The following is a 57,185-nucleotide window of genomic DNA, read 5'->3' as shown; positions in this document are numbered from 1 at the left end:
GTGAGTCGGTAATTCGATGCGTCGTAGGAGAATTGAGCGCGAGCGAGCGGCGACACATCGATGTCGAGGCCGGGCCGCGACCGGCTCAATGATGCGACCAGTTCCCGAACCGCGGGAGTGGGCGTCATCGGGCGGGGTGCGGAGCGGCCAGTGCCATGAGTTCGCGGTACTGATCGGAATGCACAATGGTGCGCGCCCGGCCGAAGTACGTGTCCGCCCAGGCGTCGTAGTCCCAGTCGTTGGGCAGGACGGGAGCGGCCGCAACAGACCACAGGCCTTCCCGGATTGCTGAGGTGACGGTCATGAGGTGCGCCCTGGCCAGCTCCGCCTCGATATCTGCCGCATCACCAAAATAGGTGCGGCAGAACAGCTCTGACTCTTCCCGCGTGCAGTTGCTGTTGACCAGGACGGCGCCCAGGTCGAAGTACCGGTTGCCCATCCCGCCCCACTCCCAATCCACCAACCACAGTCGCTGGCCGTCGAACAGGAAGTTCTGGATCTGCAGGTCGTTGTGGCACATGCCGTAGGCACCCGGGACGCTGCCGGTGAGGCGGTCGATGTCTGCTGCCGCGGTCTGGAGTTCGTCGATGTCGTCGGGCAGGGCGAGGCCTTCCCGGTCGGCGATCTGTCGGTAGTGCTCGATGTCGGCGACTGCCGACCAGGTGCAGCTGATCGCCGGCAGTTCGTGCAGCCTGCGCACCAGGCGGGCCATGCTCTCCACCAGGTTCCGCGCGCGCATCTCCTCGAGGTTGAGTGCGATGGCGTCGTCGATGAACTCGGCGAGCAGATGCCCCTCGGGCAGTGAGTACGCGTACAGCGGAACGCCGACGCCCCCGGCGGCGACCGCGGCCTGGATCTCAGCGCCGTGGGCGCGGCTGCCGCAGGCCACCCGTCGCTCGATGTCGCCCCCGCACACCCTCATCGCCAGCCGCAGCTCGCCAGCCTGCACGCAGAAGTTGAGGTTGGTGGCGCCACCCGCCAGGGGCGTGACGACCCAGGGCTCGCCGATCCGGCTCGGGTCGGTCAGTGAATCGATCGCTTCGAGCAGCCGGTCGTGGAACTGGGCATCGACGGCACTGATGTCGATGCTCTCCGGCTTCGGGACGCGGGGCATCGTGGGATCCACCGTCTGCTGGCGGATCGCTGCAGGCTCGACGTTCACGTCATGGGCCTGGTTAGCGCGCATGGTGGGGTCCCTTTCGGATCTGCATGAAGCTACGGAATTCTTATCACTGTCCGGACTTCATGTCGCATGGGCGATGCAGACTGGGCGCACTTTCTCGAGTGTGGCGCCTCAGAATGGCTTGGACGCCATTCTATAGACACCTCGTCCATGTGATGATAATTTCTGCTGAATCGACCTCAGAGACAAGGGATCCAATGAGCATCCGGGTACCACTCGACGCCCACCCGTATGGGGCGCATCCGGCCGTGATGCCGCCGCAGCCGGCGGACCACGACGCGGCTCCGATCGATCTGCCGACCCGCCTGGCGATCTACCGGCAGATGCAGGAGATGCGCCAGTTCGAGAAGCGGGCCTACGACCTGTTCATGCGGCAGTTGGTGAAGGGTACGACCCATCTGTCTCTGGGCATGGAGGCGGTGGCCGCAGGTTTCGGTGCTGCGCTGCGGCCCGATGACTACACCTTCGCCACCTACCGCGGCCATGCGCACACCCTGGCTCGCGGCGTGTCGATGACGTCAGTGATGGCGGAACTCCTCGGCCGGGCCAACGGACTGATGGGCGGCAAGGGCGGATCCATGCACCTCACCAGCGTGGATCACGGGATGATGGGCTCCTACGCCATCATCGGTGCGCATCTGACCATCGCGAACGGGGCGGCCTTCTCGGCGCAGTACCGCGGCACCGACCAGGTGGCGGTGTGCTTCTTCGGAGACGGCACGACCAACATCGGCGCTTTCCACGAAGCCATCAACTTCGCTGCGGTGTACAAGCTGCCCGTGGTGTTCGTGTGTGAGAACAACCTCTACATGGAGTACACCTCCACCGCGAGCATCACCGCAGTCGGCAGGCCCGCCGCCGACCGTGCGTCGGCGTATGGGCTGGAGTCCACATGCATCGACGGCAACGACGCCGACGAGGTGCACCTGACGGCGGTCCGTGCCCTGAGCCGGGCCCGCGGCGGCGAAGGACCGTCCCTGATCGAGGCGGTGACGTATCGCCACGGTGGCCACTCACGTGCCGATCCGGGCAAGTACCGGCCGCAGGAGGAGGTCGAGGCGTGGAAGGCCTACGACCCGATCAAGATCTACCGCGAGCGACTCCTGCGTCTGGGTGTCGACGCGGCCAAGCTCGACGCCATAGAGACGGAGACGTCGGCGGCGGTGGAGCAGGCCACCGAGCAGGCCATCGCGGGCGCCCTGCCCGCTCCTGAGACCGCACTCACCGAACTTTGGGCCGACGGAGGATCATCATGGCGGAACTGACTTACCGCGGCGCAGTCGCGCGTGCGATCGCGCAGGAGATGGCCCGCGACGAGCGCGTCGTGCTGCTGGGCGAGGATGTCGCCGGCGCCGGGGGAGTGTTCAAGACCACCGAGGGTCTGCTCGAGCAGTTCGGGCCCAAGCGTGTCATCGACTGCCCCATCGCCGAACAGGCCATCCTCGGCGCCGCGATGGGGGCCGCGATGACGGGGCTGCGGCCCATCGCCGAAATCATGTTCTCCGATTTCTATGGCGTGTGTTGGGACATCGTCGCCAACCAGATCGCCAAGACCCGCTACATGACAGACGGACAGGTGAGTATGCCGTTGGTGATGAAGAGCGGCAACGGCGGTGGACTCCGCTTCGGTGCGCAGCACTCCCAGGCCATCGACAACTGGGCCATGGCCGTACCCGGGCTCAAAGTCGTCGCGCCGTCCAACCCCACCGACCTCATCGGCTTGATGGCCGCGGCTGTCCGCTCCGACGACCCAGTGATCTTTCTGGAGGCCAAGGGGCTCTACCCCACCAAGGGTGAGGTGCCCGACGGTGAGATCGTCGACACGCTCGGCACCGCCAAGATCGTCCGAGCGGGCAGCGACGTCACCGTGGTCGCCCTCGGTCTGATGGTTCCGCGTGCTGCCGAGGCGGCCGAGGAGCTCGCGCAGAAGGGCATCAGCGTCGAAGTGATCGACCTCCGCTCACTCGTGCCGCTCGACATCGCGACTGTCCTCACCTCGCTGGCCAAGACGGGACGACTCTTCACCGTGGAGGAGAACCCGCGGGTACTGGGGTGGGGCGCAGAGGTCGTGTCGATCGTGGCGGAGGAGGGGTTCTGGAACCTCGATGCTCCGATCGAGCGGATCACCACGCCCTACATCCCGCTGCCCTCGGCAGATTCGTTGGAGGACTTTGTGCTTCCGTCCGTCGAACGGATCGTCGCGACTGTGGAGAAGTCAGTTCAGAAGTGACGTCGTCCCTGATCACGATGCCGCAGTTCGGTGAGACCGTCACCGAAGCAACCGTCCTGCAGTGGTTGTGCAAGGTGGGCGACACAGTGACCGCGCTGGCGCCCGTTCTGGAGATCGCCACCGACAAGGTGGACACCGAGGTTCCGGCGCCGGTCTCCGGGCGCATCGCGGAACTGCTTGTCGCAGAGGGCGACACCGTCCCGGTGGGTACCCCGCTGGCGCGGATCGACACAGTGCTGGCCACCGAGACGGACCGCCTGCCCGCTGACCCCCCAGATCCGGCGAAGGCCGTCGTATGGCGCCACACCCAGAGTCCCCGGAAACGCAGATCGACTGCCCCGGCGGAGGTGTCACCGCGCCGTCACGAGCTGAGCCCACGGAAACGACGCTTGGCGGCGCTGGCATCCGCGGACAGTCCGCCGATGGTCGAGCAGACGATGGGGGCCGCGGCTGTCGCGGCGACCACATCGATGTCCACCCTGCAACGGGCGCAGCACAGACCACGCGTGGTCGAGCACATCGCCATGCAACCGCTGTCTCCGCCGACTCTGCCCAGGTGTGCGGTCGCCGAACTGGACGTGACACCGCTGAGTGGGACACCCACCGACACCACTGTGATCACCGCCGCGGTCGCGGCAAGCCTCTTCACGAGTGTGCACCGCCGTCGCCTGATCGATGACGACGCGGTCGAACTCGCGGTGGATGGAAAACACATCGCACGGGCGCGGGACCTGACACCAGCGGCGATCCGTGCGCGGATCGCTGACGGCGGGGGAGCGTCACTCACAACAGATGTGGCCTGGATCGGCGTGGAGGATGTGGGCAGGCTGGGACTGTCCAGCGTGACCGGTCCCCTCGACGATGGGTGCCGCCTGCAGGTCTGCGTCGGTGCCGCTGTCGAGCGCGCGATCGTCGCCGCTTCGACATCTGGACGTCCCATGATCGAGTTCGTCAGCACCGCAACAGTTTCAGTCGTCGCCGACCCCTCGATCACCACTGCCGAGATCGGCCAGCTCATCGACGACATCCGAACGCGGATCTCCGACCCCCGTTGGGTGGCCGAACTTCTCGATTCATAGACCCCAATCACCGTTTCGCGCCTGACTGCACTTGGAGACCGAATGGCAATCGCAACCGTCAACCCCACCACCGGGGTGACCGAACGCAGCTTCGAACCGTTGACGCCCGAAGAACTCGACGCACGCCTGGAGTGCGCGTCGGCTGGAGTGGCGAACCTGCGCCGCATCAGCCTCGAAGGGCGGACGGCCCTTCTCAACCGGCTGGCCGACATCCTCGACGACGAGGTCGATCGGATGGCCGCGATCATGACCACCGAGATGGGGAAAACCCTCACCGCGGCCAAGGCTGAGGTGCGCAAGTGTGCGCTGGGGTGTCGGTACTACGCAGACAACGCCGCAGCCATGCTGGCGGCCGAGCCGGCCGACGCTGCCGCGGTGGGAGCGTCCCGCGCCGAAGTTCGGTATCAGCCATTGGGTGTCGTCCTTGCCGTGATGCCCTGGAACTTCCCGGCATGGCAGGCCATTCGATTCATCGCCCCAGCACTCGCGGCGGGCAACGCCGTCCTGCTCAAGCATGCATCGAACGTTCCGCAGAGCGCACTGCTCATCGAGGAACTCGTCGCTGAGGCCGGCTTTCCGGAAGGCGCGATGCAGACCCTCCTCATCACGAGCGAGCAGGTCGCATCGGTGCTCCGCGACGACCGGGTGGCGGCCGCCACGCTGACGGGAAGCGAGAACGCCGGACGAGCGGTGGCCTCCGTGGCGGGCGAGCAGTTGAAGAAGATGGTGTTGGAACTCGGGGGATCAGACCCGTTCATCGTCCTGCCGTCGGCAGACATCGAGCGCGCCGCCGACGTGGCAGTCACCGCACGAACGCAGAACAACGGTCAGTCCTGCATCGCGGCCAAGCGTTTCATCGTGCACCACGACGTGTACGAGGCGTTCACGGACGCGTTCGTGGCGCGCATGGCGGCGCTGCGTGTCGGCGACCCCACCGATCCCGAGACGCAGGTGGGCCCGCTGGCGAGCCGCTCCGGTGTCGCTGAGATGACCGAACTGGTGGACGACGCGAAGTCCAAGGGGGCGCGAGTCCTCTGCGGTGGTGCTCCGCTCGAGGGTGACGGATGGTTCTACCCGCCCACGGTTGTCGCCGACATCAACACCGATATGCGGTTGTTCCATGAAGAGGCGTTCGGCCCCCTGGCGTCCCTGTACCGCGTGGCGAGCCTCGACGAGGCGATCGATCTGGCCAACGCCACCCGGTTTGGACTTGGATCCAGCGTGTGGACCGAGGATGACGACGAGGCGGCCCGCTGCGTCGAGTCGATCGAGTCCGGCGCGGTCTTCGTGAACGGGATGACCGCGTCGTTTCCTGAACTTCCCTTCGGCGGTGTCAAGTTGAGCGGCTACGGACGCGAACTGTCGCTGTACGGACTCCGCGAGTTCTGCAACGCCAAGACCGTCTGGGTGCGCTGAGAACTGCTGCACTTCACCACGATTGAAAGAACAGGATATGACAGCGAGTACCCAAGCGCCCTCCGTGCCGGACGGCCCTGGTGTGCCGACACACGTGCTCCTCACCAATGACGACGGATACGACAAGCAGGGGTTGCAGGCGCTCCGCACGGCGTTGATCGCCGCGGGATTCCGTGTGACCGTCATGGCACCGGCGGCCAACAGGAGTTGTATCGGTCGCGGCGTCACCTGCCACGATCCGGTGGAGGTGCGTCTGCATGACGATGACGGCCGGGGCAACCGGATCTACTCATGCTCGGGGACACCGGTCGACTGCGTTCGAGTGGCGCTCCTGTCGGACGTGATCGACCGTGTCGACGTTGTGGCCTCAGGTATCAACCACGGCGTGAACATGGGTGACGATGCGACCTTCTCGGGCACGGTCGGGGCGGCTCTCGAGGGCGCGCTGCTCGGGATTCCGTCTGTCGCGTTCTCGCAGCAGGACGACGCGGGTGACGTCTCGATGGTCTCGCACGGAAGCCACCACTTCCTCGCGACTGAGCTGGCGGTGCGTGCCACCGGGCTGCTCGTCGAGAACCCGCCGCCGCCAGGGATCATCGCCAGCATCAACTTCCCACACGGAGTCAAGGACCCCGTCGTGGCGAAGGCGCGCCTCAGTTCGTTCACCTATCAGAGGCATTGGACGCCCGCGGAGCGCATCAGCGATGACTCCTGGAATGTGTGGGCCTACGCGAAACCAGGCCAGCCGGATCCCGACGTGAACACCAGCGCTGGAACGGATTACGCCACAGTCATCGGCCGCGCAGCGAGTGTCTCCGCAGTGCGGGCGGACTGGGACGGGCTGTCTGACGCGCCCGTTGGCGTAAACGCTTGGCTCGACGGCTTCGTGGCCGGGCTGGGCGCCGGTGATTGACAGGTGCCCGCCCATGAAGCGACAGCTGACGTGACGCCGTCGATGACTGACGTCGTCGAAGTCTCACGACCGTCCCCCAATGACGTGGGCCGGTTGCACCCGCTCGTACGTTCTCGCCGCCCTAGGAGATGACAAGGCCGTATGGACGGTGAACTCGCTCAGTTGTCGCCAGCAGCTGAGACAGGAGGAGGTCCGAGCCACAGCAGCGGCCGGGGTTGACACCTCGATCGCCGAGCGGAGAGCCCGGCCGCTGCTGACCAATTCTTCACTTCCACCGCTGGTGGATGGGACTCACAGAGAATGAAAGGAACGAACACAATGTTCGACTTGTCTGGAAAGACCGCGGTCATCACCGGAGCGGCAATGGGGATTGGAAAGTCGTGTGCTGAAAGGCTCTCCAGCGCAGGCGCCTACGTGTACGTGCTCGACCTCGACGCCGAGGCGGGCCAGGCGGTGGCCGAGGCGTGCGGTGGCAGCTTCATCCAGACTGACGTCGCCGACGAGAGCAGCGTCGCGAATGCGATGCAGCAGGCGGGCGAGCGCTCCGGCACCCTGGACATCATCGTCAACAACGCCGGCATCTCGTTGACCCGACAGAACATCGATGAGATCACGACGGATCGGTTCATGAGGCACATCGAGGTCAACAGCCTCGGTGTGCTCTACGGCATGCGGTACGCGCGCCCGTTCATGAAGGAGGGCGGCACGATCATCAACACGTCGTCGATCCTCGGTCAGTACGTGGCCCCCGGATACGGTTCCTACAACGCCTCCAAGTTCGCCGTGGTGGGCCTGACCAAGACCGCCGCAGTCGAGTACGGACGCGACGGCATCAGGGTCAACTGCATCTGTCCGACGGCGGTGAACACGCCGATGCTGGCCGAGTTCGCCGACGGACAGCAGGAGGTCAATGCCTTCTCCAAGACCTCGGCGATCAGCAGCATCATCGAACCCGAGCACGTCGCTGCCCTCGTGCACTTCCTGTCCGCGGACGACTGCCCGGTCGTCACGGGGCAGGCTCTCCACATCGACTGCGGCATGACCGCGGGTGTCAGCTGGGAAGAGTGGACTGAGGCCGCACCGTCCTAGTCCTTCGCGGCCGTCAGGCCCCAATGGTCCTGCGCGGCAGTCGATGACGATCGCGATCTTCGGGTGATGAGGTCCACCGCAGCAATGGGCGCCAGTCGTGCTCTGCCCAGGCGGGCGGGTGCGAAGCATCCCATCGTGCGCGGGCCTCATCCCCGACACCCGTACCGGCCCCAACTGAAGGAGAACACATGCCCAAGCCCAGCGACCCGATGCTCGAGGAGTTCCGCATCTTCGCCGAGACCGACATCCGGACCGATGCGGATCTCGACGATGTCGCGGACAAGATCTGCGCACTCTTCACCGAAGACTGCGTCCTGGAGGATCTGTCGAGCACCGAAGTCGTCCGCGGTCGCGCCGAACTGCATCCCTACTGCAAGGAACTGTTCGGCCCCTACTCGAACGTCCGGATCGAACCCACCGAGATCATCGACACGGGTACCACTTCGATCATGCGATTGATCATCTCCGGTGACCACACCGGTGACCTGTACGGTTTCGCACCCACCGGAATTCGGGTGAGCTTCCCGGCAATCGCGATCTATAAGTGCAACGACGAGATGACCATGGTGGCCCACGAAACTCTCGCCTACGACACGGGTGTCATCATCGATCAGGTCAAAGCGGCACAGGGTGACGCACCGTAATCGGCCGATGCCCACCGCTGAGCTCTGCCTGATCGCCGGTGTCGGCAGGTGGCGCGCCCCTGCCGTGGAGAGGGGCGTTCGCGCCGCTGACGGTACCGCTCGGCGTGATCAGTTCATCGGCTGATACGACTGACGATGACTGCTGCTGAGCAGAGGGGAGACGAGCCTCGCGCGGGTCGGAGGTCAGCCGCCGACGACCAGCGCGAGGACGTCTGCTGTTGTCCGCTCTGCGGCGGCGCCAGCATCTTCGGTTTGGCCACAGGATTTTTCGGAGTACGGTCGCCCGGGGTGAAGCCGCTGTGGCAATCGCGCTGGAGTGCCTGGGTGCGGCGCTGGGGTGGCGGCCACCCCTCGTAGCCGGCTGGTCGACGCCGATCGCCGCACTGCGTCTCGCCACACGCTCGTACCCGTCTGGCTGGGATCGTTGTCGACGCACTCCGTGGCCCTCAGGTCTGCTCCTCGCCGCGTTCCACGAGGTGCCACACGCCACGGTGGTTGCGCCAGAAGCAGTTCAATGGCACTCCCAAGGGGTCCTCGGCTGCCTCGGTTGTGCCGCTGGTCGGGTTCTGCGACTGCCCAGCCGTTGACGCGGCCGTTTCCGCGGGGGGTTCTCTCCAGCAGACGGCACGCCTGACCTGGTTGATCAGCGATCGGTCGGCCGAACTTCTCACCGGGGTGCCCCTGCTGTCCTTGAGGATCGACTCGACTCGCTCACGCACCTGTGCGACGGTCAGTCCGAAGCGCGGGAACACGTCCTCTTCATGGGGACCGCCGTACGGAGCCCACTCGAGGACGAACAAGAGGATCTCCCGCTCGAAGTTGTCCATCCCCGCGACACCTTGGTGGGGCGACGTGCGCGGAGTTGGTTCCGGCATCAAGGCTTGTCCCGCGAAGTCATTGGTGCGCCGTGCATTACGAACCTGTCAAGATCATCAGCGGTTGCGTGACCGCCGTGACGATGCGCGTGTCGCAGCACCCGCTGCGAACGTGGTCATGATCTTCCCTTCAGGGTGGTGCGACGAAAGCCGATCGGCGTCGATATGCGGGGTGAGGTCGGGCGCCCACGGCTCAAGCCGACCAGGCCGAGGTCCGTGAGGACACGTCAACTAGCCTAACGAGCGTTAGCCGCGCGGTCAATCTCTTTCTGCGTGAACGACGCTGCGGTCGGCTGCGCTGGACGTGCCCACATGAGATCCGCAGCGGTAGCCGCCCGAGTCACGCGTCGTAGTCGACCGACACGCTCGGGCTCGTCGGATGCGCCTGGCAGGTGAGCACATACCCCGCGGCCAGTTCGGCGGGTCCGAGGGCGAAGTTCTGATCCATCTCCACCGTGCCGTCCAGGAGTCGGGCTCTGCAGGTGCCGCATGCGCCCCCCATGCAGGAGTAGGGCGCGTCGGGGCGGCGCTGCAGGGCGCCCTCGAGAATGGAGTCGCCCGCCTCGAGGTCGAACGTGACCTGCTGCCCGGCAAGGGTGAAGGTGACTGCCGCCCTGGGATAGTCGCGGTCACCGACCGCTTGGCCGGGGTGGCCGGTGAACAGTTCCAGATGGATCCTCTCGGCCTCGACACCATGGGCGGTGAGCGCATCGCGAGCGGTGGTGCTCAAGCCCAGCGGGCCGCAGATGAACCATTCGTCGACGGTGTCGGGACGCAGGTCTGTGGTCAGCCACCGGCGCAGCTTGTCCGCATCAATGCGGCCACGCAACTCCTGTGGGTGCAGCGGATCGCCGGACAGCACGTGCCGGATCTCCAGCCGGTCGGCATACTGGGACTGCAAGCGCGCCAACGCGTACCGGAACATCGTCGACTCCTTGGTACGGTTGCCGTAGATCAGCGTGAACCGGCTCTCGGTCTCGACGGCCAGCACGGCCTCGAGGATCGAAAGCACCGGAGTGATGCCGCTGCCGGCGACCAGGCCCACATAGTGCCGTCGTGCCAGCGGATCCAAGGGCGTGCCGAATCGTCCGGTGGGCGTCATCACCTCCAGCACGTCGCCGGGCCGCAGATGTGTGGCGACGAACTCTGAGAACAGTCCCCCGGGTATGTGTTTGACGGCGATTCGGAGTTGGGCGCGGGTGGCCGGACCGCAGATCGAATAGCTGCGACGGATCTCTTCGCCGCGGAGATGGGTGCGAATGGTGACGTGCTGGCCGGGTTCGAACCGGAACTCGTCCCGCAGTGCCTCCGGCACCGCGAAGGTCACCAGGGTGCTGTCATCGGTGATCGGATCCACGGCTGCCACCGGGATACGGTGCAGCACAGCGTGAGTGGCGCTGGATCGGTCAGGCATGCGTACCGGGACGACGCGGCCGAGCCTACCGTTGAGCTGTTTCCACTCCCGGTACTCCGCGGGGTTCAACTGCTGGCCGAACACGGTGGAGATCGCGGCGTCGCGCTGCAGGTAGGCATCCTCGTTGCGGCGCCAGGTCTTTCGGTACCGGTAGAAGGGCACCGACGGGTGCAGATGATGCACCAGATGGTAGTTCTGCGACAACATCAGCGGGGTGTAGAACCACTCCATGCCGACCCGGAGGCGGGTCGCACCGTAGCGATTGCTGCGCTGGGTGTCGGCCAGACCGTGGTGCGGGAGCCAATCGAACCACCAGACCAGGACGACCAGGCCGATCCGTTGGGGGATCAGGAACACCACCGCCAGTGTCCACAGGTTGCCTGTGACGACGGCGATGATCAGTCCGGTCATGCTCACCGTGAGAAGCCCCAGCGTCTCAGCCACTTCGCTCTTCGGCCGACTTCGCAGGGTGCGCAGGATGAATCGGCCGTACAGCACCTCCGGGAAGGGCCAGCGCAGCGGCATCTGCCACCACCGGGAGTGCGAGGCCCAGGCGTCGGGATCACGGTCGTCGTCGTTGGAGTGCCGATGGTGCTCGATGTGCACGAAGGCGTACGTCGGGAACGAAATGATCGGCACCACCAACAGCCACGCCAACCGTCCCACCAGGCCGTTGACCCAACGCGCGGTGCTGACCGCGTAATGAATCGCCTCGTGCCCCACGGTGAACATCAGGAACGTCACCACCGCGTTGACCGCGATCGTCACGCCGGCTGGCACCCAGCCCTGGATGTAGCCGGTCGTCGAGGTCACGAATGCGACCCACCCCACCAGGAGGATCGCCACGGTCGGCAGGGCAAGCGCCGGAACTGAGGCGCCGGGATCCGGCAGAGCGTGACGGTCGACTGATGTCGTGGGGTGGTCGCCCGTCGCCTTCATGAGCGTCATGCCTGCTCCTCAGCGTCAGATCCTCGGATGGAACCGTTGATCACAAACGCTAGGAACGCGCCAGCCCGGCAGCCATATCTTCTCGCCACCAACCTTGGGGTCGCCTTTGTCTCCTGAAGACAAATTCTGTGCGTTAAGGTCCGTGGCATGGAGACTCCGCCCGCTGACGCCGGGTCCGCCGCCTCCGTCGTCGGAGGGCTGGTGGGAAGACTCGACGAGGTCACCGCCCGCACGCAGCGCGTGCTGATGGAGGAGGTGGCCGACCTGGGCGGCGACGCGCAGTTCGTGCAGCTGCTGCGGGACAACGTGGCCGCCAACATCGACACGGTCTTCGCCGCGATTCGCCATGGCATCCCGGTGGGTGATGTGGAGGCACCGACGGCGGCGCTGGAGTATGCGCGGCGCCTCGCCCAACGGGACGTGCCGGCCAATTCGCTGGTGCGCGCCTACCGGATCGGCCACCAAGAGGTGCTCAAGATCCTGCTCGAGGAGATCAGGGTCTCCGATCTCGATCCGCAGCGTCGCCTCGATGTGTTCGACGAGATCCTCGCGGTGACGTTCCGTTACATCGACTGGATCACCCAGCAGGTGCTCAGTGTCTACCAGGACGAGCACGACCGGTGGCAGCAGAGCCGAACCCGTCTGCAGGCCGCGGAGATTCGTGGTGTGCTCGAGTCCGACGACGACGTGGACATCGACGCGGCCTCGAGCACGCTGCGGTACCCGCTGAGGGCTACCCACCTGGGCCTGGTGCTGTGGTGTGAGGCTGACGGCGATCAGGACGAACTGAGCGTCATGGAGCGGTATGTGCACGACTGCGTCTCGGCGATGGGTGGCCGCGACCGCGCGTTGTTCGTCTCAGCTGACCGGCTCACCGCATGGGCGTGGACATCCGTCAGGTCCGAGAACGTCACGTTGCCGCCGATCCCCGAGGATTCGGCGATGCAGGTCGCGGTCGGTCGCCCCGCCGCGGGGGTGGCGGGGTTTCGCCGTTCGCACCGAGAGGCGCTGCTGGTTCGGCGCGTGATGCTCGCAGCGGGAGTCCACCGGGACCGGCCGGTCACAGCTGCTGAGCCCGGGCTGGTCTTGGCGGGCCTGGCGGGAACCGACCTCGACCAGACGCGCACGTGGGTGGCGGCTGTGCTCGGACCCTTGGCCTCGGCGAGCCCAGGTGACGAACGCCTGCGCGACACGCTGCGGGTCTTTCTCCGCGCCGGTTCCAGCTACAAGGCCGCAGCCGGTGAACTTCACCTGCACTTCAACTCGGTCAAATACCGCGTGCAGCGTGCGATCGAACGCCGGGGGCGACCCATCACCGATGACCGCCTGGATGTCGAAGTCGCACTGCTCATGTGCCATTGGTTCGGCGACGCGGTCCTCGTGGAGTGACGTGCGGATCGCGTGCGGTGTAGCGCACACCAGTCGTTGTGGCCGGCAGCGCTCAGTGGTCCCAGACCGTCGGCACGAACCGGAACGCGTCGCCGGCGACCGCCACCCTGCACACGGACGGAAAGGGTAGATGCGTAGCCACCAGTGACTCACCGGTGGTGGCCAGTTCCCGCAGCAGCCGAACGCGCACGCGAGCCGCCTCCTGCGGGTCGTGTTCGAATCCGTTGTGCCAGTCGGGCTGATCAGCTCCGACCTGGAACACCGCGTCACCCGCGAATGTCAGGCGATCACCACCGGACTCCAGTCGGACGATGCTGTGGCCGGGCGTGTGGCCACCGGTGCGGGAGACCAGCACACCGGGTGCCACTTCGTAGTCCGTTTCGAACGGCCGCAACTGCCCGCGGTACACGTCCAGGAACCGAGAGGCGACCGAGCGGAGCACGTCGGGCACCGGCGCGGGCATGGCCGTGCGGGAGAAGTCCGGTGCCGCCCAGAATTCGGCCTCGGCTGTCGCCAGGTGCACGCGCAGGTCCGGGCGCATCCGACCGCGCAGCCCGTCGGCGAGCAGTCCGCCGACGTGATCCATGTGCAGGTGGGTGAGCACCACGTCGGTGACGGCTGCCGGCTCGATGCCGGCGCCCTCCAGACGCAGGGCCAGCCGTCCGGCACGCGGAAAGTCCGGAAACTCCAGGCCCAGACCGGAATCGATGAGGATGGTCCTGTCACCGCTGCGCACCACCGCGACGTTCAGCGGCCAGTCCAGCAGATCCGGCGGCAGGAAGTTCTCCTCGAGCCAGGCCGTCAGTTCCCCCGCGTCGGCGTTGGTGGCCAGGGTTGTCGCCGGGATGGGGAGCACCCCGTCGCTGATCACCAGCACGTCGAGGTCACCGACCTGCAGTGCGTAACGGGACGGGACCAACTCGTCGTGTGCGGACCTCTCGGGCCGGGCGATGTCGACGGTGCTCATGATCTTCTCCTTCTGTGGCTTTACGGGGATGAGGTGGATTCACCTGCCCGCGCGCCAGAACGCCTCCACGGCAGCGGATTCATCCGCTGCGCCGTCGCTCAGATCGCCGACCCGCCACCGTCGACGGGCAGCACCGCGCCGGTGATGAAGCTGGCGTGGGGTGAGGCCAGGAAGAGCGCGGCCCGGGCGATCTCGTCGGGACGGGCAGTGCGTCCCAGAGGGAGTGCGCGGCCGAGCTCTTCGTTGGTGTCACCCCATTCGGCGTACACGCCCTCGGTGTTCGTCGGACCAGGTGCGACGGCGTTGACGCGGACGCCTCGGCTCGCGAACTCCGCCGCCCAGGTTCGGGTCAAGGATTCGACTGCGGCTTTCGAAGCGCTGTAGACGGATGCGCCGGGCACCCCCTTGGCCGCCACCATCGACGTGACATTGACGATGCTGCCCCGGCCTCGCTGAAGCATGCCGGGTACCAGCGCCGCGGTGAGGAAGTACGTGCCGCGAACATTGGTGTCGAATGTCCGCGAGAATGACGCGACATCCTGGTCGACTGTCATCGCACCGGGAAAGCTCGCGGCGTTGTTCACCACGATGTCGATGTCGCCGACCCGTGCGGCGAGCGCGTCCACGGATGCGAGGTCGGCCATATCGGCGCTGACGTAACGCATTCGGTCGTGGGCGGCCGCGGCGGCCTCGCCGCGATCGGGATCACGGCCCGTGATGATCACCTCGGCCCCTGCTTCGGCGAGCAACCCGGCGCAGGCCAGGCCGATGCCTGCGCTGCCGCCGGTGACGAGTGCACGGTATCCCTGCAGATTCATGGCAGTCCCTTCTCTGGTTCGCCCGTGGAAACCGCGTCGAGGCTGCCCAGCTGTCCCGACGTGAGGACTCCCACAACGGATGAATCGGCGACTCCGCGGTGGTTCTGGCGGTCGGAGGCGGTGCTGACGCCTCCGCCACACTCAGAGAACAGAGAGGGCCATCATGAGAATCGTCGTCATCGGCGGCACCGGCCGAATCGGATCCAAGGTGGTCCATCAACTGAACGAACACGGCCACGACGCGGTGGCTGCCGCACCCTCCACCGGCGTCGACACCGTCACCGGTGAAGGACTGGACGCGGTGCTGGTCGGCGCGCAGACCGTGGTGGACGTCACCAACTCCCCGTCGTTCGAGGAGGCTGCGGCACAGGAGTTCTTCAATGCCTCCACCGCGAATCTCCTGGCTGCCGAAGCTTCGGCGGGTGTCCTGCACCACGTGGCCCTGTCGGTCGTCGGAACCGAGCAGCTGGCCCGCGAAAGCGGTTATTTCAAGGCGAAGTTGGCGCAGGAGACGCTCATCGCGCACGGTTCGGTGCCGTACACGATCGTGCGTGCGACTCAGTTCTTCGAATTCCTCGGCACCATCGCGGATTCTGCGACCGTCGCCGGACAGGTCCGCCTGCCCGGCGTGCTGATACAACCCATGGCCACGACCGATGTCGCCGAGGCCGTCGCCATCGCCGCGGTGAATGAACCGGTGAACGGGATCACCGAAGTGGCCGGGCCCGAACAGTTCCGGCTGCCGGATCTGATCCGCACCGCACTGACCGCTCGAGGCGACAGCCGTGAGGTTGTGACGGATCCGCAGGCTCGTTACTGGGGAGTCGCCATCGACGAACGCACGCTGGTTCCGGGAGACGGTGCATCGCTGTTCGACATCCGTTTCGAGGACTGGATTCTCGAGGCGGCTGCCACGAGCTGACGAGGGTCTCGCTCGGAGGCGGGCACCAGCGCTGGACCGCGGCCGCGGCATCTCGTTACCATCCACTCGGGTCGGCCGCTCAACACGGTCGTCTCCAGAGGGGTGCCGACATGCCGAGCCAGGGCCGAGCGCAGCACCTGCATGGCCGCGCGACCGAGACCGCAGCGCTGCGTGATGTCATCGCGTCAGCGCGTGCCGGCAGGTCACACGTTCTGGTGCTGCGCGGTGAGGCCGGAGTGGGCAAGACCGCCCTGCTGAACGCCCTCCTCGACGAGGCTGAGGGGCTGCGCTGTGTTCAGGTGTCGGGCGTCGAGTCCGATATGGAACTGGCGTACGCCGGTCTGCATCAACTGTGTGTCCCGCTGATGGACCATGCCGACGATCTGGCGCCGCCACAGCGTGACGCCCTGTCGGTCGCGTTCGGGCGGGGCGTCGGTGCGCCGCCCGAGCGGTTCCTGGTCGGACTGGCGGTGTTGAGCCTGCTCGCCGCTGCGGTGCGGGACCAACCGCTGCTCTGTGTCGTCGACGACGCCCAATGGCTGGATCAGGTGTCGCTGCAGACCCTGGGCTTCGTCGCGCGCCGCCTCATGGCCGAACCGGTGGCGCTGGTGTTCGCCGTGCGCACCCAGGGTGCCGAGACACTGGCCGGGCTGCCCGAACTGCCGATTCGGGGCCTGTCCGATGCCGACGCGCGAAACCTCTTGGACCGTGCCATGATCGGCGTGATCGATCCCAGTGTTCGCGACCGCATCGTGGCCGAGACCCGCGGCAACCCGCTGGCGCTTCTGGAGGCTCCGCACACCTACTCCGCGGCCGAACTCGCCAGTGGGTTCGGGCCGCTGGGCTCGCCGGCATCACCGAACCGGATCGAGGAGAGCTACGTCCGTCGCATCGAGGCGTTGCCGGCCGCGACGCGCCGCCTGCTTCTGCTGGCCGCGGCCGAACCCGTCGGAGACTCCGCGCTGTTCCTGCGAGCGGCTGCGCTGCTGGACATCGCGGTGGACGCATTGTCGCCGGCCGAGTCCGCGGGAGTCATCGAGTTCGGCCCCAGGATGCGCTTCCACCACCCGCTGATGCGCTCGGCCGCCTATCGGGCCGCCGACGTCGCCGACCGCCGCGCGATCCATGCTGCGCTCGCGGCGGCCACCGACGCCTCCGCCGATCCCGATCGAAGGGCCTGGCATGCGGCCAATTCAGTAGCCGGATCCGATGATTCGGTGGCCGCTGAGCTTGAGGCCTCAGCGGCCCGAGCCCAGCGCCGAGGCGGAATCGCCGCCGCTGCCACCTTCCTCGAGCGTGCCGCGGTGCTCACCGCCGATCAGGATCTGCGCGGAAGCCGCGCGTTGGCCGCCGCGGAGGCCAAGCGGGATGCGGCGGCGTTGGCGTCGGCGTACGAGATGCTGGCCATCGCCGAGTCGTGTCCGCTCTCAGCGCTTCAACGCGGCCGTGTGGCGCGGCTGCGGGCCCAGATGGAGTTCGTGGGCAGCAGATCGGGTGTCGGTGGGGCACCCTCGGTGGGGGACACCGCGGGCATGCTGCTCGAGTCCGCGAAGCAGTTGGAGGACGTCGACCCCCTCGCCGCCCGAGAGAGTTACCTCGAGGCGTTCGCGGCGCTGATGTATGCCGGACGGCTGGGCGAGCCTGCTGGCCTGCGCAACGCCGCTGAGGCGGCGCGTTCGGCGTTGGCCCATACTTCGGAGTTGCCGCGCGCTGTGGACGTGTTGTTCCGGGGCATGATCGAGCGGATCACGGGCGGCGCCAGGGGAGGCAGCGACCACCTGCGGACGGCGTTGGATGCGATGGTTGAGCTGGCTGAGACCGAGCCCGGGCAAACCCTGCGGTGGATGGTTCCAGCCTTTCCGATCCTGCAGGAATCCGCCGCCCACGAACTGTGGGACGAGAACGTCGTGGACCTGCTCTCGGCGGCCATCGTTAAGCGGGCACGTGAGACCGGTGCATTGGCCGGCCTTCCGCAGGCCCTGGTGTACCGGGCCGGCCTGCATCTTCTGCTCGGCGAACTGTCCACGGCGACAACGTTGATCGCCGAGGCCGATGCGATCACCAGGGCCACCGCCCCGAGCGGCCCGGTCCGCTACCACTCGCTGGTGATCACCGCCTGGCGAGGGGCGGCGGGGGAGGCCGTACAGCTGATCGACGCCGCGTCAGCCGACGGCGCCGCGCGGGGTGAGGGACGACTGCTCGGCCTGAGCGGGTACGCGACAGCGGTGCTGTACAACGGCCTGGGTCGCTACGAGGAGGCCTTCGCCGCCGCGCGCGCCGTCTGCGAGTACGAGGATCTCGGCTTCTACAGCTGGGCACTGCATGAACTCGTCGATTCCGCCGCGCACATCGGTGAGCGGGACGCCGCACAACGCGCGATCGAGGACATCGAGGAGCGCGCGGGAGCCAGCGGAACCCCGTGGGGGCTCGGCGCAATGGCGAGCGCTCGCGCGCTGCTGGCCGACAACGACGATGCCGACCTGCTGTTCACCGAGGCCCTCGATCATCTGTGCCGGTCGCGCGTGGTGGTGCATCAGGCGCGCACACATCTGGCGTACGGGGAATGGCTGCGGCGCGTCAACCGCCGTGGTGATGCGCGCCGTCACCTGAACGAGGCCCACGAGAAGTTCACTCGGATGGGTGCTCAGGCCTACGCTGACCGGGCGCGCCGAGAGCTGATCGCGGTCGGTGACAGGGTCCGCAAAAAGCCCCTGGCGACCGGTGACCACCTGACAGCGCAGGAGGCGCAGATTGCCCGGTTGGCCGCCGACGGCCTGACCAACCAGGAGATCGGGGCCCAACTGTTCATCAGCGTCCACACCGTCGAGTGGCACCTGCGGAAGGTCTTCGTCAAGCTCGGGATCACCTCGCGCAGGGCGCTGCGCACCCTCTCCTGGACCGGCTGACCGTCCTCCGGAGGGCCTCTCACCACCGGCGCCACGGACTGAAGACCACGGACAACCAAGGGTCCCCCGGGGACCGGCAGCGACCAGTCTGAAATTCGACAGCCCATCGAGGCACGTGAATCAGACCGGAGGAAGTCCCATGACCGTCAACGCCGCCCCCGCCGGCACCGAATCCGACAGCGAACTCAGGGCCCGTTTCGCCGCCGAGGTCTGGCCGCTGGTCGATGTCCTGGCCCGCGGAGCCCGCCGGCTGACCCGCAATGACGCCGACGCCGAGGATCTGCTGCAGGAGACCCTGGTCCACGCCTACGCCGGCTTCCAGACCTTTGCCGAGGGCACCAACCTCAAGGCCTGGCTGTTCCGGATCCAGCACAACCAGTGGATCAACGCCTACCGATGGCGGGAACGCCGCCCCGCGGAGGTGCTCACCGACGAGCTGACCGACCGCGGTTTGGCCGAATACGGCGCACAGCAGGCCGGCGGGCTCCGCTCGGCCGAGGACGAGGCCCTCGATGCGCTGCCCGACAACGAGATCCGAGACGCGATGACCCGGCTGTCCGAAGGTTTCCGCACGGTGCTGTACTACGCCGACATCGAGGGCTACACATACGCGGAAACGGCTGCGCTGATGGGAATTCCGTTGGGTACGGTGATGTCGCGAGCCGCCCGGGCGCGTGGCCAGCTGCGCCGTGCACTGGCCGACTCCACGTATGCGCGGCGCCGCTTCGCATCCGTTCCCAGTCTCGCGGCGTGAGGAGGGGACCGATGTCCGCACCGTACGGAGAAGAGTGGAAGTCGGCGGTCACGGTCGTGCAGGGCGTGCACCCGCCGGCCATCTCGCCGAACGCCGAGGCGATGACCGTGGTGGTCGAGTATCCGCCCGGCAGCCGCGGCGCCCCGCCGCACCGGCATCCGAGCGGGCCTGCGTTCGGGTACATGCTCGAAGGCGAGATGCTCTTCGAACTCGAGGGCCAGCCCCCGCGCGTGATCCGGGCCGGTGAGGCCTTCTGGGAACCGGGCGGTGACGTCATCCACTACTCGGACGCCAACAACCGCGACGACATCCGCAGTCGCTTCCTGGTGACGATGTTCTGTCTTCCCGGGCAGCCGATGCTGGTGCTCGTCGACGACGACGAACTCGCCGCGCGCAGCCACCTGCGGGTCAGCGGACGGGACTGATCGGCTACCAGCGCACCAGGGAGAACGGATACGTGAAGGCTCCGGCGGGAGCCCCGTCGCAACCGGCGTCGAACGCCGACGTCAGCGTTCCCTGCAGCGTCGCGGCATCCCACGAGTACACATCGCGGGTGGGGATCACCGGCCCGTAATAGACGTTGCCACAGCGCAATCCGTCCGGAACATCGACGGTCATGGTGTACCGTCCGTCGACCAGACGTGCCTCGCCGACATACTCGAAGGCCTTGGCCACCGGCATCGGGATTGCGCTGATGGACACGCAGCCCTCGGCCGCGGGTATGCAGTGCGAGACCGCCCAGGTCCACGTGTGGAAGTCGTACCGGTCCGGGATCACCAGTTGGTAGTTGGCGAAGAACGGTTCGGAATGCCCCCGGGGCGCAGCCCACAGTCCCGCGGTCGACAGAACTGCGAGCGCAGCCAGGAACCTCACGATGACCATTGTCGAACAACCTCTTTCAATTCCAGTGATCCGGCCTCGGCGTGGAACTACATGTGGGAGCCGCCGTCGATGCGCACTTCGGTCCCGGTGATGAAGTACGCGTCGTCGCTTCCCAACATCGCCACCACGCCGGCGACCGCATCCGGTGCCGCGAAGATCGCACCCCCGTCCAGCGGCAGCATCGGGGCCACCTTGCCGAACAGGGTGTAGTCGGCGTCCTCGGGCAGGCCCGGACCGACACTCTGCCGCGACTGCCCCGTGCCGTCCGTCATGCCCGACGAGATCGACCCGGGTTGAACGCAGTTGAACCGCACTCCGGCCTTGGCGAACTCCAGCGCCCACGCGTGCGTCATCGACAGCACGCCACCCTTTGAGGCCGCGTAGGCGGCCATGTAGGGATGCGCGAAATGGGCCGAGGTCGAGCTGAAGTTGACCACCGCGGGCCCCTTCCCGGCCTGCAGGGCACCGATGGCCTCACGGGTCACCAGGAAGGTCCCGACCAGGTTGATGCGGAGCACCATCTCGAAGTCGGCGAGCGAGGTCTGCGCCAGGTGAGACGACCGCAGGATCCCTGCCGCGTTCACCAAGGTGTCAAGCCCGCCCAGCAGCCCCACCGCCTCGGCGACTCCGCTGCGCACGGACTCCTCATCGCCGACATCCATGACGACCGTGTGCAGGCGTTCACCGACGTCGCCGGCCTTCGTGACCGTGTCGGCCAGACCGTCGGGACTGATGTCCGCCGCCACCACGTGGCCACCCTCAGCGAGGATCCGCAGCACACACGCCTGGCCGATTCCTGAGCCGCCGCCGGTGATCAACACCCGCCGGTCGGCGTACCGCGACAGACTCGCTGGCGGTGGGGGGAGCACAGACACGTCGCAACTCCTGTCAGTTCGGGGAACGCTCGACGGACTGGTTCCCGCCCTACCGTCCAGCCCAACCGCCACCCACCGGTGCGTCCCTTCCCGGTGGATGGGACACAGTGTGCCGCCGGTCATGGCGGGCTGTCACCGTCTCTGTGGTCAGTGAGCCGGTTCGCCGGTGTGTGGTTCGTTCGAACCAGTGAGTGGAGGGTTCTGCGGCACATGGTGAGTCAGGCCCAGGACCGTAGGGCCCTCGGTGTGCCGATCGGCAGGGTGCGCGGATCGGTGCAGGCCGTCGGCGGTCTGCTCGCGATGTCGGCCGACGCCGTGAAGTTCCTGTTCCGCGGACCCTTTCAGGGCCGCGAGTTCTTGGAGCAGTCCTGGTTCGTGGCACGCGTCTCGCTCATGCCCACCCTGCTTGTGGCGATCCCCTTCACAGTGCTGGTCAGCTTCACCCTGAACATCCTGCTGCGGGAGTTGGGCGCGGCGGACCTGTCGGGTGCCGGCGCCGCATTCGGCGCGGTGACCCAGGTCGGCCCCATGGTGACCGTGCTGATCGTGGCCGGTGCCGGCGCCACCGCGATGTGCGCCGACCTCGGGTCGCGCACCATCCGCGAGGAGATCGACGCCATGGAGGTGCTGGGCATCAATCCGGTCCAGCGGTTGGTGACCCCGCGGATGCTCGCGTCGGCCCTGGTGGCGCTGCTGCTCAACAGCCTCGTCGTCATCATCGGCATCCTGGGCGGCTACGCATTCTCGGTCTTCGTCCAGGACGTCAACCCTGGGGCCTTCGCAGCGGGCATCACGCTGCTCACCGGGGTTCCCGAGGTGATCATCTCCTGTGTGAAGGCGGCCCTGTTCGGGCTGATCGCCGGGATGGTCGCGTGCTATCGCGGCTTGACCATCAGCGGCGGTGGCGCCAAGGCCGTCGGTAACGCCGTCAACGAAACCGTCGTCTATGCCTTCATGTCGCTGTTCGTGGTCAACGTGGTGGTCACCGCCATCGGCATCCAGATGACGTCGAACTGAGCCGGGATCGAACTATGGCAGGGATACGCGTACTCCACCCGCAACTGGCGCGGGAACTCACCAAACCGCTCGGCGCCCTCGGGCGCATCGGTGAGCACACCGCGTTCTACGGGCGCGCGCTGGCCGGTGTGCCCCACGCCGCGGTGCACTACCGGCGGGAGATCATCCGCCTGATCGCAGAAATCAGCATGGGTGCGGGCACATTGGCGATGATCGGCGGAACCGTCGTCATCGTCGGCTTCCTGACCCTCGCCGCGGGCGGCACCCTGGCGGTGCAGGGCTACAGCTCGCTGGGGGACATCGGGATCGAAGCCCTCACCGGATTCCTGGCCGCCTTCATCAACGTCCGGATCTCAGCGCCCGTCGTCGCGGGCATCGGACTCGCCGCCACGTTCGGGGCGGGGGTGACCGCGCAGTTGGGTGCGATGCGGATCAGCGAGGAGGTCGACGCCCTCGAGACCATGGGGATCCGGTCGGTGGAGTACCTCGTCAGCACCCGCATCGTCGCCGGAATGATCGCGATCACACCGCTTTACGCCATCGCCGTGATCCTGTCGTTCACCGCCAGCAAGCTCACGACCGTGGTGATGTTCGGACAGTCCGCGGGCCTGTACAACCACTACTTCGAGACCTTCCTCAATCCGACTGACCTGCTGTGGTCGTTCCTGCAGGCGATCCTGATGGGGATCGCGGTGCTGCTGGTGCACACCTACTTCGGATACTTCGCCAGCGGCGGCCCGTCCGGCGTGGGTGTCGCGGTCGGCAACGCCGTGCGCACATCCCTCATCGTCGTGATCGCGGTGACCCTGCTGGTGTCCCTGTCGGTCTACGGCGCCAACGGCAACTTCAACCTGTCGGGCTAGAGGGGAGAGTTCTGCTGTGGCACTGAATCCCGAGGTCAAGCGCCCCCTCATGGGCGGCGCCACCGTCCTTGCGGCAGCGGCCGTGGTGGCCCTCGCGGTGGGCCTGTTCCGGGGCAGCTTCACCGACACCGTCCCCGTCACGGTGTTGGCTGAGCGGGCGGGCCTGGTCATGAACGCCGACGCCAAGGTGAAACTGCATGGCGCCCAGGTGGGTTCGGTGCGCAGGATTGAATCCCTGCCCGACGGGCGTGCCGCGCTGCACCTGGCGATGGACCCGTCGTACCTGGAACTCATCCCGTCCAACGTGCGCGTGGACATCTCGTCTTCGACGGTGTTCGGCGCCAAGTACGTCGATCTGGTGCCGCCGGCGGACCCGGCAGCCGAAGGTCTGCACCCCGGTCAGGTGCTCGACGCCGATCATGTGACGGTCGAGATCAACACGGTTTTCGAGCAGCTGTCCTCGGTGCTGTCGAAGATCGAGCCCACCAAGCTCAACGAGACGCTCGGCGCCCTGGCGACGGCACTGGACGGCCGAGGCGACCAGATCGGCCAGATGATGACCGACCTGGACGAGTTCCTGACGAAGATCGACCCGAGCCTGCCGAACATGGAGCATGAGCTCACCGTCGCGCCCGAGGTGATCAACGCCTACGCCGACGCGGCACCCGACCTCGTCACCACCGTCGAGGCCGCGACGACGATGAGTCAGACCTTCGTCGACGAACAGCAGAACCTCGATGCCCTCCTCATCAGCGTCGTCGGCCTCGCCGACACCGGCACCGATGTCGTGGGCACCAACCGTCAGGCGGTCGCCGACGTCATGCGCCTGCTGGTCCCGACGACGGACCTGACCAACCAGTACAACGCGGCGCTGACCTGCGGCCTCGGCGGTGCGGTGGAGCTGGCCAAGGCCCCCGGCACGCCCCTTCCCGGTGGCGTGCTGTTGCAGACCGTGGTCTTCGGGCAGGAGCGCTACCGGTATCCGCAGAACCTGCCCAAGGTCGCGGCCACCGGCGGACCGCAGTGCACGGATCTGCCCAAGGTCGGCTTCCAGAAGCACCCGCCCTTCGTCGTCACCGACGTCAACGCCAACCCCGCGCAGTACGGCAATGAAGGAATCCTGTTGAACTCCGACGGCCTCAAGCAGATGCTCTACGGCCCGATCGACGGACCGCCGCGCAACACCGCACAGATCGGACAGCCAGGGTGACCGGGCTGGGGAGGACGGCCGCCAAGTTCGGCGCCTTCGGGCTGACGATGGTGGTGCTGACGGCAGGCCTGTTCGCGATCTTCAGCCAGTACCGCTCGGGGACCACCCACGGATACTCCGCGCTGTTCCAGGACGCGTCCAGTCTCAAGTCGGGTGACTCGGTGCGGGTGGCCGGCATTCGCGTCGGCACCGTGCGGGGCGTGGACCTGCAGCCGGACAACACGGTCCTGGTGTCGTTCGACGCCGACGACAAGGTGCGGCTGACCGAGGGGACGACGGTCGCGGTGCGCTACCTCAATCTCGTCGGCGACCGGTACCTCGAACTCATCGACGAGCCCGGATCGGTCAAGGTCCGGCCGCCGGGCTCCCACATCGGGATCGACCACACCGAGCCGGCCCTGAACCTCGATCTCCTTCTCGGTGGCCTCAAACCGGTCATCCAGGGGCTCAACCCCGACGACGTCAACACGCTGACCAACTCCCTGATCCAGATTCTGCAGGGTCAGGGTGGCGATCTTGAATCGTTGTTCGCGAGGACATCGTCGTTCACCAATGCGCTGGCCGACAACGGGCAGACCGTGGAGCGGTTGATCGAGAACCTCAACGACACCCTGTCCGTGCTCGCCAAGGACGGGCAGAAGTTCTCCGGAGCGGTCGACGGGCTCGAGCGCCTGGTCAGTGGCCTGGCCGAGGAGCGGGACCCGATCGGCGAGGCGATCACGGCGCTGGACAACGGCACTGCGTCGCTCGCGGGTCTGCTGACCGAAGCGCGACCCCCGCTGTCGGGCACCGTGGACCAGCTGACCCGGCTGGCCCCGCTGCTGTCCAGCGAGACCGACCTGGCCCGGCTTGATCTCCTGATGCAGAAGACCCCGCAGAACTACCGCAAACTGGTGCGGCTGGGCTCCTACGGAAGTTGGTTGAACCTCTACATCTGTGGTGTCTCCCTGAGGGTTTCAGATCTGCAGGGGCGCACGGCCCACTTCCCCTGGGTCATTCAGAACACCGGCCGGTGCGGGGAGCCCTGATGCTGAAATATCGCCAATCCTCGCTCTTCCGAACCGGATTGATCGGCCTGGTGCTGATCGTCCTGATCATCGCCGTGGGCCTGCGGCCACAGCAGTTGATGTCCATGGCGACCTCGATCAGGTACCAGGCGCAGTTCGCCGAGGCCGGCGGACTCACCGCCGGCAACAACGTGAAGGTGTCCGGCGTGACCGTCGGCACGGTCTCCGACGTCGAACTCGACAGCGGCAGGGCGCTGGTGACCTTCGCGGTCAACAGCCGAGTGCGGCTCGGCCGGGACACCACCGCGCAGATCAGCATCGGGACCCTGCTCGGTGAACGGGTTCTGGTCCTCGAGCCGCGCGGCAGCGGCAGCATCGGTGCCCTCGGCGTCATCCCGCTGACCCGCACCTCCTCGCCGTATTCACTGACCGATGCCATCGGCGAGTTCACGTCGAACACCGCCCAGACCGACACCGCGGCCATCAATCACTCGCTGGACACGCTCTCGGAGACCATCGAGCGCCTCGCCCCGCAGCTGGCGCCGACGTTCGACGGTGTGAGCCGGCTGTCCAAGTCGCTGAACAAGCGCAACGAATCGTTGAGCAGTCTGCTGTCGACGGCATCTGACGTCACTGGAATCCTCTCGGAGCGAAGCGAACAGGTGAACAGCCTGATCCTCAACGCCAACGATCTGCTCGGGGTGCTGCAGGACCGACGGCACTCGATCGTCAACCTGCTCGCCAACACCACGGCCGTGACGAGGGAGTTGTCGGGCCTCGTCGACGACAACGAGAAGGAACTCGCGCCCGCCCTCGAACAGCTCAACCGGGTCTCGGAGATGCTCGAACGCAACCGCGACAACCTGGAGAAGTCCCTGCGCGGGTTGGCCAAATACCAACTGACTCAGGGTGAGGCCGTCAACAACGGCTTCTACTACTACGGATTCGCCTCGAACCTCCTCCCCGGCCCGGCCATCCAGCCCTTCCTCGACTACGCGCTGGGCTTCCGCCGTGGCGTGAACGCTGGCCAGCCGCCCGACAATGCCGGCCCTCGCGCCGAATTCCCGTTCCCCTACAACGGAATTCCCGGAGGACACCCATGACCCGACGCTTCGGTCCGCGGGCCAAGAGACTCCTGGCCGTCGCTCTGGCCGTATCGGCGGTCGCGGGCGCCGGATACATCGCGTACCAACAGTTCCTGGGCCCCAAGACGCTCACCGCTCACTTCAAGTCGGCGACCGCGATCTATCCCGGTGACGAAGTGCGGGTGGTCGGTGTCCGGGTGGGCACCATCGAGGCCATCGAACCGCTGCCCACGAGCACCCGGGTCACTCTCAAGATCGACCGCGACGTCCCCGTGCCCGCGGACGCCAAGGCCATCATCGTGGCGCCCAACCTGGTGTCCGCCCGGTACGTCCAACTGACGCCCGCCTACGGGTCCAGCCCGGAGGCCAGCGGCGACACCATCCCCGACGGTGGCGAAATCGGGATGGACCGCACCGCCATCCCCGTCGAATGGGATGAGATCAAAGAGCAGCTCACCCGCCTGGCCGCCGAACTTGGCCCCTCGAGCGGGGTTTCGGAGACCTCCCTCGGCCGCTTCATCGACAGCACGGCCGACGCCATGGCGGGCAACGGTGACAGGCTGCGGGAGACCATCACCCAGTTGTCCGACGTTGGCCGCATCCTCGGCGAGGGCAGCGGCAACATCGTCGACGTCATCACCAACCTGCAGGTGTTCGTGGCGGCCCTGCGGGACAGCAACACCCAGATCGTGCAGTTCCAGGATCGGCTCGCCGACGTCACGAGCGTCGTCGACGGCAGCCGTTCGGACCTCGACTCGGCCATCACCGAGCTGTCGTCGGCGCTGGGAAAGGTGCAGCGGTTCATCGAGGGCTCGCGAGATCAGACCGCCGAGCAGATCGAGCGGTTGGCCAACGTCACACAGGTGCTGTCGGACAACAGCATGGTGGTCAAGAACGTGCTGCACGCCGCGCCCAACGCGCTGGTCAACGGCTACAACATCTACAACCCCGACACCGGTGGACCGCGTGGCTCGTTCGCGATGAACAACTTCGCCAATCCCGTCGCCACCATCTGCTCGGCGATCGCCGCGGTGGAGAACGTGACCGCCGAAGCCTCGGGTAAGGCCTGTGCGGAGTACCTGGGCCCCGCGTTGAGGCTGATGAACTTCAACCACCTGCCCTTCCCGTTCAACGCCTACCTCGGTCCCTCCCCGAAGAACGTGATCTACTCCGATCCCCGGCTGGCGCCCGGCGGTGGTGGAACCGGGCCGGGCCCGGCCGAGATCCCGCCGGCGGTTTCGGCCTACACCGGGGCCGGGGATGTGCCACCCCCACCGGGGTGGACGGATCCGCCGCAGCCGCCCGGTGCGTACGCGCCCAACGGCCTGCCTGCCGAACGGCACCCGGCGCTGTATCCGGGTGCGCCCATCCCGCCGGGTGTCCCGGCACCGCCGCCCGCGGCGCCCGCGGCCTCGAACCTCGCTGAGATGCTGCTGCCGGCTGAAGCCGGCGCTGCGACGACACAGACGGGAGGCACCCCGTGACCACACGGATGCCGGTGCGCCGCCTGCTGGCGGCCACGTGCTGCACAGCCCTGGTGACGTCGGGTTGCGCGTTCGACGGGCTCAACTCCCTGCCGCTGCCCGGCACGGTGGGAACCGGATCCGATGCCATCACCTATCACGTCGAGATCGCCAATGTCGGCACGCTGGAATCGAATTCGCCCGTCATGGTGGGTGACGTGGTGGTCGGAGCCGTTCGCACGATGACCGTCGACAACTGGCGGGCCGCCGTCGAGGTGTCGGTGCAGCCCGACGCGGTGGTGCCGGCGAACGCCGTCGCGACGGTGGGCCAGACCAGCCTGTTGGGGTCGATGCACCTTGCCCTCGACCCGCCGGTGGGCGAGGAGCCGACCGGCCACCTGCCCGCGGGGTCAACCATTCCGCTGGCCAAGACGTCGACGTACCCGTCCACCGAGCAGACCCTGTCGTCGCTGTCGGTGGTGGTCAACGGCGGCGGACTCACCCACATCGGCGACATCATCCACAACTTCAACGCGGCGCTGGACGGGCGCGCGGTTCAGGTCCGCGATCTTCTCACCCGGATGAACACCGTGGTCGGCCTGCTGGACAACCAGCACGACAACATCATCGCCTCGATCTCGTCACTGAACCGCCTGGCGGAGACCTTCGCCGGGCAGCGGCCGGTGCTCACCTCGGCCCTCGACCGCATCCCCAAGGCCCTTGAGGTGCTCAACGCGCAGCGGCCACGCATCACCACCGCGCTCGAGAAGTTGGGCGGATTCAGCAACACCGCAACGCAACTGATCAACGAGTCGCACGCCGACATCGTCCGGAACCTCAAGAATCTCGAGCCCACGGTGCGCGCGCTGGCCGACGTCGGGCCCGATCTGATGACGGCCCTGTCCTACCTGCCGACCTACCCCTACACCCAGGACTTCATCGACCGCGGCATCCGCGGTGACTTCATGAACCAGTTCATCGTCTTCGACTTCACCATTCCGCGGCTCAAGAGCGGCATTCTGCTGGGCACCCGGTGGGGTGAACCGGGTGCCTCGCTGGTGCCGGCACCGGGCGACCCCTGGTACTCCACCTACACCCGGGATCCGCTCCAGGCACCACTGACGCCCCTTCCCACCGAGGTCGCCACCATCCCACCGCTGGTTGACCCGCCGACCGGGCCTGCGACCCCGGCGGCCGCTGTCGAGGCGCCCACTGAAGGAGGAAGCTGATGTTGACCCGCTTCGTCCGCAACCAGCTGATCATCTTCTCGATCGCTTCGGTGATCGGCGTCGGCGCGATGGTCTTCGTCTACATGCAGGCACCGGTGCTGCTCGGCATCGGGCGGATCACGGTGAAGCTCGAGGTGCCGAACACCGGTGGCCTGTACCGCTTCTCGAACGTCACCTACCGCGGCGTCGAGGTGGGCAAGGTCACCGACATCCGTCCCACCCGTGGGGGCGCCGTGGTGACCATGTCACTGCAGAGGTCGCCGAAGATCCCGGCGGACCTGCAGGCGAACGTGCGCAGTGTGTCGGCGGTCGGCGAGCAGTACGTCGACCTGGTCCCGCGCGCCGAGGGGGGACCGCACCTGCAGGACGGTTCGGTGATCACCGCGGAGAACGCGTCGCTGCCCCAGCCCGTCGGGCCGATGCTCGACCAGATGAGCGCACTGGTCGACAGCATCCCCACCACCAAGCTCACCGGACTGCTCGATGAATCCTTCAAGGCGCTCAACGGGACTGGTGACGATCTGGGTTCGCTGTTCGACTCCTCGAGCCGCCTCGCCGCCGACCTCAACGGTGCCGCCGACAACGCGCGCACTCTGATCGACGACAGCCGACCGCTGCTCGACGGGCAGGCGCAGAGCACCGAGGCGATCCGAACCTGGGCGCGCAGCTTGGCCGGCATCACCGGACAGGTCGCGACGCGCGATGCCGAGGTCCGGACGATTCTCACAACCGGTGCGGGTGCCGCCGACGAGGCGTCGCGCCTGCTCAACCAGGTCAAGCCGACGCTGCCGGTGCTGCTGGCGAATTTGACCACCGTAGGCCAGATCGGCGTCACTTACCATCCGTCGATCGAACAGCTTCTGGTGCTGCTGCCGCCGTACCTGGCGGCGACCCAGTCGTACGGGTCATCGCTGAACAACCCCACCGGCATGGCGCTTTCGGAGTTCAGTCTGACGCTCGGTGATCCGCCGGCGTGCACGGTGGGGTTCCTGCCGCCGTCGTCCTGGCGGTCGCCCGCTGACCTCACCGATGTGGACACCCCGGACGGGCTGTACTGCAAGCTGCCGCAGGACTCACCCATCGGTGTGCGCGGCGCGCGAAACTTCCCGTGCATGGCTCAGCCGGGCAAGCGGGCGCCGACCGTCGAGATCTGTGAGAGCGACAAGCCCTTTGAGCCGCTGGCGATGCGGCAGCACGTGCTGGGCCCCTACCCGATCGATCCCGGTCTGATCGCGCAGGGCGTTCCGCCGGATGACCGGATCAACTTCCAGGAGAACATCTTCGGTCCCGCCGAGGGCACTCCGATGCCGCCGGCCGGTGTCGAGGGCGCCGGCCCAGCAGCCCCACCGGTGGACCCAGTCGCCCCGCCCGCAGACCCCGCTCCGCCGGTGGACCCGGTGGCGCCCGCCTCGGTGACGGAACCCTCCGGAGGGACCGAGCCCTCGGTGGCGTTCGCGACCTACAACCCGAGCACCGGGCAGTACGCCGGGCCCGACGGCAAGGTGTATCAGCAGTCCGACTTGGCGCAGCCCGCACCGACGAGTTTCCAGGACCTGCTGCCGCAGTGAAGCGCGGACTCAGCCGACCTTGACGAGCTTGAACGGCATGTTGATGTACACCGGCTTGTTCACGCCGCAGGCGCCGCTGGGACCGGTGGTGATGTCCTCGCCGACCAGCGTCGTCGAGGTCGGGTCGAAGTAGGCGCCCTCGGGTGTCATCGGCTTGAACCGGAAGGTCTGCAGCCCAGGGGCGGTGCTGCCGTCCGGGCAGGGGATCCAGTCCTCGACGGTGTGCTTGACGTACCAGATGCCGCTCTTCTGGTAGATCGGCGCGGTCCAGCCCCAGTCACTGACGACCGTGCCGGTGCACTCGCCCGGATAACTGCAGGTGGTGTTCACGGTCCAGGTGCTGCGCAGGCTGGCCTGATCGTGGAACACCTCGTTCTTGCGGGCCCACTCGCCGTTGGAGGTCGCGGTGTAGGTGCCGTTGAGGCCCCACGCCGGATTGTCGGCCGACGCGACGGCACTGGTGCAGACACCGCCGAGGGCGACGACGGCGGCGGTCACGATGGTGGAAACACGCGGCATTGCCTGCTCCTCGAACGGGCCTGGCGGCACGGGACATGGGGGCGATCGAAGTCAACCACCGGAGACCTGCGGCGACGGTCCCGCGTGTCCGCTCAGTGGGCCGTCATCCTCTGCGACCCCGCACCACCTGCCAGAGTGCCTGGTTGTGCGAGTCAATGTCGTTGTGGCGGGCGTGTCGGTGGTGGCCTCGCTGGCCGTGGCCGTGGCCGCGCCCGCCAACGCTGACCCGGTGTCGTGCGACGGTCCGACGTGCACACCCGGCATCACCCCCGGGGTGGTCCTTGGTGCACCATGTGCGGACACCGCGTACTTCGTGTTCGGTACGGCAGTCGCAGGGCCGTCGACGCTTCCGGGCAGGCTGGTGTTCTGTGGGTCGCCGCGCCGGTATGAGCCGCGGTACTTCAGGTCACCGTCGATGGCCGGAATCAAGGAACTCGACGCGGACTGCGCTGGTTACGAGCGGTGGGTTGCCCAGGCACCGGACGGCCTGTTCCTCATCTGTCAGTCGCAGGACGGCGCGCCGCGATGGAGACGTGGGGATGCGTAGATTTCTGTCGGTGCTGCTCCCGCTCGTCGCCGTGGGGACCGCGGCCCCAGCGATCGCGGACACGCCCGCACCACATCAGATCACCTACACCGTGACGGCGGAAACCGCTGTGACAGCCGACATCTACTATCGGGACGTCGACCCGCCGACGTGGGCCGACTACAGCCACAACCCGTATGTGTTCAGTCCCAGGGTTCGTGTCGACGTCGGTCCGGATCGGCCGTGGGTGCTGCACACCACGCTGCTCGACCCCGATCGCTGGGCGATGGTTTCGGCGACCAGTGGCCAGCAGCCCACCGAACCGAGGTTCCGGTGCGAACTGTCGGTGGACGGAGTGGTGGTGTCGACCGCGGACGGCCCCAAGGGGGCACTGTGCGCGCTGCGCCATTGGTGAGTCCGGAGGTCCGCCACCGCCAGATCCGGGGCGCCGGAGTCGCGGTCACGCCCTCGGCTTGGGGCGGATGAAGACGCCCTCGGCCTCGACCGTCACCGCTCCGGCGACGTCCAGAATGTGGCCTTTCGCATAGGTTTTCCCGCCGTCCTCGCGGTGGGTCCACGCCTCCACCCGCAGCGGACCCAGGCGGGTCGGTGCCACGTAGCGCACCGTGAGAGTGCCGGTGAACGCCGGCACACCGGGGCGGTGTGCGGTGGCGCTGAGCACATGGTCGAGCAGCAGTGCGCACACGCCGCCGTGAACGAGCCCGGGCGGGCCTTCGTACGGGGCACCGAGCGTGAGTTCGGCGGTCGCCCGGCCACTCTCGTCCCGCCGCACCCGCAGCGGCGGGGCGATCGCGTTCCGCATGCCGATGACCACGTTGCCCCAGGTGAGGGTGCGGCCGTCGGTGGTGGACCTGACACCGAAGGGTTCGGGGTCCAGTCGCGAACTCAGCAGTGCGGCGGCCTCGTCGATCAGCGCGTGCGCCCGTCGGACATCCGTTTCGTCGGCCTGACTGCGAATCGCGACGTCGATGAGTCTGCGCACAGACTGCGTCAACGGGCCGAAGGTCTCTTCGACGCGCGCAGCGTCCTCCGGGACCAGTGGCTGATTCACCGAGTCGTCCCGGCCGCCATGTCGAGGGCGGCCAAGTGGCTGAACAGCATTGAAGCGCCGATGGGATTGCCGCCACCGGGGTAGGTGGTGCCGCTGACCGCCGCCATGGTGTTGCCGGCCGCGTACAACCCCGGGATCGGCGCGCCGTCGCGGTCGAGCACGCGGGCGTGTGTGTCGGTGCGCAGGCCGCCCTTGGTCCCGAGATCAGAGAGTCCAAACGCCGCAGCGTGATACGGCGGGGTGTCGATCGGGACGAGCGGTGAGGCACCGCCGGTGAAGACCCGGTCGTAGGGTTCGTCACCGCGGCCGAAGTCGCTGTCGACGCCCTCGGAAGCCAGTGCGTTGAACCGTTCGATCGTCGCCGCGAGATTCTCCGCAGGCACCCCGATCGCCTCGGCGAGTTCACCGATGGTGTCGGCGCTGTGCCAGAGTCCGGCGTCCCGGTACTGGGCCGGGTCGACCATCGACACGTTCGTGGCACCCACGGGCGGGATGTCACCGGCCCGGTTGTCGTACACCATCCAGAACGGCAGCACGGCCTCACCGGACTCGATCTGGCGGATCACCTCACGGCCCAGCCGGTCGTACGGGGCCGACTCGTTGACGAAGCGGCGGCCGTCCTGATTGACGAAGATGCCGCCGGTGAACCACAGCGCGAAGGCGGATCGACCGTCGGGATGCGTCATGCCCGGTGACCACCAGGCCTGGTCCATCAGGTCGGTGTCGGCGCCCGCCGCCATGGCGGCCTGATGGGTTCTTCCGGTGTTGGGGGGTGCACCCATGGTGTCGTCGACGCGGCCGGGCACGCCGTGCTCAGAACGCATCGTGGCGTTCTGCTCGAACCCTCCCGCGGCCAGCAGGACACCCCGTCGGGCCTGGACCCGGACGGGCCTGCCGTCCTGTTCGACGACGGCGCCGACCACGGTGCCGTCCTCGACGATCAGTTCGGTGAGCGGCGCGTTGCGCCAACACGCGGCGTTGGCGAGTTTGTCCAGCGCTGCGAGGAACCGTCCGACCAGCGCCCGGCCCCCCGTCAAGAGGTCAGGGGCGGGCGCGCCGAGACGTTCGGTGTCGAGTGGTCCCCGGACCAGGCCGCTGTACTGCCCCAGAGCGGAGTCGGGGACAGGTACCGGGACGGTGTGGCGGTAGCCGTCGTTGCGGGCGCCGGGAGCGCTGCCGTAGTAGTCCGGCCAGGGCAGCACCGTGAATTCGAACGCCGAGTCCTTCTCCAGGTACTCGATGAACGGCGCGCCGCCGCGGACGTAGGCCTCCTGCAGGTCCCGGGGAGTGCGGTCGCCGACCACGGCGTGGAAGTACGTGAGGGCCTCATCGAGGGTGTCGTCGGTACCCGCCCGCTGCAGTACGGGGTTGCACGGATACCACATGCCGCCTCCGCCGGAGTACGCCGTGGTACCGCCGAACTGGTCACTGGCCTCTACGAGAAGAACCGAAAGTCCCTCCCTTGCTGCCGTGTACGCGCCGGCGATGCCACCACCGGAGCCGGCCACGACGACATCGAAGACCGCATCGAATTCAGGCACGTCAACCACCGGACCCGAACGCAGCGTCAGACATACCTCTCCTCGGGTTGCGCAGTGCGAAGCTCCTCTGCACTGTCGGCGTTGAAGCCGTGTTGTGCAAGCATCCTTCCCGGTCAGCGGTAGCGGGGGCAGGATGTCCCGCGCGATGGTTGTTAGCCTTGGTGAGTGACGGAAGCTGCCGACGACGTACCTGGTGGGGTGAGTGCCTCACCCACCGGTTGGGCGTTGCTGGGGATGCTTTCCGGCGGTGACGAACTGTCTGGATACGACATCAAGAAGTGGATCAACTGGGCCATCCAGTTCTTCTACTCCAGTCCGGCCTACAGCCAGATCTACTCCGAACTGAAACGGTTGGAGCGGCAGGGCCTGGTGAGTTCCCGGGTCGACGGGGGCGCGCGCAGCCGCCGGATGTACAAGATCACTCCCGAGGGCTTGGACGCGGTCACACGCTGGGCCAACGAGGAGGCCGTCGAACCGCCCACACTCAAACACAATCCGCTGCTGCGGGTGATGCTCGGACATCTGCTGAAGCCTGGCCGGCTGCGAGAGGTCCTCGTCGAGCATGCCGCCTATGCCGACCGCATGCACCAGGCCGCCGCCACCGAGGCGCGCTGGACCGCGGATCAACCCGCCTGGTCCTACGCTGGGCTGGCCCTGAAATGGTCGGAACGGTACTACGCGTCAGAACGCGAACTGGCGCTGCAGATGATCAAGGACCTCGACGCCGTCGAGGAGGCGCTCACCGATCCCGACCGGCAGGACATCCAGTTCCCGGTGCGGGAGTACTGGTACGAGGTCGAACGGCGCATCGCCGCCGAAGATCCCGCGGCCGTGGACGCCACCGACGACTGACCGACGCGGATGGTCGCCGCCGGGCTCAGCCGAGTCTGCCTGCGGCGTGCTGCGCCGCGACGTAACCGAACACCAGCCCCTGCCCGATGGTCGCGCCGGCGCCCGGATAGCTGGCACCGAACGTGTTCGCGGCCGTGTTGCCGATCGCATAGAGCCCGTCGATCACCGAGGCGTCCTCACGCAGCACCCGGCCCAGGGCATCGGCGCGCAGCCCGCCGCAGGTGCCCAGGTCGCTGAGCACCACCTTGACGGCGTAGTAGGGGCCCGCGTCCAGCCGCCGAAGGTTGGGATTGGGGGTCACGGTCGGATCACCGTAGTAGCGGTCATACGCACTGGTCCCGCGGCCGAAGTCGGTGTCGACGCCCGACCGCGCGAGGGTGTTGAAGCGATCCATGGTGGACACCAGGTTCTGCGGGTCCACACCCATCCCTCGCGCCAGCGACGCCAGGTCGTCACTGCGGTGCGCGATTCCGGCGTCGTACCACGTCTGCGGAATCGGCATCCGCGGAAACAGCTCCGCGGCAAGGACATAGCTGTTCCGATACTGCTGATCGAAGAGCATCCACATCTCTTCGACAGGATTGCCTGCACGTTCGCGTTCGAGCACCTTCTGACCAAAGGACATGTAGTCCATGGCCTCGTTGATGAAGCGACTGCCGGTCTGGTCCACCAGGAGACAGCCCGGGAGAGACCGTTCGGCGAGCATGACGGTCGGGTCACCACCGGGCAGTGGGGCGAAGGCGGGGAACCACCAGGCCTGGTCCATCAGGCCGATGTCGGCCCCGCAGGCCTCCTGTGCAAGCCGGATGCCGTCGCCGGTGTTTCCCTCGGCGCCCAGGCTGGCGTGCTCCCCAAGGGATTCGGACTGGAACTTGTGCCGCCAGCTCATCTGGTGGTCGAAGCCGCCCGCGGCCAGCACCACACCGCGGCGGGCCGTCACGGTGACCTCGGCGTTGCCTCGTTTCACCACCGCGCCGGCCACCCGATCACCCTCGAGGACCAGGTCGGTGACGGGCGAATCGGTCCACACGGGAATGCCGGCCCGCAGCACCCCGGCGAACATCCCTGCCGCCAAGGCCTGCCCGCCCGCCGCATACCGCCGGCGCAGGGCAAGGCCGCCGATGCCCTGGAAGGCGCGCAGCAGAATTCGCGGTATCGCCTTTCGCGGCACCCTGGCCATCAGGTTGAGCCACCGGTAGTCGGCGCCGGTCACCGGCATGGGGAATGAAGACTTCATCACCCCAGGCCGCAGACGTGCCAACTCCGGCCCCAGGACAGCGGTGTTGAACGGGCGACATTCGCAGGTCCGGCCCAATGCGCTGCCGCCGGGTGATTCCGGGTGGTAGTCGGAGTACTCCTTGGCCCACAGGAACTTCATGGGCGTCGTGCGGCGAAGCATCTCGATGGTCGCCGCCCCGTTGTCGACGAAGGCGTGGGCGCGGTCCAGCGGCGCGGCGTCGCCGACCACGGCGTCCATGTAGGTGTGTCCGGCGGCCAGGGTGTCGTCGGATCCGGACTCGGCCAGGATGGGGTTGGCCGGCATCCAGAACGCACCGCCGGAACGTGCGGTGGACCCGCCGACGAAGGCCGTCTTCTCCACGATCAGCGTCGACAGCCCGAGCTCATGGGCGGCCAGCGCCGCGGCCATGCCGGTGCCGGAGCCGACAACGAGCAGATCGACGGTGAGGTTCTGCGGATCGTTCACCGGCCGATTCTCACAACCGCTGGTGCGCGGTGTCTGGGCCCTGCCCGGTCAGTGGAACATGACCCCGGCACGCCGGTGCTCCGGTGTTAGAACGGGGATGTTCCTGACAGCACCAACACCGAGGATGGCCGAAATGACTTCGTTGCAGCCCGACGGCGTCGAAGAGGTTCGCCAGATTGAGGCGCAGGCCGCACCCACCCGGTACGCGCGGGGGTGGCACTGCATCGGCCTGACGCGCGAACTGGGCGACGGAAAGCCGCACGCCATCAGCGCGTTCGGCGGCAAACTGGTGGTGTTCCGCGGTGAGGACGGCAAGATCAACGTGCTCGACGCATACTGCCGGCACATGGGCGGCGACCTGTCCGATGGCGAGGTCAAGGGCAACGAAGTCGCCTGCCCGTTCCACGACTGGCGCTGGGGCGGCGACGGTCGGTGCAAGCAGATCCCCTACAGCCGCCGGGTCCCGAAACTCGCGCGCACCGCCACCTGGCCCACCCTGGAGCAGGACGGCATGTTGTTCGTCTGGAACGACCCGGAGAAGAAGGCGCCGCCCGCCGACGTCACGATCCCCAGAATCGAGGGTGTCGGCACCGACCAGTGGACGGACTGGCACTGGTACACCACGACCGTCCACACCAACTGTCGCGAGATCATCGACAACATCGTGGATATGGCTCACTTCTTCTACATCCACGGCGGCCTCCCGACGGGATTCAAGAACATCTTCGAGGGCCACGTGGCCACGCAGTACTACAAGAGCGAGGCGCGACCGGATCTCGGGTCGGGTGAGGGGGCCGAGATTCTCGGCACCACGTCGGTGGCCTCCTACTATGGTCCGTCGTTCATGATCGACGAGCTGACCTACCACTACGAGCACGGCGACCAGCGCACCGTTCTGCTCAACTGCCACTACCCGATCGACGCCAACTCCTTTGTGCTGCAGTACGGGATCACGGTGGAGAAGTCGGAGGCGGTCCCCGAGGACGTCGCGATGCAGATGGCGATCGCACTGGGCGACTTCGTCAAGATGGGCTTCGAGCAGGACGTGGCCATCTGGCGGCGCAAGGCGCGCATCGACAACCCCCTGTTGTGCGAAGAGGACGGCCCGGTCTATCAGCTGCGGCGGTGGTACGAGCAGTTCTACGTCGACGTCGCCGACGTCACCCCGGATATGGTGGACCGCTTCGAGTTCGAGATCGACACCACGCGTCCCCGTGAGGCGTGGATGAAGGAGGTCGAGGACAACATCGCCGCGGGCCGCCTGCCGAGGCTGGTGGGCGTGAACAAGTGACCGTGCGCCCCGACAACCGGTTGGCGGACACGCCGATGCGGCCGGTCGAGTGCGGGACATGCGGGGCACGCGTGCTGGTGCGCAAGAGCAGCTGGGAGCAGACCAGCGTGCAGTGGAACGCCGACGCGGTGGCGCGCTGCGCTCGGTCGAACGGTGCTGCGGCACAGGAGCTGACGCTGTGCCCGCAGCTGCGCTCCGCGATCGAGACCGCGGTGCTGCAGGGCACGCTGCCGGTGCTCGATGAGGCCGAATCGCCCTCCCACAGTGCAGAGCAGTCGCATGCGCATCGCGGATAAGGTCTTCGTCGTCACCGGCGCCGGCAATGGGATGGGCCGCGAGGTCGCGCTGGGCCTGAGCCGGCGAGGAGCGCACGTCGCGGCCGTCGACCTCGACCAAGCCGGACTCGCGGCCACTGCCGACCTCGCCCGCGGCACCGGGACTCGGATGTCGACGCACGTCCTGAACATCACCGACCGAGACGCGGTGTCAGCGCTGCCGGCTGCGGTCGTCGACTTTCATGGTCAGGTCGACGGCTTGGTGAACATCGCCGGAATCGCCCAGAGATTCGCGCTGTTCGCCGATCTTGAGTCAGACCATGCCGATCGGGTGATGGCGGTGAACTACACCGGCACCGTCGCGATGTGCCGGGCGTTCCTGCCGATCCTGGTGTTGCGGCCGGAGGCCAACATCACCAACATGTCCAGCCTGTCGGCCCTGGTGCCGTTCGCCAGTCAGGTGCTCTACAGCGCAAGCAAGGGCGCGGTGAAACAGTTCAGCGAAGGGCTGGACGGTGAACTCGCGGACACCAATATCCGTGTCGTAACGGTGTTTCCGGGCAATGTCTCGACCAATCTGGCGCAGAACTCCGGAGTGGAGATGCTCGACGCCGGAGGTCGACGAGTCCTGGCCACCACTCCCGAGGTGGCCGGCAGGAGGATCGTCGACGGAATCGCGAAGAACCGATACCGGGTGATCATCGGTGCGGACGCCCATGCTCTCTACGCGCTGTCCCGCATCGCCCCGCGGCGGACCACTCGACTGGTGGCCAAGCAGATCAAATCCGTTCTCTGACAGGAAGTATCGATGTCGACAAGTCGCGAGTATGACGTCATCGTCGTCGGTTTCGGGGCTGCCGGCGCTGCCGCAGCGATCGAAGCCGCCGACCGCGGTGCCCGAGTGCTGGTGCTCGACCGCGGCTACGGAGGCGGCGCCACGGCGTACTCCGGCGGCATCGTCTACGCCGGTGCCGGAACCGCGGAGCAGCGGGCGGGCGGCTACCAGGACAGCGTGGAGAACATGCGGGCCTACCTCGAGCAGGAGGTGGCGGGCGCCGTCAAACCCGAGACCCTGACCCGATTCTGTGAGCAGAGTCCCGGGCTGATCGACTGGCTCAAAGCCCAGGGGGTGGAGTTCCGAGGCGGTACGGTGCCGTCGTACAAGACCTCGTACCCCACCGATGACAACTACCTCTACTACTCGGGCAACGAGAAGGCCCACCCGTATGCCGACCACGCCCAACCGGCCCCCCGCGGTCACCGCGTGCTGGCACCGGGCATGAGCTCCGGTCGCGTCCTGTTCGAACGCCTGCGGGACTCCGCACTGGCCAAGGGTGTTCACTTCGTCCCGCTGGCGCACGTGCACTCCCTGATCCAGGCCCAGGACGGCCGTGTCACCGGGGTCCGGTACACGGTGTTGAATCCCAAGCACCGCAATGCACGCCGACATCGGCGCATCTCCGCAACCACCGGAAAGCTCGGTACGTGGATGCCGAGTGTGGTCGCCGGTGCAGTCGACCGCGCCGAACGACTGCGCGCCGCGGCCAGTGTCGAGACGGAAGCGCGCGCCGACGCGGTGATTCTCGCCGCCGGCGGGTTCATCAACAACCGCGACTGGGTGAAGCGGTACGCGCCGGAGTTCGTGGCGATCTCGCCGCTGGGAACTGTGGGCGACGACGGCACCGGGATTCGACTCGGCCTGGATGCGGGTGGTGTGACCGACAAGATGGGCAACGTCACCGCCTGGCGATTCCTCTCGCCACCCAGTGCATTCCTGGAGGGGCTCACCGTTGGTGCGGACGGCCGGCGCATCGTCAACGAGGATCTCTACGGAGCCACCCACGGCAACGTGATGATGCGTGAGTTCGGGGGCACCGGGTGGGCGATCTACGACGCCGCCACGTGGCGGAAGATCAAGTCTCAGATCAAGGAACAGACTCAGGTGTTCCAGCGACTCCAGATCTGGTACCTGCGGTCCATTGGACACAAGAAGGCGAGCTCGATCGAAGGAATCGCCCAGAAGAACGGCATCGACCCGACCGGTCTGCGCAAGACCGTCGACGAGTACAACCGCGGGATCGCCAGCGGTGCCGGCGATCCCGCCCACAAGGACCCATCGCTGTGCCCGCCGCTGGAGCGCGGGCCGTTCTACTCGATCAACATCTCCGTGGATTCGTCACTCTTCTACCCGATTCCCGGCTTGACGCTCGGTGGCCTGGTCGTCGACGAGGACACCGGTGCGGTGGTGCATCGAGACGGTGGTGTGGTCGCCGGCCTCTACGCCGCGGGACGCAATGCCGTCGGCGTGTGTTCGAACAGCTACGTCAGCGGCCTGTCGATCTCGGACTGCGTGTTCAGCGGCCGGCGCGCCGGAGCGGACGCGGCCACGCGAGTGGGCTGACGGTTCTGCTGCGCCGCCCCCCGACGGTTCTGCTGCGCCGCCCCTGACATCCCGCCAAATTGTGCGGAATCGCAGGCTTTTCGGCGATTTTGGCTGCAATTCCGCACAAAACACTTCGGCCCCGGAGTCCTCACGGAGGTCCGGGGCCGAAATGCAGGTGGCGATCTAGGACAGCACGAATGCGCTCAGCGGTGCCTCTTCGGGGTAGACCGCCGGGCCGCCGAGGTCGTAGGCGGCATTGAGCGCCCCGATGAACGCGGGATCGTGCAGTGGCGCACTGGGGATGTCGATCTTGATGCCCTTTTTGGCCAGGTCGTCGACCATCACATCGATCGCCTTGTCGATCGTGAGGTCGTCGGAGTGGTCCATGTTCTTCTTGAGCTCGTCGTAGTCGGAGAAGACCTCCGCGGACCAGTGCACCAGGAACCGCAGTTCGTCGGTGTGGTGCCGGGCGATGACGTCGTCACCGTTGCGCAGCACCCAGTGATCACGTGAGGCAGGATCACCGGCGAAGACCGTGTCGAAGCTCAACCCGGCCGGAACCTGCTGCTCCAGTGGGCCATTGGCCTCGCCGCGGTGCACCATCATCTCGTTCTGCACCACGACACCGCGGTTGTACACCGGCGGCAGCACGCGCTGGGGGGCCTTGAGCGGGCCGTCGGGCCAGTAGGTGAACCCGCTGGTCTCGTCATGGGAGAACCAGGTGATGACCTGAGCCATCTTGATCAGGTAGTCCTGGAACAGCCCGGACTTGCCCATCACGCTCACCAGCCACGTCGGCGCGTTCTCGTAACGCACACCGCGGAAGCTCGGCGAATCGAGGTGGCCGGGGTCGCGGTTGCAGCACGGGCCGTTGATGTTGAACAGCATCATCTGCGGCTTGGCGTACTCGGCGTTCCAGTACGACTTCGCCTCCTCGAGGAACTGCGCGTTGTAGAAGCAGTCATGCAGCTCGGGGTAGAGCAGGGTGCCGTAGTTGGCGAGGTGCCCGCGGAAGGTGGGGGTCAGGAACAGGTCCAGGGTGGGTTCGAAGCCCTCGGGGAACGCACCGCTCATCGTCGCGATCAACTCTTCGGGCGAAGCGAAGTGCTGGGCGATGATCAGTGACCACGGAGCGTCCTTGCGGACGACATCCAACAGGCGCTGCAGCTGATCGTCGGTGTAGACGTTGTCGATCTCGCGGGGCGGCGATGCGGGGCGCAGGATGTCGGACAGCTCCATCCGCCGCTCTTCGGTGAGCATCACAGGACTCCTATTCTCAGTTAGTACATCTCGTCCGATTGTGTGCGTTGCCGCTGAGCTTCGACCCTGAGGTGTCCAACCATCGGGAGATCAGTCGCACCTGAAGAACGGCAGTGGATTGGCGAACTTCGCCCGCAGCAGCGCACCGATCTCCGCCATCGCCAACCGCCCGCGCGCGGTGGCCTCCGACCGCATCAGGAAGCCGTGGTAGATACCCGGATAGCGGGTCATCGTGGTCTGCACCCCCGCGTCGCGCAGACGTTCGGCGTACCGCTCACCCCAACCGGAGATCGGATCGAGTTCGGCGGTCACCACGATGGCCTGCGGCAGCCCAGCCAGATCGCGAGCATAGGCGGGCACCCGGCGAACATCCGGCGTGCCCGCACCGAGGTCGGCGAGTTCGTGCAGGTACTCGATGTCGTCGTGGAGGAGCAACGGGGCGTCCGGCAGTGCGAGCACCGACGGCGCAGCCATGTCGCGGTCCACACCGGGATACATCAGCACCTGCGCAAAGATCGCCGGTCCGCCGTGGTCCCGCACCTCAAGGGCGACCGCGGCCGCCAGACCGCCGCCGGCGCTGTCGCCGGAGATCACGAGTCGCTGACGATCCCATCCGAACGAATCCGCTTCGGCTGCCGCCCATCTGGTGACGGCCAGGGCGTCCTCGAACTGTGCGGGCGGCGGGTTCTCGGGAGCCAACCGGTAGTCCACCGCCACCACCACCGCACCACTGGCCGCCGCCAGCGCGCGGGCGAGGGGCTCGAACGAGTGGTTCGAGCCCATGACCAGACCACCGCCGTGCAGATGGACGATCACCGGTGCGGCGGCGTCGGCCGCGTCGGGACGGTGGATGCGCACCGGGATCGGTCCGCCCGGTCCGGGCACGGTGGTGTCGACGATCTCGGCCATCACCGGCATATCGGCCGGCAGGGGAGCCGACTCGATCGAATCACGCACCGCCTGCAGGCCGCGTTCGCGCATCGGCGTGGGAGGCCCGAAGGAGGCGATCCGCTCCGCCGCATCCGGATCGAGGGCCGGTCGGTGTGAAGCTGTCATGGTGACCTCAGTGCTTGTCGGGGTCGAAGCGCTGGGTGGTCCGCAGCTGCGGTGGCACCTGTGTCGTCAGCACCTGGGCCCGCTCGGCCATCGCCGAACTCACGTAGTCCGGCTGGGTCAGCAGGTAGAACGCGCCCTGCGCAGCCTGTTCGAACACGACCTCGGCGGCTTCGATGGGATCCATGGCGGCGGCCTTGATGTCGAGCATGGCGTCACGTGTGGATTCGGCCGCGTCGACGTCGGCTCCCGCACGGTCGGCGTCGACACCGCCCGCGGCCTCGAAGATGTTGGACTTGACCGCCCCCGGCAGAACTGCCTGCACGTGAACGTGATCGGCGTGGCCGGCCAACTCGACCTCAAGTCGCAGGCACTCGGTCAGGGCGAGCACGGCGTGCTTGCTGACGATGTACGGCGCCTGCAACGGCACCGAGGCGACCCCGCCGATGGACGAGAGGTTCCACACCCAGGACGGTGAGGGTTCGGCGAGCATCTTCGGCAGGAACGCCCGCACACCGTGGAACACGCCGCTGACATTGATGTCCATCACCCGATTCCAATTGGAAACCGGCGTGTCCCAGAGGTATCCGAACTGTTCGACGCCGGCGTTGTTGACCAGGAGCCGGACCGGTCCGATATCGCGGTAGGTGCGCTCGGCGAGGTCGGCCACGGCATCCGGGTCGCGCACGTCGCAGACCATGTCGACGGCGTTGCCGCCGTCGGCGAGCACCTCGTCACGCAGTGCGGCCACCGCGGCCGCGTCGACATCGGCAAGGACCAGCGACATCCCGAGGCGATGGGCATGACGGGCAAGGCCGGCGCCGATTCCGGCGCCGGCCCCCGTGATCACGGCGACGCCGCCACCGAACACCTCGAGTGCGCTCACGCTTCCGCCGACGACGCGACCTTGGCCCGGTGCTCAGCGAACGGAATCGAGTCCTCGGCGTCGAGCACCACGGTCAGGGAGGTCAGCACCAATCCGTTGGCACCGCGGCGGATGCCGGCGTCGACCACGCCGGACGACACGTCGAAGGGCACGTTGTTGGTCACCTGGTTGACGTACAGGTAGAACCGGACCGAGGTGACGTCGCCGTCGGATCCGGTGCGGAAGATGTTGGTGGCGTGATGGCGCAGCGGATACGGGTTCTCGTCGCGGTGCTGCTTGAGCCAGGCCAGCGTCTCGGCGCCGCCGTGCAACTCGGCCGCGAGCAGCTCCTCGAACGGGCAGTTGCCGGAGTCCGAGCGGCTCAGGTACTGCATCTCGTCGGCGATGAACGTGGCGAGCACGTCGAACTGGCCCTGGTCGTAGTGGTACCAGAACCGGGCGATGAACTCCTGGACTTCCGACAGTGTGATCTCGTTGCTCATGGGTGGAGTCAACCTCGGCGGTGTGCGCCTGGACGCAGTTCCGCCCGGTCAGCGGAACACCGAACGCGACGAGGCGTTCAGCCGGTGATCAGGGCCCACAGGCCGGCGCCGCCGGCGCGCAGTGCCGCGTCGCTGACCCGCTCGTCCCACTGGCGAACCGACCCGAACTCGCCACGCCAGGCCAGCGCCGCCCTGGTGTACTCGTGCAGCCGGTGTTCGACGGTGGTTCCGATGGCGCCAAACGCCTGATGCGCGTTGCGTACGACCACCGACGACGCGTGACCCGCGCAGGACCGCGCAACCGCGACCAGGAACTCGAGGTTGGGTGCAGACCACCCGGTCGCGGCGGCCGTGGCGAGGGCGGCCTCGGTGGTGGCCCGAGCGAGTGCGGCCTCGGCCGCGCTGTCGGCGATCATGTTCTGCACAGCCTGGAACTTCGACAGCGGTCGGCCGAACTGGGTTCGCGAGGACGTGTGCTCGACCGCCAGTTCGACGACGGTGTCCAACGCCGCGCACACCTGGATCGCGCGCACCAGTGCGGCCTTGAGTTCCAGCACCGCGACGATGTCGTCGCCGACCGGTACGCCGGACAACGCCGAGACGTCGGCGACGACGGTGTCGCGCGGTTCGCCGATCATGTTGGTGCCCGGCGTGATTCGCAGATCCGCGCCGTTCACGTCGGCCAGCAGATGGCGGTCCGTCGCGGTGCTGTCGCGCCAGATCACCACGACCCGGTCGGCGGTCGACGCCCAGGGGACTGCCGTGGCGGCACCGGATTCGTCGAGGACGCAGACGGTGCGCACGGCGTCGTCGATCGGCAACCCAGCCGACTCGAGCAGCCAACACGCCAGCAGATCGTGCTCGGCCAGCGGGACTCGAACCCCGTTGCGCGCGGCCGCGGCAGTCAACTCGGCGGCCTCATGCCAGCCCGCGCCGCTGCCGCCGGAGCGCTCTGATCCGGTCAGCCGCACCAGCCCCAACTCGGCGAGCGTGGACCACAGCTCGGCATCACGGGTGATCGTCGCGGCGGGAGCGTGTGATTCCCGATGGGCGGCGAACACCGCGTTCATCATGGCGGCCAGTTCGGAGTCGACGCCTGAGCCTGCCGTCGTCGCAGCGGTGGTCATCGCATCCCCAATCCGCGGGCGATCACGCCGCGCAACACCTCGTTGGTCCCGCCCCGCAGCGTGAAACCGGGGCGTTGGTCCACTGCAGCGGCGATCAGATCCCGCAGTGCCGGTTCGATCGCGGCGTTGTCACCGCCGTGCAGGTCGGCGAAGTCGGCGATGTCGCCTTCGGTGGTGGTGCCGAGCACCTTGACCACCGCGGCCGGCACATCGGCGGGCTCGTGACGCTCCAGGGCACCGGCCACGGCGGTGGACATCTGGTGCAGTCCTGCGGTCCGCGCCACCAGCCGGCCGAGGCCGGCGTCGTGGGAGAGCTGATGGTTGGCCATGCCCTCCGCTGTCGCAGCCAGCAGCGTGAAGGTGGACAGCAGGCGTTCGGGCCCACTTCGTTCGAAGGCCAGTTCCGAGGTCACCTGGCGCCACCCGTCGCCGATCTCACCGAACACCATCTCGTCGGGCACGAAGACGTCGTCGAGGATCACCTCATTGAAGTGGTGGCCGCCGTTCATCGAGATGATCGGGCGCACCTGCACACCCGGCCCGTCGAACCGCACGATGAACTGGCTCAATCCGGCGTGCCGGTGCGCAGGGTCAAGAGGCGCGGAGCGGGCCAGCACGATGAACGCGTGGGCGTGGTGGGCGCCGGAGGTCCAGACCTTGGTCCCGGTCAGCCTCCACCCGCCGTCGGTCTGCACGGCGCGCGTCCGCACACTCGCGAGGTCGGAGCCGGAGTCCGGTTCACTCATCCCGATACCGAAGAAGCACTCACCGGCGGCGATCTTGGGCAGGAACTCGCGCTTCTGGCCATCGGTGCCGTACTTCAGCAGGGACGGGACGATCTGGCGGTCGGCAATCCAGTGCGCGGCCACCGGCGCTCCCGCGGCCAGCAGTTCCTCGGTGACGACGAACCGCTCGAGGAACGAGCGCCCGTGGCCGCCATAGGCTTCGGGCACCGTCATGCCCAACCAACCGCGTGCGGCCAGGGCCCGCGTGAAGTTCTCGTCCCACCCGCACAGCCAGGCGTCGACAGCCGGGGTGAAGGTGCCCGCGGCGAGTTGATCGGCGAGAAACGCGCGGACCTCGGCGCGCAGGGCTGTCGTGTTCGCCGGTTCGGTGCTGGCCGCCGGCACCAGACGTGGAAGGGCCATCAGGCGCTGCGCCATCTCTCGATGCGGCGGACGTGCTCGGAATCGTGGTGCGCCAACGGCTGCATGGCCGCTGCCATCCCCAGTGTCGACTCGAGCAGGCCGGTCCGCGACTCCTGCAGGAGTCGTTTGGCCATCCGCAGGGCCTGAGCCGGGTTCTTGACGATCCGGCCGGCGAGGTCGCGGGCCGCGGACAGGAGCTCCTCGTGGGGGACCACGCGGCTGACCAAGCCCCACTCCACCGCGGTCACCGCATCTATCCGGTCGCCGGTCAGGGTCATCTCGGCGGCCCGTTCGTAGCCGATGGCGCGCTGCAGGAACCAGGTGCCGCCGTCGCCCGGGACCAGTCCGATCTGCACGAAGCTCTCGGCGAACGACGCGCGTTCGGAAGCGATCCGAATGTCGCACATCATCGCGAGGTCGCAGCCCGCGCCGATCGCGGGGCCGTTGACCGCCGCGATGATCGGGACCTCCAGGCGGGCCAAGGACCTCGGTATGCGCTGAATTCCGTCGACGTAGGCGTAGCGCTGCTCGATGGCGTCCAGGCCGAACATGCCCTCACGGTCCGCCATCTCCTTGACGTTGCCGCCCGCGGAGAAGATCTTCCCCTCGCCGGTCAGGATCACCGCACGCACCGCTGAGTCGGCGTTGGCCGCGTCCACCGCCGCCTCGAATGCGGCGATGAAGCCGCGGTCGGTGATGGCGTTGCCGGCATGGGGGAGGTTGATCGTCCACACCTGCACGGCGTCCGCCGCGGTGATCACCAGTGGGTTCGATGGTGAGCTCATGATCGGTTCATCTCGCTTCTCGTCGGTGTCACGGCAGCTGCAGCGATTTGATCTGCAGAAACTCTTCAAATCCGATTCGGCCGAGTTCGCGGCCGATGCCGGACTTCTTGTATCCGCCGAATGGCGCCGCGGGGTTGTACCTGCCCCCGTTGATGTCGAGTTGGCCGGTCTGCACCTGACGGGCGAACGCGATCGCGGTGTCGTCGTCGGCTGCCCAGACCGCGCCGGACAGACCGTACGGGGTGCCGTTGGCGATGCTCAGGGCCTCGTCGGAGTCGCGGAACGGGATGACGGCGAGCACCGGCCCGAAGACCTCCTCCTGGCCCAGCTCGGAATCGGGGTCGACGTCGGCGAAGACCGTTGGGGCGACGTAATAGCCGACGTCGCGGATCTTCTCGGCGCCGCCGGTCACCAGGCGGGCACCGTCATGCGGCGCGCGTTCGATGAATCCGAGAACAGTCTCGAACTGTCCGCGGGAAGCCGACGGCCCGATCCGGGTGTTCGGATCCCACGGATCACCGACGGTGTACTTCGAGACCGCGGCCTCGACCAGGTCGAGTGCCTCGCTGTAGCGGGACAGCGGCACGAGCATGCGGGTCCAGGCCATGCAGGTCTGTCCGCCGTTGAGGAAGGCATTGCCGACACCGACCTTGATCGCGGTCGCGAGGTCGGCGCTGTCGAGGATGACGTTGGCCGACTTGCCGCCCAGCTCGAGCGCGACCTTCTTGATGGTTTGGCCGGCCAGTTCGCCCACGCGGCTGCCGACTCCGGTCGAACCGGTGAAGGAGACGAAGTCGACGTCCGGGTGGGCCGACATGTGCTCGCCGATCACCCGGCCGGGTCCCGACACCAGATTGACCACACCGGGCGGCAGGCCGGCGTCCTCGAGGGCCTCGACGAACTCGAACACCGACAGGGGTGCCTCGTTGCTGGGCTTGAGCACCACGGTGCAACCCGCGGCGATCGCCGGCAGGACCTTGGCGACCACCTGGTACAGCGGATAGTTCCACGGCGTGATCGCGGCGACCACGCCGTAGGGTTCACGAACCACCAGCGAGTTGCCGATGCGCTCCTCGAACTCGAAAGTGGCCAGCGCGTCGGCGAAGCCGCGGGCGACCGCGAGCGGCACCTGGGTCTGCACGCTCTGGGCGATCCGGATCGGGGCGCCCATCTCGCGGGTGATGGTCTCGGCGATGTCGGGCAGACGCTTCTCCATCGCGGTGATCACCGCGTCCAGACGTTCGCGTCGTTCGGCGACGCTGATCAGCGGGTCGAACGCCCGCCGGGCCGCGGAGACCGCGGCGTCCACGTCGGCTTCGGTGCCGCTGGGAACGGTGCCGAACACCTGCTCCGTAGCCGGATCGATGACGTCGATTCCGGCGCTGCCTGAAGGGGACACCCACTGCCCGTCGATGAACAGGGTGGTGCGGTCGTACTGATGGTTGGTCATGAACGGCTTTCCGATCGGGGGAGTCAGGGCACGATGCTGGCGCGCACGTCGCGCCTGCCTTCGGCGGCGGCGAATGCGGCGTTGATGTCGGAGAGGGGGTAGCACGCCGCGGCCAAGCGATCGAACGGCAGCTTGTGCTGGTACTCGTCCAGGAAGGTCAGCGCCCGGGACAGTACGGCCGGGTCGTAGAGCGAGACGCCGACCATGGTCTTGTTGGTGAACACGAATCGGGACGGGTCGAACTCGAACGTCTTGCCGATGTTGATGTTGCCGATCTCCACGTAGCGGCCGAACTGGCCGAGCAGCTTGAGTCCCTCGTCGATGGCCGACGGGTGACCCACCACCTCGACCACCACATCGGCGCCCTGGCCGTCGGTGAGCGCGCGGACGATCTTGGCACGCTCCTTGTCGGTCGTGGCTTCGGTGATGTCGATGACGGCGTCGGCGCCGAACGCCTTGGCCAGTTCCAGGCGCTCGGGAACGCCGTCGATGGCGATCACCTTGGCGGCACCGCGCGCCTTGGCCACGGCGACGGCGTAGAGACCGAGTGCGCCCGCGCCCTGGACCACCACATACTCGCCGAGCCCCTGGTCGACGCGCTCCAGGCCGTACATCACCTGGGAGAGTGCGCAGTTGGCTCCGGCGGCGATCTCGTCGGACAGCGAATCGGGCACGGTGTAGACGACCGCACCGGCGGGCAGCAGGAAGTAGTCGCCATAGCCGCCGACGAAGTACGGCGGTTCGTCGGCACGGCCGAGCATCGCCATCTTCAGATTCAGGCACGCGTTGCGGCGGCCGGCCAGGCAGTTGCGGCAGGTGTGGCAGCAGAAGAAGTAGGGGAACACCACCCGGGTGCCCACCTGCAGTGGTTTGCCGTTGGAGTCTGCGGTGACACCCGACCCCAATTCCTCGACAGCGCCGACCATTTCGTGTCCGAGCACGGTCGGAAGCTGTCCGCCGAGGCCGCGGGTGGCGAAGGTCCCGTGCCAGGCGTGGACGTCGGAGCCGCAGATGTTGGCCCGCGTCACCTTGATCAGGATCTCTCCGGGTCCCACTTCGGGCAGGGTGACCGTGTCGATCTCGAACGGCTTGCCCGGTTCGTCGAAGCGGGCGATGCGGCCCGTGAATGGTGCGCGGGACATGAGGCGGGATCCTTTCATCCAACAGAGGATGTGCGGCACGCTAACTGTGGGTGCCGTTTTCCCGGTGCGGCGTTCCCGCCCAGCGGGCGACCTGCTCAGCCGACCCCGGTGCCGTCCGCGCTGAACCGTTCCCGCAGCACCCGCTTGAGCAGCTTGCCGCTGGGGTTCTTGGGCAGCGAATCGGCGAAGAAGATCTGTTTGGGGGTCTTGAACCCGGCCAGGTGCTCACGGCAGTGACCGAGAATCTCCTCCACGCTGACCTGTGCGCCGTCGCGGGGCACCACGGTGGCCACCACGGCCTCCACCCACACCGGGTGCGGGAGGCCGAAGACGGCGACCTCCTCCACACCGGGGTGCCGGTAGATGACCTCCTCCACCTCGCGGCTGGCGACGTTCTCCCCACCGGTCTTGATCATGTCCTTCTTGCGGTCGACCACATGCAGCAGACCGTGCTCGTCGTAGTAGCCCAGGTCGCCGGAGTGGAACCAGCCGCCACGGAAGGCCTCGGCCGTCTTGTCCGGGTCGTCGAGGTAACCCAGCATCAGGTGCGGACTGCGATGCGCGATCTCGCCCACGACGCCCGGGGCGACGGGTGCGTTGTCGTCGTCCAGGATCGCGGTCTCCACGTTGACCGCCGGACGTCCGGCCGATCCCGCGTGGGTGTCCTGCTCGTCGGGCCCCAACACCGAGGCCAGCGGCGCCATCTCCGTCTGCCCGTAGAAGTTCCACAGTCGCAGGTTGGGCAGCCGCTCGCGCATCTCGGCCAGGATCTCGATGGGCATCGCCGACGCGCCGTAGTAGCCCTTGCGCAGGCTGGACAGGTCCACCTCGTCGAACACCGGTGAGCGCAGCAGCGAGATCCACACCGTCGGTGGGGCGAAATAGTTGGTCACACCGTGTTTTTCGATGGCGCGCAGCACCAGTTCCGGTTCGGGCCGCGGCAGGATGATGCTGGTGGCACCGAGATAGATGTCGGTGATCAGGAAATTGTCCAGTTGCGCGCAGTGGTAGAGCGGCAGCGAATGCACCTCGACGTCGGTGCCCTCCATGGACCCGGCGATGATCGAGCTGATGTAGTTGCCCATCAGGCTGCGGCTGGAGTGCATCGCGCCCTTGGGGTGCGACTCGGTGCCGCTGGTGTACATCAACCGGATCACCTGGTCGTCGGCGACCGTCGGTGTGGGAGCGGCCGATGACGTCTTCAGCCACTGCCCGAAGTCGTCCCAGCCGGCGGGCAGACTCTGACCCGGGAAGACCACGGCGGCCTTCGTCCTCACCTGCCCGCCGAGGCGCATCGCCTCCTCCGCCGTCGGGGCCAGGTCGGCCTCGACCAGGAACCCGCGGACCCCGCTGTGGCGAAGGATGAACGAGATCTCCTCCGCCGTGAGCATGAAGTTGATCGGAACCAGGACCACACCGGCGCGGGCGGTGGCGAACGCCAGAACCGCATACTGCCAACAGTTGTGAGCCAGTAACGCCACTCGGTCACCGACGCCGAAGCCGTTGTCGCTCAGCGCTGCGGCAGCGCGATCGACCAGGTGCTCGAACTCGGCGAAGGTCAACGACACGTCGCCATCGATGATCGCGACCTTGTCGGGGTGACGGCGAGCGGACCGGCGGGGGATGTCACCGAGAGCGTGGCTGCGCGCCGATGCGAGCACGGCGTCCAGGTCAGTCATGCTCCGGACTGTATGCCTGCGGTTCGTGTGGGATTCACGCTGCGTCCCGCTGAGTAGAAACGGCCCGGACTGAGGTGCCCCGGCGATCCGATACTCGGCAGCGAGCAAGGAGGTTCGATGTCGACCGATGCGACCATGACGGCAGATCTCGCGGCCCTGGATCCCCAGGAGCTGCGGGCACACTTGAGCCGAGCCGATGCCGGGGTGCTGGTGGCGGTGCTCGCACAGTTGACGGGCGATGCGGGCGCGGTGGACCGCTTCGCCGCGAAGATCTCGTTCGTCCCCGACCCACCGGAGCAGGCCGGTGTCACCGATCCCGAGACGCTCGAAGAGTTGGTCGGAGCGGTGATCGACGCGCTGCACGCGCCGCGCCCGGACACCGCGCTGGCCTTCGATGACGCCGGGCTGTTCGCCAAGATCGCGCCGCTGGCGTTGGGCACCGAGGTCGCGCCGGAGTATGTGGACCTCCTGCTCGAGCAGGGTGGTTTCCGTCCGTCCCAGCCGGTGTTGCCGCGGGCGGCGAAGCTGCCCAGTGACTTCAAGGTGGTGATCGTCGGTGCCGGTATGGCCGGAATGGCCGCAGCCCTGGAATGTGCTGCCGCGGGCATCGACTACGAGATCATCGACCGCAACGACGAGGTGGGCGGCACCTGGTACACCGCCGTCTATCCCGGGATCGGGGTGGACACCCCGTCGGCGTACTACTCGCTGTCGCGGGACATCAACGCGGACTGGTCAAGCTATTACCCGCAGGGCGCCGAGTACCAGAGGTACCTGGAGTCGGTTGCCGACAAGAACAGTCTGCGCGAGCACATCCGGTTCGGCACCGAGGTCGAGGCGCTCTGGTGGGATGAGGAGCGCCGCCAGTGGCAGGTCCACACGGTCGGTCCCGACGGCACCCGGGACGTCAGCCACGCCAACGTCGTCATCCCGGCTGCGGGCTACCTCAACCGTCCCAGATGGCCGGACCTGCCGGGCCGGGACAGCTTCACCGGCGTGAGCGTCCACTCCGCCGAGTGGGACCCGAACCTGGACCTGCGCGGCAAGAAGGTCGCGATCATCGGCGCCGGGTGCACCGCGGTGCAGGTCGTGGACGCCTGCGTCGACGACGTCGAGCATCTGACGGTGTTCCAGCGGCAACCGCACTGGGTGGCTCCGCGGAAACGACTCAGCGACGACGTGCCGGACCACCGCCGCTGGCTCAACACCCACATCCCGTACTACGCCAACTGGAACCGGTTGAAGTCGTTCTGGGGCACCGCGGACAACAACCACCCGGTCATCCTTCGGGATCCGGAGTGGGCCGCCGATCATCTGTCGATCTCGCCGGCCAACGACGTCCTGCTGCAGATGTGCCTGGAGTACATCGACCGGGTCTTCGGCGCCGAATCCGAACTCGCCAAGAAGGTCACCCCGGACTTCGCCCCTTACGGCAAGCGCATCATCCGCGACCCGGGCGGCTACTACGCGGCTCTGACCCGGGAGCACGTCGATGTCGAGGCCAGCGAACCCGCCCGGGTCAACGAGCGGGGCATCGTCACCGAGGACGGCCGACAGATCGAGCTGGACGTCATCATCTACGCCACCGGCTATCACTTGGACTTCCTGTCGACAATCGACATTCGGGGCCGGAATGGGCTGCGGCTCAGCGAGTTCTGGGGTGACAGTCCCAGCGCCTACCGTGGTGGCCTGGTTCCTGGTTTCCCCAACCTGTTCATCTCGTCGGCTCCCAACTACAGCCCCGGGCACGGCGCCGGACACAACTTCGGCGTCGAGGTGATGGTCCACTACGTGATGGAGTGCCTGCAGCTGATGGCGCAACGCGAGGCCGCGACGATCGAGGTCACCCCCGAGGCATTCGAGGGATACGTGCGCCAGATCGACGACGCGATGGCGAACACGGTGTGGTGCCACACGCCCACGGCGCACACCTACTACCGCTCGGGCGGTGGGCGCATCGTCACCGCGTTCCCCTTCCGGCTGATCGATGTCTGGCAGAGCCACCGCGCTCCCATCGAAGAGGACCTCACACTCCGGTGACGAAACTACTCAGTGGCAGAACAGCATTGGTGACCGGCAGCAGCCGTGGAATCGGACGCGCGGTGGCGCAGCGCCTGGCCGCCGAAGGCGCTGTGGTGGCGGTCACGGCCCGCTCCTATGAGCCGTCCCCGTCCACTCGGGCCGGGCAGACCACGGCGCTGCCCGGGACCATCGGCGAGACCATCGAGCTCATCGAGGCGGCCGGCGGCAGCGCATTCGGCATCGCGGCGGACCTGGAGGACGCCGAACAACGCGCCGGCCTGGTCGATCAGGTGATCGAGCGGACGGGCCGACTCGACATCCTGGTGAACAATGCCGGATACGCCGACTACTCGGTCATCGAGGACATGCCGATCGAAACGTTCGACCGCACCGTCGAACACTACGTCCGCACCCCGTTTGTGCTGACCCAGAAGGCCGTTCCGCACATGCGAAGTCAGGGCGGCGGCTGGATCGTCAACATCGGGTCGGTGACGGGACTGGCACCGGTACGGCCCTATCGTGAGTACAACAAGTCCTCCGGCGACGTCGTGTACGCATCGATGAAGGCCGCGCTGCACAGGTTCACCCAGGGCGTCGCCGCCGAACTGCTGGACGACAACATCGCGGTGAACGTGGTCGGCCCGTCCAGTGCGGTCCGCACGCCCGGGGCGGCGAGCCTGATCCCGGACACGTTCCCCACCGAGCCGGTGGAGTACCTCGCGGAGACCGTGCTGGCGATGTGTCATCTGCCTGCGGCCGAACGCACCGGACTGGTGGCGTTCAGCCTGCACTATCCGTGGTCACAACAGCTTCCGGTGCACAGCCTGGACGGCCGCACGCTGCTTCCGCCGCTTCAGCCCCCGGCGTCGGCGAACCCGAACATCCTGCCCGCAGGTATGTGAGCCGAGCCGGTCTCACCGGAGAATGGGTGTCTCGCTCAGGCAGAAACTGTGCGAGACACGTTCACGCACAACGACATCGGGGCACTCGGGGTCGAACCAGCGGTCCACCACAGCCCAGTGGATGGGGTGCATCAGATACGGGCCCATCAACCCGTCGACGTCGGTGAACTCCTGCTCGAAGACGTGGGTCCATGCGGTGGCGCCTTCGGCATCGATGACCCGGCTCAGCTGCCAGGCCCGGATCGTGTCGACGTAACGCGGCATGGCCTGCAGCTCGGCCTCGAAACGTGCCACGGTGTCCGACGGGGTGTCGGGGTGCACGCGCAGCAGCAGCGTCCGGTACACCGTGCCCGGTGCGCCGATCACGACCGGTTCGCCGTCGTAGGTCGCGCCGTTGACGCGGGTGACAGCCGGATCGGCCAATGCGGTCGCCAGGGTCGATTCGGCGTCGCGCCACTGCGACTGATCGGCGAAGCGGAGATGCACCAGGACGTCGCCGCCGTTGCGTGAGCCGGGGTCGGTCGGTTCGACCACCCAGCGCAACGCCCCAGTGTCTGCGACAGCGCGGCGGACGGCCGCGAGCACCCGCTCGCGCTCGGAAGCTTCGACGTCGAGCAGACGCGTGACGTTGAACATCAGAGGTCCTGACCGCAGAGCGCATCGACGTCGGCGGCCGGTGCGGCGACCGACCGGGTCCGTTCCACCACCAGCTCCTCGATCTCCGACCACCATTGGCCCAGGCCCGGGTCGGGACGGCCCTTCCACGTCATCTGCCACCAGGCCAGCGGGCTCGGCAGGGACCACGTGACCGTGACGGTGTTGGACTGGTCGTCGAACCAGATCGGCGGGCTGACCAACACGCTCTGCAGCGACATCCCGCGCTCCCGCGCTCCCGGTGCGTACTCGGCGAGGTACCGGTCGACGAAGAGGCGGGCCTGCCCCGGCCTGGTCAGCACCCTGTCGATGACGAACACTTCACCGTCGGCCATGTCTGCGAGGTTAGGGACGGCACCGTCGCGCGGGCCGAGGAGATCCCGGCCATTGGGAGACCGCCGTTGACCACCGCGCTCGCGAGGTCAACGGTGATGAGATGACCGATCTGAGCCCCGATCCGTTCGCCCCCGTCAAACTCGGGCCCGTGCAGTTGCGCAACCGGGTCGTCAAGGCTGCGACGTCGGAGGGCCGCTCGCCGCACGGCCTGGTCACCGACGACCTCATCGACTTCCACCGCAGCTTCGCCGAGGGTGGGGTCGGGATGACCACGGTGGCCTACTGTTGCGTGTCCCCGGAGGGGGCGAGCGCGCCGGGACAGATCGTCATGGATGCCCGGGCCCTGCCGGGACTGCGCAGACTCACCGACGCGGTGCACGCCGCGGGGGCCGCGATCTCGGCGCAACTCGGCCACGCCGGCGTGGTGGCGCAGAAGAGCCTGACCGGTGTCACCGCCGTCGCGCCCAGCAGATTCATCAACCCGACGTCGTTCGCGTACTGCCGCGAGATCCGACGCGAGGAGATCCGCGCCGTCATCGACCAGTTCGCCGCCGCGGCACAGATCGCGGTCGAGGCCGGATTCGACGCTGTGGAACTGCATTTCGGCCACCTGTACCTGCCCAGCTCGTTCCTCAGCCCGCGGATCAACCGCCGGAAGGATGAGTACGGCGGCGACATCGACAACCGCTCACGGCTCGTCCGTGAGATCGCACAGCGAGTCCGCGACACCGTCGGGGACCGCATCGCCGTGATCGCCAAGCTCGACATGGATGACGGCCTGCCGGGCAGCATCTGGATCGACGAGGCGCTGCGCACCGTGCAACTGTTGGACGCCGACGAAGCGCTGGACGCCATCGAGCTGACGCAGGGCTCGTCGGTGTTCAAGCCGATGTACCTGTTCCGCGGGGATGTGCCGGTCCGAGAGTTCGCCGAAGTGATGCCGCCCGCGCTGCGGCCCGGAGTGCGGATCATGGGCAAGCGGGTGATGGGCAGCTATCCCTACGAGGATCTCTACATGCTGCCCGCGGCCCGTCAGTTCGTGCCGGTGGTGCGCAACACCAAACTCATTCTGTTGGGCGGCATCACCAACCGGCAGCACCTGGAGACCGGGATGCGGGAGGGGTTCGACTTCATGGCGATGGGCCGGGCGCTGCTGCGCGAACCGGACCTGGTCAACAGGATGATCGCCGACGCCGGGGTGCGCAGTCGCTGCAACCACAACAACAAGTGCATGGTGACGGTCTTCGGGCGCACGCACTGCGTCCTCGACCCCGATCAGCGCTACGGCGTCGCTGCGCCGCTGGCCACGAACTCCGACAGGGCCGCGCACGCCTGAGCGCGGGCCCGCT

General features: G+C 67.3%; 55 protein-coding genes (2 of these 55 running past the window's edge). 30 read left to right on the top strand and 25 right to left on the bottom strand.

Features of this window, described 5'->3' with window-relative positions:
• Positions 1–128 carry the start of an FAD-binding and (Fe-S)-binding domain-containing protein gene (locus tag A5727_RS20510; protein ID WP_068254067.1) on the bottom strand. Its footprint begins 2,773 nt before the window's first position, so the window shows 128 of its 2,901 coding nt (coding positions 1–128); it begins with the start codon at positions 126–128; its stop codon lies beyond the left edge, outside the window.
• A complete protein-coding gene (locus A5727_RS20505) occupies positions 125–1,186 on the bottom strand; it encodes a phosphotransferase (protein WP_082949923.1) in 1,062 nt (353 codons plus the stop codon). The genes A5727_RS20510 and A5727_RS20505 overlap by 4 nt, the downstream gene beginning before the upstream one ends.
• Before the next feature lie 194 nt (positions 1,187–1,380).
• On the opposite strand from A5727_RS20505, the gene A5727_RS20500 reads away from it, so the two are divergent.
• From A5727_RS20500 to A5727_RS20470, 7 genes are all read left to right on the top strand, one after another.
• On the top strand, positions 1,381–2,448 hold the full coding sequence (locus A5727_RS20500; protein ID WP_197507712.1) for a thiamine pyrophosphate-dependent dehydrogenase E1 component subunit alpha: 1,068 nt from the start codon (positions 1,381–1,383) through the stop codon (positions 2,446–2,448).
• Positions 2,436–3,413 carry an alpha-ketoacid dehydrogenase subunit beta gene (locus A5727_RS20495; RefSeq protein ID WP_068254059.1) on the top strand — a complete coding sequence of 326 codons (978 nt, stop codon included), beginning with the start codon at positions 2,436–2,438 and terminating at the stop codon, positions 3,411–3,413. Before A5727_RS20500 ends, A5727_RS20495 begins: the two co-directional genes overlap by 13 nt.
• The gene (locus A5727_RS20490; protein ID WP_068254056.1) at positions 3,410–4,492 is read left to right on the top strand and encodes a biotin/lipoyl-containing protein; all 1,083 of its coding nucleotides are present in this window, start codon (positions 3,410–3,412) and stop codon (positions 4,490–4,492) included. Before A5727_RS20495 ends, A5727_RS20490 begins: the two co-directional genes overlap by 4 nt.
• Before the next feature lie 42 nt (positions 4,493–4,534).
• Positions 4,535–5,908: an NADP-dependent succinic semialdehyde dehydrogenase gene (locus tag A5727_RS20485; RefSeq protein WP_068254053.1), complete on the top strand. Its 1,374-nt coding sequence runs from the start codon at positions 4,535–4,537 to the stop codon at positions 5,906–5,908.
• Positions 5,909–5,945: 37 nt separating this feature from the next.
• Complete coding sequence (gene surE, locus A5727_RS20480) at positions 5,946–6,821, top strand: 5'/3'-nucleotidase SurE (RefSeq protein ID WP_082949922.1); 876 nt, start codon at positions 5,946–5,948, stop codon at positions 6,819–6,821.
• Positions 6,822–7,139: 318 nt separating this feature from the next.
• Positions 7,140–7,910: an SDR family NAD(P)-dependent oxidoreductase gene (locus tag A5727_RS20475; protein WP_197507711.1), complete on the top strand. Its 771-nt coding sequence runs from the start codon at positions 7,140–7,142 to the stop codon at positions 7,908–7,910.
• Between the two features lie 188 nt (positions 7,911–8,098).
• Entirely contained in the window at positions 8,099–8,554 is a 456-nt protein-coding gene (locus tag A5727_RS20470) for an ester cyclase (RefSeq protein WP_068254037.1), read from the top strand.
• Between the two features lie 446 nt (positions 8,555–9,000).
• Here the strand turns inward: A5727_RS20470 and A5727_RS20465 are convergent, their stop codons facing one another.
• The gene (locus A5727_RS20465; protein ID WP_068254034.1) at positions 9,001–9,381 is read right to left on the bottom strand and encodes a hypothetical protein; all 381 of its coding nucleotides are present in this window, start codon (positions 9,379–9,381) and stop codon (positions 9,001–9,003) included.
• Between the two features lie 388 nt (positions 9,382–9,769).
• On the bottom strand, positions 9,770–11,791 hold the full coding sequence (locus tag A5727_RS20460) for a fatty acid desaturase (RefSeq protein ID WP_068254032.1): 2,022 nt from the start codon (positions 11,789–11,791) through the stop codon (positions 9,770–9,772).
• Positions 11,792–11,938: 147 nt separating this feature from the next.
• Between A5727_RS20460 and A5727_RS20455 the strand changes: the two genes are divergently transcribed.
• Entirely contained in the window at positions 11,939–13,180 is a 1,242-nt protein-coding gene (locus A5727_RS20455; RefSeq protein ID WP_068254029.1) for an RsbRD N-terminal domain-containing protein, read from the top strand.
• A gap of 52 nt (positions 13,181–13,232) precedes the next feature.
• Here the strand turns inward: A5727_RS20455 and A5727_RS20450 are convergent, their stop codons facing one another.
• Entirely contained in the window at positions 13,233–14,147 is a 915-nt protein-coding gene (locus A5727_RS20450) for an MBL fold metallo-hydrolase (protein WP_068254026.1), read from the bottom strand.
• 98 nt (positions 14,148–14,245) lie between these two features.
• Entirely contained in the window at positions 14,246–14,965 is a 720-nt protein-coding gene (locus A5727_RS20445) for an SDR family NAD(P)-dependent oxidoreductase (protein ID WP_068254024.1), read from the bottom strand.
• Positions 14,966–15,128: 163 nt separating this feature from the next.
• Between A5727_RS20445 and A5727_RS20440 the strand changes: the two genes are divergently transcribed.
• The 4 genes from A5727_RS20440 (at position 15,129) to A5727_RS20425 (ending at position 19,972) form a co-directional block, all read left to right on the top strand.
• Complete coding sequence (locus A5727_RS20440; RefSeq protein ID WP_068254020.1) at positions 15,129–15,887, top strand: SDR family oxidoreductase; 759 nt, start codon at positions 15,129–15,131, stop codon at positions 15,885–15,887.
• Positions 15,888–15,997: 110 nt separating this feature from the next.
• The gene (locus A5727_RS20435; RefSeq protein ID WP_068254017.1) at positions 15,998–18,793 is read left to right on the top strand and encodes an ATP-binding protein; all 2,796 of its coding nucleotides are present in this window, start codon (positions 15,998–16,000) and stop codon (positions 18,791–18,793) included.
• 139 nt (positions 18,794–18,932) lie between these two features.
• Complete coding sequence (locus tag A5727_RS20430; protein WP_068254014.1) at positions 18,933–19,547, top strand: sigma-70 family RNA polymerase sigma factor; 615 nt, start codon at positions 18,933–18,935, stop codon at positions 19,545–19,547.
• 11 nt (positions 19,548–19,558) lie between these two features.
• The gene (locus A5727_RS20425; protein WP_068254011.1) at positions 19,559–19,972 is read left to right on the top strand and encodes a cupin domain-containing protein; all 414 of its coding nucleotides are present in this window, start codon (positions 19,559–19,561) and stop codon (positions 19,970–19,972) included.
• A 4-nt stretch (positions 19,973–19,976) separates the two neighbouring features.
• Here the strand turns inward: A5727_RS20425 and A5727_RS20420 are convergent, their stop codons facing one another.
• On the bottom strand, positions 19,977–20,429 hold the full coding sequence (locus A5727_RS20420; protein WP_068254006.1) for a hypothetical protein: 453 nt from the start codon (positions 20,427–20,429) through the stop codon (positions 19,977–19,979).
• A 47-nt stretch (positions 20,430–20,476) separates the two neighbouring features.
• Positions 20,477–21,250 carry an SDR family NAD(P)-dependent oxidoreductase gene (locus tag A5727_RS20415; protein ID WP_068254003.1) on the bottom strand — a complete coding sequence of 258 codons (774 nt, stop codon included), beginning with the start codon at positions 21,248–21,250 and terminating at the stop codon, positions 20,477–20,479.
• 264 nt (positions 21,251–21,514) lie between these two features.
• Between A5727_RS20415 and A5727_RS20410 the strand changes: the two genes are divergently transcribed.
• The 8 genes from A5727_RS20410 to A5727_RS20375 are packed head-to-tail and all read left to right on the top strand — an operon-like array spanning position 21,515 to position 30,746.
• Entirely contained in the window at positions 21,515–22,321 is an 807-nt protein-coding gene (locus tag A5727_RS20410) for an MlaE family ABC transporter permease (protein WP_068254390.1), read from the top strand.
• A gap of 14 nt (positions 22,322–22,335) precedes the next feature.
• Entirely contained in the window at positions 22,336–23,184 is an 849-nt protein-coding gene (locus A5727_RS20405; RefSeq protein WP_068254000.1) for an MlaE family ABC transporter permease, read from the top strand.
• Between the two features lie 49 nt (positions 23,185–23,233).
• Complete coding sequence (locus tag A5727_RS20400) at positions 23,234–24,394, top strand: MCE family protein (protein ID WP_068254383.1); 1,161 nt, start codon at positions 23,234–23,236, stop codon at positions 24,392–24,394.
• Entirely contained in the window at positions 24,391–25,422 is a 1,032-nt protein-coding gene (locus tag A5727_RS20395; RefSeq protein ID WP_068253997.1) for an MCE family protein, read from the top strand. The genes A5727_RS20400 and A5727_RS20395 overlap by 4 nt, the downstream gene beginning before the upstream one ends.
• Positions 25,422–26,504 (top strand): MCE family protein, encoded by a 1,083-nt coding sequence (locus A5727_RS20390; RefSeq protein ID WP_068254379.1) that lies wholly within the window; start codon positions 25,422–25,424, stop codon positions 26,502–26,504. Before A5727_RS20395 ends, A5727_RS20390 begins: the two co-directional genes overlap by 1 nt.
• On the top strand, positions 26,501–27,970 hold the full coding sequence (locus A5727_RS20385) for an MCE family protein (RefSeq protein WP_068253994.1): 1,470 nt from the start codon (positions 26,501–26,503) through the stop codon (positions 27,968–27,970). The genes A5727_RS20390 and A5727_RS20385 overlap by 4 nt, the downstream gene beginning before the upstream one ends.
• Before the next feature lie 8 nt (positions 27,971–27,978).
• The gene (locus A5727_RS20380) at positions 27,979–29,178 is read left to right on the top strand and encodes an MCE family protein (RefSeq protein ID WP_068254385.1); all 1,200 of its coding nucleotides are present in this window, start codon (positions 27,979–27,981) and stop codon (positions 29,176–29,178) included.
• Complete coding sequence (locus A5727_RS20375; protein WP_068253992.1) at positions 29,178–30,746, top strand: MCE family protein; 1,569 nt, start codon at positions 29,178–29,180, stop codon at positions 30,744–30,746. The genes A5727_RS20380 and A5727_RS20375 overlap by 1 nt, the downstream gene beginning before the upstream one ends.
• A gap of 9 nt (positions 30,747–30,755) precedes the next feature.
• Here A5727_RS20375 and A5727_RS20370 read toward each other — a convergent pair whose 3' ends face one another.
• Complete coding sequence (locus A5727_RS20370; RefSeq protein ID WP_068253989.1) at positions 30,756–31,265, bottom strand: Rv2253/PknI dimerization domain-containing protein; 510 nt, start codon at positions 31,263–31,265, stop codon at positions 30,756–30,758.
• Positions 31,266–31,410: 145 nt separating this feature from the next.
• Here A5727_RS20370 and A5727_RS20365 point away from each other — a divergent pair, with 145 nt between their 5' ends.
• Both A5727_RS20365 and A5727_RS20360 read left to right on the top strand, forming a co-directional pair.
• Positions 31,411–31,812, top strand: coding sequence for a hypothetical protein (locus A5727_RS20365; protein WP_068253986.1), 402 nt, complete (start codon positions 31,411–31,413; stop codon positions 31,810–31,812).
• Positions 31,805–32,206, top strand: coding sequence for an Rv2576c family protein (locus A5727_RS20360; protein ID WP_068253983.1), 402 nt, complete (start codon positions 31,805–31,807; stop codon positions 32,204–32,206). Before A5727_RS20365 ends, A5727_RS20360 begins: the two co-directional genes overlap by 8 nt.
• A gap of 45 nt (positions 32,207–32,251) precedes the next feature.
• On the opposite strand, the gene A5727_RS20355 is transcribed toward A5727_RS20360, so the two are convergent.
• Both A5727_RS20355 and A5727_RS20350 read right to left on the bottom strand, forming a co-directional pair.
• Complete coding sequence (locus A5727_RS20355) at positions 32,252–32,863, bottom strand: PaaI family thioesterase (RefSeq protein ID WP_068253980.1); 612 nt, start codon at positions 32,861–32,863, stop codon at positions 32,252–32,254.
• Positions 32,860–34,404 carry an FAD-binding protein gene (locus A5727_RS20350; protein ID WP_068254377.1) on the bottom strand — a complete coding sequence of 515 codons (1,545 nt, stop codon included), beginning with the start codon at positions 34,402–34,404 and terminating at the stop codon, positions 32,860–32,862. Before A5727_RS20350 ends, A5727_RS20355 begins: the two co-directional genes overlap by 4 nt.
• 165 nt (positions 34,405–34,569) lie before the next feature.
• On the opposite strand from A5727_RS20350, the gene A5727_RS20345 reads away from it, so the two are divergent.
• Positions 34,570–35,256 carry a PadR family transcriptional regulator gene (locus A5727_RS20345; RefSeq protein ID WP_068253977.1) on the top strand — a complete coding sequence of 229 codons (687 nt, stop codon included), beginning with the start codon at positions 34,570–34,572 and terminating at the stop codon, positions 35,254–35,256.
• 25 nt (positions 35,257–35,281) lie between these two features.
• On the opposite strand, the gene A5727_RS20340 is transcribed toward A5727_RS20345, so the two are convergent.
• The gene (locus A5727_RS20340; protein WP_068253974.1) at positions 35,282–36,961 is read right to left on the bottom strand and encodes a 3-ketosteroid-delta-1-dehydrogenase; all 1,680 of its coding nucleotides are present in this window, start codon (positions 36,959–36,961) and stop codon (positions 35,282–35,284) included.
• A gap of 133 nt (positions 36,962–37,094) precedes the next feature.
• Here A5727_RS20340 and A5727_RS20335 point away from each other — a divergent pair, with 133 nt between their 5' ends.
• The 4 genes from A5727_RS20335 to A5727_RS20320 are packed head-to-tail and all read left to right on the top strand — an operon-like array spanning position 37,095 to position 40,928.
• A complete protein-coding gene (locus A5727_RS20335) occupies positions 37,095–38,252 on the top strand; it encodes a 3-ketosteroid-9-alpha-monooxygenase, oxygenase component (protein WP_068254373.1) in 1,158 nt (385 codons plus the stop codon).
• Between the two features lie 35 nt (positions 38,253–38,287).
• The gene (locus A5727_RS20330) at positions 38,288–38,548 is read left to right on the top strand and encodes a hypothetical protein (RefSeq protein ID WP_197507716.1); all 261 of its coding nucleotides are present in this window, start codon (positions 38,288–38,290) and stop codon (positions 38,546–38,548) included.
• A complete protein-coding gene (locus A5727_RS20325; RefSeq protein WP_068253969.1) occupies positions 38,532–39,323 on the top strand; it encodes an SDR family NAD(P)-dependent oxidoreductase in 792 nt (263 codons plus the stop codon). The genes A5727_RS20330 and A5727_RS20325 overlap by 17 nt, the downstream gene beginning before the upstream one ends.
• Before the next feature lie 12 nt (positions 39,324–39,335).
• A complete protein-coding gene (locus A5727_RS20320) occupies positions 39,336–40,928 on the top strand; it encodes an FAD-binding protein (RefSeq protein WP_068253966.1) in 1,593 nt (530 codons plus the stop codon).
• A 165-nt stretch (positions 40,929–41,093) separates the two neighbouring features.
• Here A5727_RS20320 and A5727_RS20315 read toward each other — a convergent pair whose 3' ends face one another.
• The 10 genes from A5727_RS20315 to A5727_RS20270 form a co-directional block, all read right to left on the bottom strand.
• Complete coding sequence (locus tag A5727_RS20315; protein WP_068253963.1) at positions 41,094–42,170, bottom strand: hypothetical protein; 1,077 nt, start codon at positions 42,168–42,170, stop codon at positions 41,094–41,096.
• 90 nt (positions 42,171–42,260) lie between these two features.
• Positions 42,261–43,226, bottom strand: coding sequence for an alpha/beta hydrolase (locus A5727_RS20310; protein ID WP_068253960.1), 966 nt, complete (start codon positions 43,224–43,226; stop codon positions 42,261–42,263).
• Between the two features lie 7 nt (positions 43,227–43,233).
• Positions 43,234–44,109: an SDR family oxidoreductase gene (locus A5727_RS20305; RefSeq protein ID WP_068253957.1), complete on the bottom strand. Its 876-nt coding sequence runs from the start codon at positions 44,107–44,109 to the stop codon at positions 43,234–43,236.
• Positions 44,106–44,591, bottom strand: a complete 486-nt coding sequence (locus A5727_RS20300; RefSeq protein WP_068253953.1) for a nuclear transport factor 2 family protein — start codon at positions 44,589–44,591, stop codon at positions 44,106–44,108. Before A5727_RS20300 ends, A5727_RS20305 begins: the two co-directional genes overlap by 4 nt.
• Positions 44,592–44,668: 77 nt before the next feature.
• Positions 44,669–45,718 carry an acyl-CoA dehydrogenase family protein gene (locus A5727_RS20295; RefSeq protein WP_068253950.1) on the bottom strand — a complete coding sequence of 350 codons (1,050 nt, stop codon included), beginning with the start codon at positions 45,716–45,718 and terminating at the stop codon, positions 44,669–44,671.
• The gene (locus tag A5727_RS20290) at positions 45,715–46,866 is read right to left on the bottom strand and encodes an acyl-CoA dehydrogenase family protein (protein ID WP_068254370.1); all 1,152 of its coding nucleotides are present in this window, start codon (positions 46,864–46,866) and stop codon (positions 45,715–45,717) included. The genes A5727_RS20295 and A5727_RS20290 overlap by 4 nt, the downstream gene beginning before the upstream one ends.
• The gene (locus A5727_RS20285) at positions 46,866–47,651 is read right to left on the bottom strand and encodes a crotonase/enoyl-CoA hydratase family protein (RefSeq protein ID WP_157521474.1); all 786 of its coding nucleotides are present in this window, start codon (positions 47,649–47,651) and stop codon (positions 46,866–46,868) included. Before A5727_RS20285 ends, A5727_RS20290 begins: the two co-directional genes overlap by 1 nt.
• Positions 47,652–47,679: 28 nt before the next feature.
• On the bottom strand, positions 47,680–49,101 hold the full coding sequence (locus A5727_RS20280) for an aldehyde dehydrogenase family protein (protein ID WP_068253947.1): 1,422 nt from the start codon (positions 49,099–49,101) through the stop codon (positions 47,680–47,682).
• 23 nt (positions 49,102–49,124) lie between these two features.
• Positions 49,125–50,243 carry a zinc-binding dehydrogenase gene (locus A5727_RS20275; RefSeq protein ID WP_068253944.1) on the bottom strand — a complete coding sequence of 373 codons (1,119 nt, stop codon included), beginning with the start codon at positions 50,241–50,243 and terminating at the stop codon, positions 49,125–49,127.
• Between the two features lie 95 nt (positions 50,244–50,338).
• Positions 50,339–51,922 carry an acyl-CoA synthetase gene (locus tag A5727_RS20270; RefSeq protein ID WP_068253941.1) on the bottom strand — a complete coding sequence of 528 codons (1,584 nt, stop codon included), beginning with the start codon at positions 51,920–51,922 and terminating at the stop codon, positions 50,339–50,341.
• A 117-nt stretch (positions 51,923–52,039) separates the two neighbouring features.
• On the opposite strand from A5727_RS20270, the gene A5727_RS20265 reads away from it, so the two are divergent.
• Both A5727_RS20265 and A5727_RS20260 read left to right on the top strand, forming a co-directional pair.
• On the top strand, positions 52,040–53,962 hold the full coding sequence (locus A5727_RS20265; RefSeq protein ID WP_068253938.1) for a flavin-containing monooxygenase: 1,923 nt from the start codon (positions 52,040–52,042) through the stop codon (positions 53,960–53,962).
• A complete protein-coding gene (locus A5727_RS20260; protein ID WP_068253935.1) occupies positions 53,959–54,846 on the top strand; it encodes an SDR family NAD(P)-dependent oxidoreductase in 888 nt (295 codons plus the stop codon). The genes A5727_RS20265 and A5727_RS20260 overlap by 4 nt, the downstream gene beginning before the upstream one ends.
• Positions 54,847–54,858: 12 nt before the next feature.
• Here A5727_RS20260 and A5727_RS20255 read toward each other — a convergent pair whose 3' ends face one another.
• Entirely contained in the window at positions 54,859–55,482 is a 624-nt protein-coding gene (locus A5727_RS20255) for a Dabb family protein (protein ID WP_068253932.1), read from the bottom strand.
• Complete coding sequence (locus A5727_RS20250; protein ID WP_068253929.1) at positions 55,482–55,835, bottom strand: hypothetical protein; 354 nt, start codon at positions 55,833–55,835, stop codon at positions 55,482–55,484. The genes A5727_RS20255 and A5727_RS20250 overlap by 1 nt, the downstream gene beginning before the upstream one ends.
• A gap of 101 nt (positions 55,836–55,936) precedes the next feature.
• Between A5727_RS20250 and A5727_RS20245 the strand changes: the two genes are divergently transcribed.
• Positions 55,937–57,172, top strand: a complete 1,236-nt coding sequence (locus A5727_RS20245; protein WP_068253926.1) for an NADH:flavin oxidoreductase — start codon at positions 55,937–55,939, stop codon at positions 57,170–57,172.
• On the opposite strand, the gene lipP1 is transcribed toward A5727_RS20245, so the two are convergent.
• Positions 57,118–57,185 carry the 3' portion of a LipP1 family hormone-sensitive lipase gene (gene lipP1, locus A5727_RS20240; RefSeq protein WP_068253923.1) on the bottom strand. 883 nt of this gene lie beyond the right edge of the window, so the window shows 68 of its 951 coding nt (coding positions 884–951); its start codon lies off the right edge, out of view; it ends in the stop codon at positions 57,118–57,120. The genes A5727_RS20245 and lipP1 overlap by 55 nt on opposite strands.

This window comes from Mycobacterium sp. ACS4331 (assembly GCF_001667265.1).
Lineage (GTDB): Bacteria > Actinomycetota > Actinomycetes > Mycobacteriales > Mycobacteriaceae > Mycobacterium.
The sequence above is the reverse complement of the archived record's forward strand: the minus strand, read 5'-3'. Positions and strand labels throughout refer to the sequence as shown.

Coding starts and splice junctions, on each gene's coding strand:
- A5727_RS20505 (WP_082949923.1), bottom strand. CDS start 1,186: ATGCGCGCTAACCAGGCCCATGACGTGAACGTCGAGCCTGCAGCGATC.
- A5727_RS20500 (WP_197507712.1), top strand. CDS start 1,381: ATGAGCATCCGGGTACCACTCGACGCCCACCCGTATGGGGCGCATCCG.
- A5727_RS20495 (WP_068254059.1), top strand. CDS start 2,436: ATGGCGGAACTGACTTACCGCGGCGCAGTCGCGCGTGCGATCGCGCAG.
- A5727_RS20485 (WP_068254053.1), top strand. CDS start 4,535: ATGGCAATCGCAACCGTCAACCCCACCACCGGGGTGACCGAACGCAGC.
- surE (WP_082949922.1), top strand. CDS start 5,946: ATGACAGCGAGTACCCAAGCGCCCTCCGTGCCGGACGGCCCTGGTGTG.
- A5727_RS20475 (WP_197507711.1), top strand. CDS start 7,140: ATGTTCGACTTGTCTGGAAAGACCGCGGTCATCACCGGAGCGGCAATG.
- A5727_RS20470 (WP_068254037.1), top strand. CDS start 8,099: ATGCCCAAGCCCAGCGACCCGATGCTCGAGGAGTTCCGCATCTTCGCC.
- A5727_RS20465 (WP_068254034.1), bottom strand. CDS start 9,381: ATGGACAACTTCGAGCGGGAGATCCTCTTGTTCGTCCTCGAGTGGGCT.
- A5727_RS20460 (WP_068254032.1), bottom strand. CDS start 11,791: ATGACGCTCATGAAGGCGACGGGCGACCACCCCACGACATCAGTCGAC.
- A5727_RS20455 (WP_068254029.1), top strand. CDS start 11,939: ATGGAGACTCCGCCCGCTGACGCCGGGTCCGCCGCCTCCGTCGTCGGA.
- A5727_RS20450 (WP_068254026.1), bottom strand. CDS start 14,147: ATGAGCACCGTCGACATCGCCCGGCCCGAGAGGTCCGCACACGACGAG.
- A5727_RS20445 (WP_068254024.1), bottom strand. CDS start 14,965: ATGAATCTGCAGGGATACCGTGCACTCGTCACCGGCGGCAGCGCAGGC.
- A5727_RS20440 (WP_068254020.1), top strand. CDS start 15,129: ATGAGAATCGTCGTCATCGGCGGCACCGGCCGAATCGGATCCAAGGTG.
- A5727_RS20435 (WP_068254017.1), top strand. CDS start 15,998: ATGCCGAGCCAGGGCCGAGCGCAGCACCTGCATGGCCGCGCGACCGAG.
- A5727_RS20430 (WP_068254014.1), top strand. CDS start 18,933: ATGACCGTCAACGCCGCCCCCGCCGGCACCGAATCCGACAGCGAACTC.
- A5727_RS20425 (WP_068254011.1), top strand. CDS start 19,559: ATGTCCGCACCGTACGGAGAAGAGTGGAAGTCGGCGGTCACGGTCGTG.
- A5727_RS20420 (WP_068254006.1), bottom strand. CDS start 20,429: ATGGTCATCGTGAGGTTCCTGGCTGCGCTCGCAGTTCTGTCGACCGCG.
- A5727_RS20410 (WP_068254390.1), top strand. CDS start 21,515: ATGGTGAGTCAGGCCCAGGACCGTAGGGCCCTCGGTGTGCCGATCGGC.
- A5727_RS20405 (WP_068254000.1), top strand. CDS start 22,336: ATGGCAGGGATACGCGTACTCCACCCGCAACTGGCGCGGGAACTCACC.
- A5727_RS20400 (WP_068254383.1), top strand. CDS start 23,234: ATGGGCGGCGCCACCGTCCTTGCGGCAGCGGCCGTGGTGGCCCTCGCG.
- A5727_RS20390 (WP_068254379.1), top strand. CDS start 25,422: ATGCTGAAATATCGCCAATCCTCGCTCTTCCGAACCGGATTGATCGGC.
- A5727_RS20385 (WP_068253994.1), top strand. CDS start 26,501: ATGACCCGACGCTTCGGTCCGCGGGCCAAGAGACTCCTGGCCGTCGCT.
- A5727_RS20380 (WP_068254385.1), top strand. CDS start 27,979: ATGCCGGTGCGCCGCCTGCTGGCGGCCACGTGCTGCACAGCCCTGGTG.
- A5727_RS20375 (WP_068253992.1), top strand. CDS start 29,178: ATGTTGACCCGCTTCGTCCGCAACCAGCTGATCATCTTCTCGATCGCT.
- A5727_RS20370 (WP_068253989.1), bottom strand. CDS start 31,265: ATGCCGCGTGTTTCCACCATCGTGACCGCCGCCGTCGTCGCCCTCGGC.
- A5727_RS20360 (WP_068253983.1), top strand. CDS start 31,805: ATGCGTAGATTTCTGTCGGTGCTGCTCCCGCTCGTCGCCGTGGGGACC.
- A5727_RS20335 (WP_068254373.1), top strand. CDS start 37,095: ATGACTTCGTTGCAGCCCGACGGCGTCGAAGAGGTTCGCCAGATTGAG.
- A5727_RS20330 (WP_197507716.1), top strand. CDS start 38,288: ATGCGGCCGGTCGAGTGCGGGACATGCGGGGCACGCGTGCTGGTGCGC.
- A5727_RS20325 (WP_068253969.1), top strand. CDS start 38,532: ATGCGCATCGCGGATAAGGTCTTCGTCGTCACCGGCGCCGGCAATGGG.
- A5727_RS20320 (WP_068253966.1), top strand. CDS start 39,336: ATGTCGACAAGTCGCGAGTATGACGTCATCGTCGTCGGTTTCGGGGCT.
- A5727_RS20315 (WP_068253963.1), bottom strand. CDS start 42,170: ATGCTCACCGAAGAGCGGCGGATGGAGCTGTCCGACATCCTGCGCCCC.
- A5727_RS20310 (WP_068253960.1), bottom strand. CDS start 43,226: ATGACAGCTTCACACCGACCGGCCCTCGATCCGGATGCGGCGGAGCGG.
- A5727_RS20300 (WP_068253953.1), bottom strand. CDS start 44,591: ATGAGCAACGAGATCACACTGTCGGAAGTCCAGGAGTTCATCGCCCGG.
- A5727_RS20295 (WP_068253950.1), bottom strand. CDS start 45,718: ATGACCACCGCTGCGACGACGGCAGGCTCAGGCGTCGACTCCGAACTG.
- A5727_RS20290 (WP_068254370.1), bottom strand. CDS start 46,866: ATGGCCCTTCCACGTCTGGTGCCGGCGGCCAGCACCGAACCGGCGAAC.
- A5727_RS20285 (WP_157521474.1), bottom strand. CDS start 47,651: ATGAGCTCACCATCGAACCCACTGGTGATCACCGCGGCGGACGCCGTG.
- A5727_RS20280 (WP_068253947.1), bottom strand. CDS start 49,101: ATGACCAACCATCAGTACGACCGCACCACCCTGTTCATCGACGGGCAG.
- A5727_RS20275 (WP_068253944.1), bottom strand. CDS start 50,243: ATGTCCCGCGCACCATTCACGGGCCGCATCGCCCGCTTCGACGAACCG.
- A5727_RS20270 (WP_068253941.1), bottom strand. CDS start 51,922: ATGACTGACCTGGACGCCGTGCTCGCATCGGCGCGCAGCCACGCTCTC.
- A5727_RS20265 (WP_068253938.1), top strand. CDS start 52,040: ATGTCGACCGATGCGACCATGACGGCAGATCTCGCGGCCCTGGATCCC.
- A5727_RS20255 (WP_068253932.1), bottom strand. CDS start 55,482: ATGTTCAACGTCACGCGTCTGCTCGACGTCGAAGCTTCCGAGCGCGAG.
- A5727_RS20250 (WP_068253929.1), bottom strand. CDS start 55,835: ATGGCCGACGGTGAAGTGTTCGTCATCGACAGGGTGCTGACCAGGCCG.
- A5727_RS20245 (WP_068253926.1), top strand. CDS start 55,937: ATGACCGATCTGAGCCCCGATCCGTTCGCCCCCGTCAAACTCGGGCCC.